Source organism: Streptomyces millisiae, assembly GCF_031845425.1.
GTDB classification, from domain to species: domain Bacteria; phylum Actinomycetota; class Actinomycetes; order Streptomycetales; family Streptomycetaceae; genus Streptomyces; species Streptomyces millisiae.
Genome location: NZ_JAVREM010000033.1, coordinates 1 through 56,781 on the forward strand (window position 1 = coordinate 1; position 56,781 = coordinate 56,781).

The 56,781-nt window shown below is 73.1% G+C and carries 49 protein-coding genes (1 of these 49 only partly in view); 12 read left to right on the plus strand and 37 right to left on the minus strand.

Annotation, left to right across the window (positions count from 1 at the left end; genetic code table 11):
• Positions 1 to 290 precede the first annotated feature (290 nt).
• The 3 genes from RNC47_RS22070 to thyX form a co-directional block, all read right to left on the minus strand.
• Positions 291 to 1,976: a ribonuclease J gene (locus tag RNC47_RS22070; RefSeq protein ID WP_311601224.1), complete on the minus strand. Its 1,686-nt coding sequence runs from the start codon at positions 1,974 to 1,976 to the stop codon at positions 291 to 293.
• Between the two features lie 136 nt (positions 1,977 to 2,112).
• Positions 2,113 to 3,012 (minus strand): 4-hydroxy-tetrahydrodipicolinate synthase, encoded by a 900-nt coding sequence (gene dapA / locus RNC47_RS22075; RefSeq protein ID WP_311601225.1) that lies wholly within the window; start codon positions 3,010 to 3,012, stop codon positions 2,113 to 2,115.
• Positions 3,013 to 3,207: 195 nt separating this feature from the next.
• Entirely contained in the window at positions 3,208 to 3,900 is a 693-nt protein-coding gene (gene thyX, locus RNC47_RS22080) for an FAD-dependent thymidylate synthase (RefSeq protein WP_311601276.1), read from the minus strand.
• Positions 3,901 to 4,070: 170 nt separating this feature from the next.
• Here thyX and RNC47_RS22085 point away from each other — a divergent pair, with 170 nt between their 5' ends.
• Positions 4,071 to 4,271 carry a hypothetical protein gene (locus RNC47_RS22085; RefSeq protein ID WP_311601226.1) on the plus strand — a complete coding sequence of 67 codons (201 nt, stop codon included), beginning with the start codon at positions 4,071 to 4,073 and terminating at the stop codon, positions 4,269 to 4,271.
• A 67-nt stretch (positions 4,272 to 4,338) separates the two neighbouring features.
• Positions 4,339 to 4,887 (plus strand): hypothetical protein, encoded by a 549-nt coding sequence (locus RNC47_RS22090; protein WP_311601227.1) that lies wholly within the window; start codon positions 4,339 to 4,341, stop codon positions 4,885 to 4,887.
• A 15-nt stretch (positions 4,888 to 4,902) separates the two neighbouring features.
• Here the strand turns inward: RNC47_RS22090 and RNC47_RS22095 are convergent, their stop codons facing one another.
• The 6 genes from RNC47_RS22095 to eccD all read right to left on the minus strand — a co-directional run bounded on the left by RNC47_RS22095 (position 4,903) and on the right by eccD (position 12,018).
• Positions 4,903 to 5,355: a tetratricopeptide repeat protein gene (locus tag RNC47_RS22095; RefSeq protein ID WP_311601228.1), complete on the minus strand. Its 453-nt coding sequence runs from the start codon at positions 5,353 to 5,355 to the stop codon at positions 4,903 to 4,905.
• Between the two features lie 2 nt (positions 5,356 to 5,357).
• Positions 5,358 to 6,128, minus strand: coding sequence for a 4-hydroxy-tetrahydrodipicolinate reductase (gene dapB / locus RNC47_RS22100; protein ID WP_311601229.1), 771 nt, complete (start codon positions 6,126 to 6,128; stop codon positions 5,358 to 5,360).
• A gap of 55 nt (positions 6,129 to 6,183) precedes the next feature.
• Complete coding sequence (locus RNC47_RS22105; RefSeq protein ID WP_311601230.1) at positions 6,184 to 7,548, minus strand: M16 family metallopeptidase; 1,365 nt, start codon at positions 7,546 to 7,548, stop codon at positions 6,184 to 6,186.
• Positions 7,545 to 9,770 carry a polyribonucleotide nucleotidyltransferase gene (locus tag RNC47_RS22110; RefSeq protein ID WP_311601231.1) on the minus strand — a complete coding sequence of 742 codons (2,226 nt, stop codon included), beginning with the start codon at positions 9,768 to 9,770 and terminating at the stop codon, positions 7,545 to 7,547. Before RNC47_RS22110 ends, RNC47_RS22105 begins: the two co-directional genes overlap by 4 nt.
• Positions 9,771 to 10,102: 332 nt before the next feature.
• The gene (gene rpsO, locus RNC47_RS22115) at positions 10,103 to 10,393 is read right to left on the minus strand and encodes a 30S ribosomal protein S15 (RefSeq protein WP_132931842.1); all 291 of its coding nucleotides are present in this window, start codon (positions 10,391 to 10,393) and stop codon (positions 10,103 to 10,105) included.
• A gap of 200 nt (positions 10,394 to 10,593) precedes the next feature.
• A complete protein-coding gene (gene eccD, locus RNC47_RS22120; protein ID WP_311601232.1) occupies positions 10,594 to 12,018 on the minus strand; it encodes a type VII secretion integral membrane protein EccD in 1,425 nt (474 codons plus the stop codon).
• A 184-nt stretch (positions 12,019 to 12,202) separates the two neighbouring features.
• Between eccD and eccCa the strand changes: the two genes are divergently transcribed.
• The gene (gene eccCa, locus RNC47_RS22125; RefSeq protein ID WP_311601233.1) at positions 12,203 to 16,165 is read left to right on the plus strand and encodes a type VII secretion protein EccCa; all 3,963 of its coding nucleotides are present in this window, start codon (positions 12,203 to 12,205) and stop codon (positions 16,163 to 16,165) included.
• A 231-nt stretch (positions 16,166 to 16,396) separates the two neighbouring features.
• Here eccCa and RNC47_RS22130 read toward each other — a convergent pair whose 3' ends face one another.
• The 6 genes from RNC47_RS22130 to RNC47_RS22155 form a co-directional block, all read right to left on the minus strand.
• Entirely contained in the window at positions 16,397 to 17,026 is a 630-nt protein-coding gene (locus RNC47_RS22130) for a hypothetical protein (protein ID WP_311601235.1), read from the minus strand.
• Positions 17,027 to 17,092: 66 nt separating this feature from the next.
• Positions 17,093 to 19,399, minus strand: a complete 2,307-nt coding sequence (locus tag RNC47_RS22135; protein ID WP_311601236.1) for a DUF6571 family protein — start codon at positions 19,397 to 19,399, stop codon at positions 17,093 to 17,095.
• A gap of 10 nt (positions 19,400 to 19,409) precedes the next feature.
• Positions 19,410 to 19,784, minus strand: a complete 375-nt coding sequence (locus tag RNC47_RS22140) for a hypothetical protein (protein ID WP_311601237.1) — start codon at positions 19,782 to 19,784, stop codon at positions 19,410 to 19,412.
• Positions 19,785 to 19,908: 124 nt separating this feature from the next.
• Positions 19,909 to 20,193: a WXG100 family type VII secretion target gene (locus RNC47_RS22145; protein ID WP_311601238.1), complete on the minus strand. Its 285-nt coding sequence runs from the start codon at positions 20,191 to 20,193 to the stop codon at positions 19,909 to 19,911.
• An 18-nt stretch (positions 20,194 to 20,211) separates the two neighbouring features.
• Positions 20,212 to 20,541, minus strand: coding sequence for a WXG100 family type VII secretion target (locus tag RNC47_RS22150; protein WP_311601239.1), 330 nt, complete (start codon positions 20,539 to 20,541; stop codon positions 20,212 to 20,214).
• A gap of 33 nt (positions 20,542 to 20,574) precedes the next feature.
• The gene (locus RNC47_RS22155; protein WP_311601240.1) at positions 20,575 to 20,988 is read right to left on the minus strand and encodes a hypothetical protein; all 414 of its coding nucleotides are present in this window, start codon (positions 20,986 to 20,988) and stop codon (positions 20,575 to 20,577) included.
• Positions 20,989 to 21,177: 189 nt separating this feature from the next.
• On the opposite strand from RNC47_RS22155, the gene RNC47_RS22160 reads away from it, so the two are divergent.
• Positions 21,178 to 21,465 carry a hypothetical protein gene (locus RNC47_RS22160; protein ID WP_311601241.1) on the plus strand — a complete coding sequence of 96 codons (288 nt, stop codon included), beginning with the start codon at positions 21,178 to 21,180 and terminating at the stop codon, positions 21,463 to 21,465.
• 105 nt (positions 21,466 to 21,570) lie between these two features.
• Complete coding sequence (locus RNC47_RS22165; RefSeq protein WP_311601242.1) at positions 21,571 to 21,852, plus strand: DUF397 domain-containing protein; 282 nt, start codon at positions 21,571 to 21,573, stop codon at positions 21,850 to 21,852.
• Here the strand turns inward: RNC47_RS22165 and RNC47_RS22170 are convergent.
• From RNC47_RS22170 to eccB, 3 genes are read right to left on the minus strand one after another with little or no spacing between them, the layout of a single operon-like run.
• A complete protein-coding gene (locus tag RNC47_RS22170) occupies positions 21,849 to 22,559 on the minus strand; it encodes a class I SAM-dependent methyltransferase (RefSeq protein ID WP_311601243.1) in 711 nt (236 codons plus the stop codon). The two genes, RNC47_RS22165 and RNC47_RS22170, sit on opposite strands and share 4 nt — an antisense overlap.
• 44 nt (positions 22,560 to 22,603) lie before the next feature.
• Positions 22,604 to 23,788, minus strand: a complete 1,185-nt coding sequence (gene mycP, locus RNC47_RS22175) for a type VII secretion-associated serine protease mycosin (protein ID WP_311601244.1) — start codon at positions 23,786 to 23,788, stop codon at positions 22,604 to 22,606.
• Entirely contained in the window at positions 23,785 to 25,263 is a 1,479-nt protein-coding gene (gene eccB / locus RNC47_RS22180) for a type VII secretion protein EccB (RefSeq protein WP_311601245.1), read from the minus strand. Before eccB ends, mycP begins: the two co-directional genes overlap by 4 nt.
• 113 nt (positions 25,264 to 25,376) lie before the next feature.
• On the opposite strand from eccB, the gene eccE reads away from it, so the two are divergent.
• The 3 genes from eccE to RNC47_RS22195 all read left to right on the plus strand — a co-directional run bounded on the left by eccE (position 25,377) and on the right by RNC47_RS22195 (position 30,775).
• On the plus strand, positions 25,377 to 26,684 hold the full coding sequence (gene eccE / locus RNC47_RS22185) for a type VII secretion protein EccE (protein WP_311601246.1): 1,308 nt from the start codon (positions 25,377 to 25,379) through the stop codon (positions 26,682 to 26,684).
• Positions 26,684 to 27,364, plus strand: coding sequence for a hypothetical protein (locus RNC47_RS22190; protein ID WP_311601248.1), 681 nt, complete (start codon positions 26,684 to 26,686; stop codon positions 27,362 to 27,364). Before eccE ends, RNC47_RS22190 begins: the two co-directional genes overlap by 1 nt.
• A 291-nt stretch (positions 27,365 to 27,655) precedes the next feature.
• On the plus strand, positions 27,656 to 30,775 hold the full coding sequence (locus RNC47_RS22195; protein WP_311601249.1) for an SCO5717 family growth-regulating ATPase: 3,120 nt from the start codon (positions 27,656 to 27,658) through the stop codon (positions 30,773 to 30,775).
• A 41-nt stretch (positions 30,776 to 30,816) separates the two neighbouring features.
• Here RNC47_RS22195 and RNC47_RS22200 read toward each other — a convergent pair whose 3' ends face one another.
• The 9 genes from RNC47_RS22200 to rimP form a co-directional block, all read right to left on the minus strand.
• Positions 30,817 to 31,758, minus strand: a complete 942-nt coding sequence (locus RNC47_RS22200; protein ID WP_311601250.1) for a bifunctional riboflavin kinase/FAD synthetase — start codon at positions 31,756 to 31,758, stop codon at positions 30,817 to 30,819.
• A gap of 41 nt (positions 31,759 to 31,799) precedes the next feature.
• Positions 31,800 to 34,433: a serine protease gene (locus tag RNC47_RS22205; protein WP_311601251.1), complete on the minus strand. Its 2,634-nt coding sequence runs from the start codon at positions 34,431 to 34,433 to the stop codon at positions 31,800 to 31,802.
• 143 nt (positions 34,434 to 34,576) lie between these two features.
• Positions 34,577 to 35,479 carry a tRNA pseudouridine(55) synthase TruB gene (gene truB / locus RNC47_RS22210; RefSeq protein ID WP_311601252.1) on the minus strand — a complete coding sequence of 301 codons (903 nt, stop codon included), beginning with the start codon at positions 35,477 to 35,479 and terminating at the stop codon, positions 34,577 to 34,579.
• A 7-nt stretch (positions 35,480 to 35,486) separates the two neighbouring features.
• On the minus strand, positions 35,487 to 35,978 hold the full coding sequence (gene rbfA / locus RNC47_RS22215) for a 30S ribosome-binding factor RbfA (RefSeq protein WP_311601254.1): 492 nt from the start codon (positions 35,976 to 35,978) through the stop codon (positions 35,487 to 35,489).
• A gap of 72 nt (positions 35,979 to 36,050) precedes the next feature.
• On the minus strand, positions 36,051 to 36,347 hold the full coding sequence (locus RNC47_RS22220; RefSeq protein WP_311601255.1) for a DUF503 domain-containing protein: 297 nt from the start codon (positions 36,345 to 36,347) through the stop codon (positions 36,051 to 36,053).
• A 72-nt stretch (positions 36,348 to 36,419) separates the two neighbouring features.
• Positions 36,420 to 39,449 (minus strand): translation initiation factor IF-2, encoded by a 3,030-nt coding sequence (infB, locus tag RNC47_RS22225; RefSeq protein ID WP_311601256.1) that lies wholly within the window; start codon positions 39,447 to 39,449, stop codon positions 36,420 to 36,422.
• A gap of 152 nt (positions 39,450 to 39,601) precedes the next feature.
• Complete coding sequence (locus RNC47_RS22230) at positions 39,602 to 39,898, minus strand: YlxR family protein (protein WP_311601257.1); 297 nt, start codon at positions 39,896 to 39,898, stop codon at positions 39,602 to 39,604.
• Positions 39,899 to 40,029: 131 nt separating this feature from the next.
• Positions 40,030 to 41,031: a transcription termination factor NusA gene (nusA, locus tag RNC47_RS22235; RefSeq protein ID WP_311601258.1), complete on the minus strand. Its 1,002-nt coding sequence runs from the start codon at positions 41,029 to 41,031 to the stop codon at positions 40,030 to 40,032.
• A 13-nt stretch (positions 41,032 to 41,044) separates the two neighbouring features.
• On the minus strand, positions 41,045 to 41,548 hold the full coding sequence (gene rimP / locus RNC47_RS22240; RefSeq protein WP_311601259.1) for a ribosome maturation factor RimP: 504 nt from the start codon (positions 41,546 to 41,548) through the stop codon (positions 41,045 to 41,047).
• A gap of 302 nt (positions 41,549 to 41,850) precedes the next feature.
• Between rimP and RNC47_RS22245 the strand changes: the two genes are divergently transcribed.
• The 3 genes from RNC47_RS22245 to RNC47_RS22255 are packed head-to-tail and all read left to right on the plus strand — an operon-like array spanning position 41,851 to position 43,703.
• Entirely contained in the window at positions 41,851 to 42,339 is a 489-nt protein-coding gene (locus RNC47_RS22245) for a hypothetical protein (protein ID WP_311601260.1), read from the plus strand.
• 21 nt (positions 42,340 to 42,360) lie between these two features.
• A complete protein-coding gene (locus RNC47_RS22250; RefSeq protein WP_311601261.1) occupies positions 42,361 to 42,804 on the plus strand; it encodes a ferritin-like domain-containing protein in 444 nt (147 codons plus the stop codon).
• A 2-nt stretch (positions 42,805 to 42,806) separates the two neighbouring features.
• Complete coding sequence (locus RNC47_RS22255; protein WP_311601262.1) at positions 42,807 to 43,703, plus strand: aminoglycoside phosphotransferase family protein; 897 nt, start codon at positions 42,807 to 42,809, stop codon at positions 43,701 to 43,703.
• Between the two features lie 7 nt (positions 43,704 to 43,710).
• Here RNC47_RS22255 and RNC47_RS22260 read toward each other — a convergent pair whose 3' ends face one another.
• The 6 genes from RNC47_RS22260 to RNC47_RS22285 form a co-directional block, all read right to left on the minus strand.
• Complete coding sequence (locus RNC47_RS22260) at positions 43,711 to 44,280, minus strand: GNAT family N-acetyltransferase (protein WP_311601263.1); 570 nt, start codon at positions 44,278 to 44,280, stop codon at positions 43,711 to 43,713.
• 87 nt (positions 44,281 to 44,367) lie between these two features.
• Complete coding sequence (locus RNC47_RS22265; RefSeq protein ID WP_311601264.1) at positions 44,368 to 45,216, minus strand: GNAT family N-acetyltransferase; 849 nt, start codon at positions 45,214 to 45,216, stop codon at positions 44,368 to 44,370.
• A 98-nt stretch (positions 45,217 to 45,314) separates the two neighbouring features.
• Positions 45,315 to 46,469, minus strand: coding sequence for a flavodoxin-dependent (E)-4-hydroxy-3-methylbut-2-enyl-diphosphate synthase (ispG, locus tag RNC47_RS22270; protein WP_311601265.1), 1,155 nt, complete (start codon positions 46,467 to 46,469; stop codon positions 45,315 to 45,317).
• A 71-nt stretch (positions 46,470 to 46,540) separates the two neighbouring features.
• Positions 46,541 to 47,845 (minus strand): M50 family metallopeptidase, encoded by a 1,305-nt coding sequence (locus RNC47_RS22275; RefSeq protein WP_311601266.1) that lies wholly within the window; start codon positions 47,843 to 47,845, stop codon positions 46,541 to 46,543.
• Complete coding sequence (dxr, locus tag RNC47_RS22280; RefSeq protein ID WP_311601267.1) at positions 47,842 to 49,116, minus strand: 1-deoxy-D-xylulose-5-phosphate reductoisomerase; 1,275 nt, start codon at positions 49,114 to 49,116, stop codon at positions 47,842 to 47,844. The genes RNC47_RS22275 and dxr overlap by 4 nt, the downstream gene beginning before the upstream one ends.
• A 69-nt stretch (positions 49,117 to 49,185) precedes the next feature.
• Complete coding sequence (locus tag RNC47_RS22285; RefSeq protein ID WP_311601268.1) at positions 49,186 to 51,087, minus strand: acyl-CoA dehydrogenase family protein; 1,902 nt, start codon at positions 51,085 to 51,087, stop codon at positions 49,186 to 49,188.
• A 261-nt stretch (positions 51,088 to 51,348) separates the two neighbouring features.
• Between RNC47_RS22285 and RNC47_RS22290 the strand changes: the two genes are divergently transcribed.
• Positions 51,349 to 52,407: a LacI family DNA-binding transcriptional regulator gene (locus RNC47_RS22290; RefSeq protein ID WP_311601269.1), complete on the plus strand. Its 1,059-nt coding sequence runs from the start codon at positions 51,349 to 51,351 to the stop codon at positions 52,405 to 52,407.
• A gap of 37 nt (positions 52,408 to 52,444) precedes the next feature.
• Here the strand turns inward: RNC47_RS22290 and RNC47_RS22295 are convergent, their stop codons facing one another.
• The 4 genes in view from RNC47_RS22295 to RNC47_RS22310 are tightly spaced (at most 41 nt apart) and all read right to left on the minus strand, a layout consistent with a single transcriptional unit that may run on beyond the window.
• Positions 52,445 to 53,170: a GH12 family glycosyl hydrolase domain-containing protein gene (locus RNC47_RS22295; protein ID WP_394814845.1), complete on the minus strand. Its 726-nt coding sequence runs from the start codon at positions 53,168 to 53,170 to the stop codon at positions 52,445 to 52,447.
• 41 nt (positions 53,171 to 53,211) lie between these two features.
• Positions 53,212 to 55,200: a beta-galactosidase gene (locus tag RNC47_RS22300; RefSeq protein ID WP_311601270.1), complete on the minus strand. Its 1,989-nt coding sequence runs from the start codon at positions 55,198 to 55,200 to the stop codon at positions 53,212 to 53,214.
• A gap of 26 nt (positions 55,201 to 55,226) precedes the next feature.
• Positions 55,227 to 56,168 carry a carbohydrate ABC transporter permease gene (locus tag RNC47_RS22305; RefSeq protein WP_311601271.1) on the minus strand — a complete coding sequence of 314 codons (942 nt, stop codon included), beginning with the start codon at positions 56,166 to 56,168 and terminating at the stop codon, positions 55,227 to 55,229.
• Positions 56,165 to 56,781, minus strand: partial view of an ABC transporter permease gene (locus tag RNC47_RS22310; RefSeq protein WP_311601272.1) — the 3' portion only. It continues 436 nt past the right edge of the window; 617 of the gene's 1,053 nt are visible here — the last part of the coding sequence; the start codon falls outside the window, past its right edge; its stop codon occupies positions 56,165 to 56,167. The genes RNC47_RS22305 and RNC47_RS22310 overlap by 4 nt, the downstream gene beginning before the upstream one ends.

Below are 56,781 nucleotides of genomic sequence, written 5' to 3' on the forward strand. Positions count from 1 at the left end.
GTCCTGAGCCAGGATCAAACTCTCCGTGAATGCTTCAAAGAAGATCATCCACGAGAACAATTTGATTCTCGCATTGATCAATCAAAAATCTGGCATTGACTTCTTGGCACACTGTTGAGTTCTCAAGGAACGGACGCTTACTTCAGACCCCTCACGAGGCCCTCCGGGCTTCCCTTCGTCTGCACCGCCGCGACCGGGGCCCTTCGGGGTTCCCCCCGCGGCGGTGACGTAAACGTACTTGAGCGGAGCGCCCGGATGCAAATCCGGGCGCTCCGCTGGCAGATGGAGCGTCAGACGTCCATGACCACGGGCATGATCATCGGCCGCCTGCGGTAGGTGTCGGAGACCCACTTGCCCACGGTTCGCCGTACCAGCTGCTGGAGTTGGTGCGGGTCGACCACGCCGTCCTGGGCGGAGCGGGACAGGACCTCGTCGATCTTCGGGAGGACCGCGGCGAAGTCCGAGTCCTCGATGCCGGAGCCGCGGGAGTGGATGCTCGGTCCGCTGACGATCTTTCCGGTGCTGCTGTCCACCACGACGAAGACCGAGATGAACCCCTCGTCGCCCAGGATCCGCCGGTCCTTGAGGCTGGCCTCGTCGACGTCGCCGACGGACAGGCCGTCCACGTACACGTAGCCGGCCTGCACCTTGCCCACGATCTTGGCCTTGCCGCCGACGAGGTCGACCGCGATGCCGTCCTCGGCGATGACGATGCGCTCCGGCGGAACCCCGGTCATCGCGCCGAGTTCGGCGTTGGCCCGCAGGTGGCGCCACTCGCCGTGAACGGGCATCAGGTTCCTTGGCCGGCAGATGTTGTAGAAGTACAACAGCTCGCCCGCCGAGGCGTGGCCCGAGACGTGGACCTTGGCGTTGCCCTTGTGGACGACGTTGGCGCCCCAGCGGGTCAGTCCGTTGATGACGCGGTAGACCGCGTTCTCGTTGCCCGGGATCAGCGAGGAGGCCAGGATGACCGTGTCGCCCTCGACGATCCTGATCTGGTGGTCGCGGTTGGCCATCCGGGAGAGCGCCGCCATCGGCTCGCCCTGCGAGCCGGTGCACACGAGAACCACCTCGTGGTCCGCGAGGTCGTCCAGGGCCTTCACGTCGACCACGAGTCCGGCTGGCACCCGCAGATAACCGAGGTCCCTGGCGATGCCCATGTTGCGCACCATCGAGCGGCCCACGAAGGCGATGCGGCGCCCGTGTTCGTAGGCGGCGTCCACGATCTGCTGGATGCGGTGCACATGGCTGGCGAAGCTGGCCACGATGATGCGTTTCTCGGCCCGCGCGAAGACCTGGCGCAGGACGCCGGAGATCTCGCGCTCCGGCGCCACGAAGCCCGGGACCTCGGCGTTGGTCGAGTCCGACAACAGCAGGTCGATGCCCTCCTCGCCCAACCGGGCGAAGGCGCGCAGGTCGGTGAGGCGACCGTCGAGCGGCAGCTGGTCCATCTTGAAGTCGCCGGTGTGCACGGCCATGCCGGCCGGGGTGCGGATGGCGACGGCCAGGGCGTCGGGGATGGAGTGGTTGACGGCGACAAACTCGCAGTCGAAGGGGCCGATCCGCTCCCGGTGGCCCTCGCTGACCTCGAGGGTGTAGGGGCGGATGCGGTGCTCCTGGAGCTTCGCCTCGAGCAGGGCCAGCGTCAGCTTGGAGCCGATCAGCGGGATGTCGGGCTTCTCGCGGAGCAGGTAAGGGACGCCGCCGATGTGGTCCTCGTGCCCGTGGGTGAGGACGATGCCGTCGATGTCGTCGAGGCGGTCCCTGATGGAGCTGAAGTCCGGCAGGATCAGGTCGACGCCCGGCTGTTCCTGCTCGGGGAACAGGACGCCGCAGTCGACGACGAGCAGCCGGCCTCCGTACTCGAAGACGGTCATGTTGCGGCCGATCTCGCCGAGGCCGCCGAGCGGGGTAACACGTAGGCCACCCTCAGGAAGCGTCGGCGGGGGGCCGAGTTCTGGATGGGGATGACTCAATGGACTCTCCTGACCACGCGCGCCACTGCCCCCTGGTGAGAGCCTGTGACGCGCGTGTCTCTGTGCAATGGTCGGTATTCAGTTATCACCTTCGCGGTGACGCTCTTGTTCTCCGGAGTCGAGCTCCGGGCCGTTCTCAGATCTGTACCCCGCCGGCCGCGAGATCGCGCCGGAGCTGCTCGGTCTCGGCCTCGGTGAGGCCGACGAGGGGGAGCCGCAGGGGGCCGCTCGGCAGCCCGCGCATCGCCAGGGCGGCCTTGGAGGTGATGACGCCCTGGGTGCGGAACATCCCGGTGAAGACGGGCAGCAGTCGCTGGTGGATCTCGGTGGCCTTGGCGACGTCGCCACTGGTGTGGGCGTCGACCAGGGCGCGCAGCTCGGGCGTGACGACGTGGCCGACGACGGAGACGAAGCCGATGGCGCCGACCGACAGCAGCGGCAGGTTCAGCATGTCGTCGCCGGAGTACCAGGCGAGCCCGGTGGTGGCGATCGCCCAGCTGGCCCGGCCGAGGTCGCCCTTGGCGTCCTTGTTGGCGACGATGCGCGGGTGGGCCGCGAGTCTGGTCATCGTCTCGGTGGTGATGGGGACGCCGCTGCGGCCGGGGATGTCGTAGAGCATGACCGGCAGCTCGGTGGCGTCGGCGACGGCCGTGAAGTGCTGGTAGAGCCCTTCCTGCGGCGGCTTGTTGTAGTACGGGGTGACGGTGAGCAGACCATGGGCTCCGGCCGCCTGGGCGGCGCGGGCGAGCTCGATGCTGTGCCTGGTGTCATTGGTGCCGACTCCGGCCACCACATGGGCGCGGTCGCCCACGGCCTCGACCACGGCGCGCACGAGCTGGGTTTTCTCCGCATCGCTGGTCGTCGGGGATTCGCCGGTGGTGCCATTGACGATCAGGCCGTCGTTGCCGGCGTCCACCAGGTGGGCAGCGAGCCGCTGCGCGCCATCGAGGTCGAGAGAGCCGTCCGCCGTGAATGGCGTGACCATGGCGGTCAGGACCCGCCCGAAGGGGGTTTGCGGTGTGGAGGTCGGAGCCATAGGTTCCACGCTACTCGCAGCTCAGCGGGGAGTGGCCCAGCGGGGCGGACAAGGGGTGGATCCCGGCGCTGCCTGCTCGGGGGTTCAGACAGCGCCGGGTCCGTTCAATCACCCTAGATGAACTTCGCGAAATGTCGCAATACGTGACACTTCTACCAGGTTTTCCGAGGTCCACATGAACGCCGACCGCGTCGGCTAGGGAGCGACCCGGCCGTTGGCGTTGAAGGCGGCGTATGTGAGCGGCATGAGACCGGCCCAGGCGCGCTCCATGAGCTCGGCCACCATCTCGATCTCCCGCTGCGGGAAGGAGGGCACCCGGGACCGCTCGTCCTTGGTGCGCAGGCCGAGGAAGTGCATCAGCGAGCGGGCGTTGCAGGTGGCGTACATCGAGGAGTAGAGGCCGACCGGCAGGGCCGCCCTGGCCACTTCGCGGGCCACGCCGGCGGCCAGCATCTCCTGGTAGGCCGCGTAGGACTGGCGGTAGCTCTCCTCCATGGTCTTGGTGACCAGCGCGTGCTGCTCGGGGGTGCCGGGCACGAACTCGTACTTCCCCGGACGCCCCTGCTGGACGAGCTTCCGGTCCTCCCCCGGTACGTAGAAGACGGGCTCGAGCTGGCGGTAACGACCGCTCTCCTCGTTGTACGACCAGCCGACGCGGTGCCGGTGGAACTCGCGGAAGACGAAGATCGGCGCGCTGATGAAGAAGGTCATCGAGTTGTGCTCGAAGGGGCTGCCGTGCCGGTCGCGCATCAGGAAGTTGATCAGGCCCTTGGAGCGCTCGGGGTCCTTGCTGAGCTCGTCCAGCGACTGCTCACCCGCCGTCGAGACGCGGGCCGCGAAGAGCACGTCCGTGTCGGAGGCGCTGTGCTTGATCAACTCGACGGTCATGTCGCTGCGGAAGCTGGGGGTGTCGGTCACGGCCCCCACCCTAGACGTCGGCACCGACAGCGATTCCGGGCGTCCGGCAAATCGGACTCCCGGCATCGAGTCGGATTCTTCACCTGATAACTTTGTATTGACTCACTCGGGGGAGTCCATTCAGGGGAGGGAGCGACCAGATGACGCAGCACGATGACTTCTCCAGCAACGTCACCCGGCCCAGGCGGCCCCGCCCCGGCGTCGGGCAGCTGCTCGGGCACGTGCTGTTCGCCCTGGTCGTGATCTCCGGCCTCGTCGGCGCCCTGCTGCTGGCCGGACCCGCCCTCGACGTCGAGCACCAGACCGCTCCGCAGGCACCGGAGGCGGCCACCAATCCCTGAGCGCGATAGCCTCACCGTTCACAGCCCGTCCCCTGTGATCCGACTGTGATACGAACGAGGACCCGTCGTGCCCCTTGCCTTTCTCTCGGCCGACCGTGACACCGCCGCAACCGGTCAGGACGTCGTGCCCCCACACCCCGACCCCAGCCAGTGGCGCCGCCCCTACCGGCTCGGCCCGTGGCGCGTCGGCATCGCCGCCTTCGCCCTGCTGATAGCGGCCTACATGCTGATATCCGCGCTGATCATCGCGGTGGCCGGCACGCTGGCCGGCGCCACCGCCACGGTGGCGATCGCCGCCCTCACCATCCTGTTCTCGCTGCGGCTGCTGCGGATGGGCGTCTGGGTCAGCAGCCGCGGGCTGCGCCGTGTCGGACTGCTGACCACCCGGACGCTGCGCTGGCGCGACGTCGCCCGGATCAGCACCGTCCAGCAGCCGGTGCGCTGGCTCGGGCTGCCGCGGAGCGTCCAGGGCCAGGCGGTCCAGATCGAACTCCGGCAGGGCGAGCCGCTCGCCCCCCTGCTCACCGACCACAGCGTCGACTTCCTCGGCCGCCGGGACCTCTTCGAGCGGGCCGCCGACGTGCTGGAGGCCTGGGCGGCCGAGAACCGCCACTGACCGGCCTCCGCCGCCTCAGGAGCGTGGCGGGCGCCCCGCGTGCAGGGCGATGGCGTGCTGCATCGCCTTCCGGGCGCGGGGCGTGTCCCGGGCGTCGTGGTAGGCGACGGCGAGCCGGAACCAGCAGCGCCAGTCCCCCGGGTTGGCCTCGGTCTCGGCCCGCCGCCGCGCGAACGCCGCGTCGGCCGCCGCCCGGTCGACCCGACCGCTCGGCGTCCTGGCCAGATCGTCCACCGGCAGCCCGCCCTCGGCCTCCAGCTCCCGCGCCAGCCGGTTGGCGCGCAGCACGAAGTGGGCGCTGCGCCACAGGAACCACGCGCCGAGCAGCGGCAGCACGAGCACCGCGACGCCGAGCGGCACCGTGACCCAGGTGCCCTCGCCGATCAGCAGCACACCGCGGTGCCCGACCAGACCGAAGTAGCCGACGAGCACCACGCTGAGCAGCAGGAAGAGCAGCCTGTCCCGCACGGCTAGCCGTCCAGATCCAGGCTGTGCGGATCCAGGAGGTGCTCAAGCCCGAGGGTGAGCCCGGGGACACCGCCGATCCGGCGGATCCCGAGCAGCACGCCCGGCATGAAGGAGCCACGGTTCATCGAGTCGTGGCGGATGGTGAGGATCTCGCCGTCCCCGCCGAAGAGCACCTCCTGGTGGGCGACGAGGCCGCTGAGCCGCACCGAGTGCACCGGCACCCCGGCGACGACGGCGCCGCGCGCGCCGTCCAGGGCGCTGGTGGTGGCGTCCGGCTGCGGGCCGAGGCCGGCGGCGGCGCGGGCCTCGGCGACCATCTCGGCGGTGCGGGTCGCGGTGCCGCTGGGGGCGTCGGCCTTGCCCGGGTGGTGCAGCTCGACGATCTCGGCCGACTCGAAGAAGCGGGCGGCCTGCCGGGCGAACTGCATGGTCAGCACGGCGCCGATGCTGAAGTTCGGCGCGATCAGCACCCCGACCCCCGGCGCCTCGGCCAGCCAGCCGCGCAGCGTCGCGAGACGCTCGTCGGTGAACCCGGTGGTGCCGACGACCCCGTGGATGCCATGCCGGACGCAGAACTCCAGGTTGCCCATCACCGCGTCGGGGTGGGTGAGGTCGACGGCGACCTCGGCACCCGCCTCGGTCAGGGTCTCCAGCTTGTCGTTCCGACCCAGCGTGGCGACCAGCTCCATGTCGTCCGCCGCCCCGACGGCGCGGACGGCCTCGACGCCCATCCGGCCGCCGGCGCCGATGATCGCCACCCGCTGCTTGCTCATCACGTATCCGTTCCTTCCCCAGCGTTCTTCCCCGCGGCTCCGAGGCCCCGGATGCCTAGGACATCGCCTCGGTCAGGCGCGCGGCGCGCCGGTCGTTCAGCGGGCCGATGACGGACAGCGAGGGTCGCTGCCCCAGTACCTCACGGGCGACCCGGCGCACGTCGTCCGGGGTGACCGCCGCGATGTGTGCCAGCAGCTCGTCGACCGAGAGCTGCTGGCCCCAGCAGATCTCGCTCTTGCCGAGCCGGTGCATCAGGGAGCCGGTGTCCTCCAGGCCCAGCACGGTGGACCCCGCCAGCTGGCCGATGGCCCGTTCGACCTCCTCGTCGCCGAGCCCCTTCTCCGCGACCTCGGCGAGCTGCTGGCGGCAGATGTCGAGCACCTGGTCGAGCCGGTCGGGCCGGCAGCCGGCGTAGACGCCGAACAGGCCGCAGTCCGCGTAGCCGGAGGTGTGGGCGTAGACGTTGTAGGCGAGGCCGCGCTTCTCGCGGATCTCCTGGAAGAGCCGCGAGCTCATCCCGCCGCCGAGCGCGGTGGACAGCACGCCGAGCGCCCAGCGCCGCTCGTCGTGCCGGGAGACGCCGGGCATGCCGAGCACCAGGTGGGCCTGCTCGGTGCGGCGCTCCACGATGTCGACCCGGCCGGCGGGGCGCACCTCGCGGTGGCCGCTGCGCGGGCCCACGGGCTCGGCACCGGGGCCGGACGCGCCGGCCCGGTCGAAGGCGGCCGTCACCAGGTCGACGACGGTGGCGTGCTCGGCGTTGCCGGCGACGGTGACCACCAGCCGGGTCGGGTCGTAGTGCCGCCGGTAGAAGCGGGCGATGCGGTCCCTGGTCAGCGCGTTGACCGTGTCGACGGTACCCAGCACGGGACGGCCGAGCGGGCTGTCGCCGAAGAGCGTGTGCGCGAAGAGGTCGTGGACGCCGTCACTCGGGTCGTCCTCGGTCATCGCGATCTCCTCGAGGATGACGTCACGCTCGGCGTCCACCTCCTCGGCCGGGATCAGCGAGCCGGTGAGCATGTCGCAGACGATGTCGACGGCGAGCGGCAGGTCGCTGTCGAGGACGCGGGCGTAGTAGCAGGTGAACTCCTTCGTGGTGAAGGCGTTCATCTCGCCGCCGACGGCGTCGATGGCCGAGGAGATCTCCAGCGCGCTGCGCCGGCTCGTGCCCTTGAAGAGGAGGTGTTCCAGGTAGTGGGTGGCGCCGCCCTGGGCCGGGGTCTCGTCGCGGGAGCCCACCCGGGCCCAGATCCCGAACGACACGGAGCGCACCCCGGGCACCGTCTCGGTGAGGATCCGCAGACCCGAGGGCAGCACGGTCCGCTGGACCGTCGTTCCGTCGCTGTGGCGTGGACGGGGCACGGCCCGCCCCACCGGATCGGTGGGGCGGGCCGTCTCCGTACCGGTCGGTCGGCTCACTGCTCGGTGGCGTCCTTCTCGGTGGCCTCGGCGGCGGGCTCCTCCTCGTCCAGCACGGGCACGAGGGACAGCTTGCCGCGCTGGTCGATCTCGGCGATCTCGACCTGGACCTTCTGGCCCACGCCGAGCACGTCGTCCACGTTCTCCACGCGCTTGCCGCCGGCCAGCTTGCGGATCTGCGAGATGTGCAGCAGACCGTCCTTGCCGGGGAGCAGGGAGACGAAGGCACCGAAGGTGGTGGTCTTGACGACGGTGCCCAGGTAGCGCTCGCCGACCTCGGGCATCGTCGGGTTGGCGATGCCGTTGATCGTGGTGCGGGCGGCCTCGGCGGAGGGGCCGTCGGCGGCACCGATGTAGATGGTGCCGTCGTCCTCGATGGTGATGTCGGCGCCGGTGTCCTCCTGGATCTGGTTGATCATCTTGCCCTTGGGGCCGATGACCTCGCCGATCTTGTCGACCGGGATCTTCACCGTGATGATCCGCGGCGCGTTGGGGGACATCTCGTCCGGGACATCGATGGCCTCGCTCATCACGTCCAGGATGTGCAGCCGCGCGTCACGCGCCTGCTTGAGGGCGGCGGCGAGCACCGAGGCCGGGATGCCGTCCAGCTTGGTGTCGAGCTGGAGGGCGGTGACGAACTGCCGGGTGCCGGCGACCTTGAAGTCCATGTCGCCGTACGCGTCCTCGGCGCCGAGGATGTCGGTGAGGGTGACGTAGTGCGTCTCGCCCTCGATCTCCTGGGAGATCAGGCCCATCGCGATGCCGGCCACCGGCGCCTTCAGCGGGACGCCCGCGTTCAGCAGGGACATGGTGGAGGCGCAGACCGAGCCCATGGAGGTCGAGCCGTTGGAGCCGAGCGCCTCGGAGACCTGACGGATCGCGTAGGGGAACTCCTCGCGGCTGGGCAGCACCGGGACGAGCGCCCGCTCGGCCAGCGCGCCGTGGCCGATCTCGCGGCGCTTCGGGGAGCCGACGCGGCCGGTCTCGCCGGTGGAGTAGGGCGGGAAGTTGTAGTTGTGCATGTAGCGCTTGCGGGTCACCGGCGAGAGGGTGTCCAGCTGCTGCTCCATGCGCAGCATGTTCAGCGTGGTGACGCCCAGGATCTGGGTCTCGCCGCGCTCGAAGAGTGCCGAGCCGTGCACCCGCGGGATGGCCTCCACCTCGGCGGCCAGGGTGCGGATGTCCGTGACGCCGCGGCCGTCGATGCGGACCTTGTCACGGATGACGCGCTCGCGGACCAGCTGCTTGGTGAGGGAGCGGTAGGCGGCGGAGATCTCCTTCTCCCGGCCCTCGAACTGCGGCAGCAGCTTCTCGGCGGCGACCGACTTGATCCGGTCGAGCTCGGTCTCGCGCTCCTGCTTGCCGGCGATGGTGAGCGCCTGGGCCAGCTCGTCGCGGACGGCGGCGCTCAGCGCCTCGAGCACGTCGTCCTGGTAGTCCAGGAAGATCGGGAACTCGCCGGTGGGCTTGGCGGCCTTGGCGGCCAGGTCGGACTGGGCGCGGCAGAGGACCTTGATGAACGGCTTGGCGGCCTCCAGGCCGGCGGCGACGACCTCCTCGGTGGGGGCGGTGGCGCCGCCCCTGACCAGCTCGATCGTCTTCTCGGTGGCCTCGGCCTCGACCATCATGATGGCGACGTCGCCGTCGGGCAGCACCCGGCCGGCCACCACCATGTCGAAGACGGCCTCCTCCAGCTCGGTGTGGGTCGGGAAGGCGACCCACTGGCCACGGATCAGGGCGACCCGGGTGCCGCCGATCGGGCCCGAGAACGGCAGCCCGGCCAGCTGGGTGGAGCAGGAGGCGGCGTTGATCGCGACCACGTCGTAGAGGTGGTCGGGGTTGAGCGCCATGATCGTCTCGACGATCTGGATCTCGTTGCGCAGGCCCTTGCGGAAGGAGGGGCGCAGCGGGCGGTCGATGAGCCGGCAGGTGAGGATGGCGTCCTCGGAGGGGCGGCCCTCGCGCCGGAAGAAGGAGCCGGGGATCTTGCCGGCCGCGTACATCCGCTCCTCGACGTCGACGGTGAGCGGGAAGAAGTCCAGCTGGTCCTTGGGGTTCTTGGAGGCCGTGGTGGCCGAGAGGACCATGGTGTCGTCGTCCAGGTAGGCGACGGCGGAGCCGGCGGCCTGCTTGGCGAGGCGGCCGGTCTCGAAGCGGATGGTGCGGGTGCCGAAGGGGCCGTTGTCGATGACGGCCTCGGCGTAGTGGGTCTCGTTCTCCACCTGTGTCTGTCTCCTCTGCTCGCCCCCGCCCGGTGGCGGCGGCGTCGGCGGTGGAGCACCCCCGCACTGGCCGGCCATCGATCGAAGCTCCCGGGGCGACGCCCGGGGGCCACTACCGAGGACCGGCGACGGTTCGGAAGGCGCTCCGCCTCGTACGTGTCTCCTGTGTCCTGTATGGCGCGTGCCGTACGGGACCAGCCTACAAAGGCATCGGGTTCCCGGCTCGGTTTCCACCCCCGGTGGGGGCACCGGCCGGGATCGCCGGATCCGGCATCAGCGGATACGGCGAAGGAGCGGCCGCCGCGTGCGGTGGCCGCTCCCTCTGGGGCGTGTTACCGGGCGCCCGCCGCGCCGCGGCGGATGCCCAGGCGCTCGACCAGGGTCCGGAAGCGCTGGATGTCCTTGCGCGCCAGGTACTGGAGCAGGCGCCGGCGCTGACCCACCAGGAGCAACAGGCCCCGGCGGGAGTGGTGGTCGTGCTTGTGGGTCTTCAGGTGCTCGGTGAGGTCCGAGATGCGGCGGGAAAGCAGCGCGACCTGAACCTCGGGGGAGCCGGTGTCGCCTTCCTTGGTGGCGAACTCGGCGATGATCTGCTGCTTGGTGGCGGCGTCGAGCGACGACACACGTACTCCTCGAATGATGAGTGATTGCCACCGAGTGCCCCTGGTCTGAACCGCAGGGGAGCTTCCGGAACTCGGGAGGCGGGGTCCGCTGAGCGCTTCCTCCAGAAGACTCCGGGGGCGCGTACGCAAACGGCCAGTGAGCACGGTACAACAGATCCGCGTCCCCTGGCACATCGGCCTCTGGTCGCGGGGCGGCCGGGTCAGTCGCCCGTCAGGCCGCGGACCCTGGTGTAGACGTCGAGGACGGCCAGGCAGAGCGGGATCAGGGAGAGCAGCACGGCGCCCTCGGCGAGGTCCAGGGCCCGGCCCCAGAAGGGGGTGAGGCCGGCGCGCGGCACGATCAGGGCGATCGCGACGAGGAGGCAGGCGGCGGCGGTGAGCGCGGCGGTCAGCCACAGCACCCGCAGGCCGCCGGAGCCCTCGGCGTCCAGCGCGAAGCCGGCGACCAGCAGCGCCAGGGAGCCGAGGCCGGCGACCAGCAGCACCGTCACCTGGACGGCGTAGCGGAAGAGGCGGGCGCGGGTGAGCAGGGCCAGGCCGGTGGCGAGCGCGAGCAGCTGCGCCCAGCCGTCGGCGGAGAAGCCGAGGACGCCGGCGGCGACGGTGGCCAGCATGGCGCAGCCACCGGTGAGGCCGAGCAGGATCTGGTGGCCGCGGCGGGCCTGGGCCGCGATGCGCTCGGTGTCGACGGCGCCGGCCTGGGCCGGCTCCTGGCCCGGGCTCTCGTAGCCGGGGCGGGGCGCGACGTAGCCGATGGGCAGCCGGACGACGGCGGCGGAGAGCGCCGGCAGGAAGGCGAGCGCGCCGAGGGCGACCGGGACGCTGACGGCGGCGGCCGCGGCGGGGGTGGCCTCGGTGAGGATGGCGCCGAAGGTGGCGAGGGCGCCGAGCGCCGCGGCGCAGGCGGCCGCCGCGAACCAGCCGGCGAGCCCGGGCACGGCGGCGACCAGGGCGGCCGACACCACCAGGACGGCGAGGCAGCCGAGGAGCAGTTCGAGGCGGCCGACGCCGTGGCCCTCGTCGAGCGGCAACGCTCCGGTGCCGGCGACCAGCGCGTGCGGCAGCGCGGCGAGCCCGGCGGTCAGGGCGCCGGCCGCGTCGTCGTAGACGCGGGCGCGGACGGCGGCGAAGGAGGCGAACAGCACGGCGAGGATCGCGGCCAGCACGCCGGGCAGGCCGTGCGTCTCGTGCCGTACGGGGTCGGCGTACCAGAGCACCAGGGCGGTGAGCACGGCCAGCGCGCCGGCGGCGGTGAGCCCCGCGGTGCGCAGCAGCCGCTCGTCCCACAGCCGCCGGTCGTGGGTGACGGCCTCGGCGATGGCGTCGGTGACGTCGTCGTGGACGGGCGGCGGCAGCGAGTCGGCGAACGGCCGCAGCGTCAGCACGTCGCCGTCGAGGACGCGCTGGGCGCCGAGCGTGCGCGCGCCGTCGAGCACGGTGCCGTCGCGGCGCACCAAGTGGTAGCCGACCGGGGCGCCGGGGTCGGGGGCCTGGCCGGTGAGGCGGAGGATCTCGGGATAGAGGTCGGCGAGCGGGAGGTCCTCGGGCAGCGCCATGTCGGTGCGGCTGTCGGGCGCGGCGACGGTGACGCGGCAGAAACCGGTGGCTGCGGTCGTCGTGCTCACGGAACGTATCCCCCTCGTGCCAGGCCCACGGACTGCGGCCGCCAACCCTATCGCCCGGGGTGCCCGGGCGGCCCAACCACCGCCCGGGCACGCGGAGGTGAGACCGCCCTGCACTAGGATCTGTCGCCCGACGACACCGAACGACTACCAGCCGTCGCGGCCGTGGGGGATCGCAGGGGGATATGTGAGCCAGATCGTGGTCAAGCGTCCGCCGAGGTCGCTGCCTGACAGGATCCCGGACGAGCCCGTCACCCTGCTGCCGCCGCCCGAACTGCCCAGGGGGCAGCAGGAGGGCGTGCTGATGCAGCTCGTGCCGATGCTGGGCATGGGCTCCTCGGTGGTGTTCTTCTTCATGCCGAACGCCGCGCCGATGATGCGGGTGATGGGCCTGCTGATGCTGGTGTCCACGATCGGCATGCTGATCGCGATGGTGGTGCGGTTCCGGCGCGGCACCCAGGGACAGATGGCGCAGCTGCGCCGCGACTACCTCAAGTACCTGGCGCGCACCAGGACGCGGGTGCGGGAGACGGCGCGCGAGCAGCGGGACACCCAGCTGTACCTGCATCCGGCGCCGGAACAGCTGTGGGCGCTGGTCGCCGAGGGCAGCCGGGTGTGGGAACGGCGGCCCGGGGACGCCGACTTCGGCCAGGTGCGGGCGGGCCTCGGCGAGCACCAGCTCGCCACGCCGCTGGTGGCGCCCGAGACGGCGCCGGTCGACGAGCTCGAACCGCTGACGGCGCGTTCCATGCGGCGGTTCCTCGACACCCACGGCACGATCGGCGGGTTGCCGGTGGCGGTGTCGCTGCGCGGCTTCTACCACCTGACGGTCACTGGCGAGGCCGAGGCGGCCCGGGGCACGGCCCGTTCGCTGGTCGCGTCGCTGGTCGCGCTGCACTCGCCGGAGGACGTGACGCTGGCGGTGGTGACCTCGGCCGAGGCGGCCGGGCAGTGGGAGTGGGTCAAGTGGCTGCCGCACGCGCAGCTCTCCGCCTTCGACGGGGCCGGCACGCAGCGGCTCGTCGGGCGAACGGTGTCGGAGGTGGAGGAGCGTCTCGCCTCGGGGCTCGAGGGCCGGGGCCGGTTCTCGCCCAACGGCAAGCCGGTGCTCGACCAGCCGCACGTGGTGCTGCTCTTGGACGGGGCGCGGGTGCCGCCGCACTCGGCGTTCGCGGCGGCCGAGGGGATCCAGGGCGTCACCGTCGTGGAGGTCAACCCCGGCAGCCGGTCCGCCGACGAGCGGCGGGCGGGCCTGACCGTGTGGTCAGGCCCCGGTGAGCTGCGCCTGACGTCGCCCGACGGCTCGTACTACGAGGGCGTGCCCGACGTGCTGTCGCTGCCCGCGGCCGAGGCGTTGGCCAGGCAGCTCGCGCCGCTGCGGCTCGGCACCGCGGCCGACGAGGACGAACCGCTCCTGGCCGACCTGGACTTCGCCGAGCTGCTCGGCCTCGGCGACCCGGCGGCCGTGGACACGGCCCGCACCTGGCGGCCGCGCGGCGCCGGCGAGCGGCTGCGGGTGCCGATCGGGGTGGACGAGGAGGGCCAGCCGGTGATGCTGGACCTCAAGGAGGCGGCCCAGGAGGGCATGGGCCCGCACGGCCTGTGCGTGGGCGCCACCGGCTCGGGCAAGTCGGAGCTGCTGCGCACCCTGGTGCTCGGCCTGGCCGTCACCCACACCTCGGAGACGCTGAACTTCGTGCTCGCCGACTTCAAGGGCGGCGCCACCTTCACCGGGATGGCCGGGCTGCCGCACGTGTCGGCGGTCATCACCAACCTGGCCGACGACCTGACGCTGGTCGACCGGATGGGCGACTCGATCCGCGGCGAGCTGCAGCGCCGCCAGGAGCTGCTGCGGGCCGCGGGCAACTACGCCAACCTGCACGAGTACGAGAAGGCGCGGGCCGCCGGCGCCCCGCTCGAACCGCTGGCCTCGCTGGTGCTCGTCATCGACGAGTTCTCCGAACTCCTCACGGCCAAGCCGGACTTCATCGACATGTTCATCCAGATCGGCCGCATCGGGCGCTCGCTCGGCGTCCATCTGCTGCTGGCCTCGCAGCGGTTGGAGGAGGGCCGGCTCAAGGGCCTCGACACCTACCTCTCCTACCGGATCGGCCTGCGCACCTTCTCGGCCGCCGAGTCCCGCACCGCGATCGGCACGCCGGACGCCTACCACCTGCCGCAGATCCCGGGCTCCGGCATCCTCAAGTTCGGCACCGAGGAGATGGTCCGCTTCAAGGCGGCCTATGTCTCGGGCTCGTACCGGGAGCCGGCGGCCCGGCCGGCGTCCGCCGGGCCGCGCCCCGTCCACCGTCGACCGGTGCTCTTCACCGCCGCGCCGGTGCCGGTTCGGTACGAGGAGCCGGCGCCGGAGCCGGTGCCGGCCGCGCCGCCGGTGGTCGCGGACGACCCGCTGTCGGAGACCGTGCTCGACGTGATCGTGCGCCGCCTCGAAGGCCGGGGCCCGGCCGCCCACCAGGTGTGGCTGCCGCCGCTCGACTCCGCGCCCACGCTGGACGAACTGCTGCCGGAGCTGCGGGTGTTGGAGGGCCGGGGCCTCCAGGCCCCGGGCCGTTCCGGAACCCTCTCCGTGCCGCTCGGCCTGGTGGACAGGCCGTTCGAGCAGCGCCGCGAGGTCCTCTTCCGCGACTTCTCGGGCGCCGGCGGCCACATGCTGATCGTCGGCGGCCCGCAGTCGGGCAAGTCCACCCTGCTGCGCACCCTGGTCGCCTCGTTCGCGCTCACCCACACCCCGCGCGAGGTCCAGTTCTACGGCCTCGACTTCGGCGGCGGCGGCCTGACCGCCGTGGCCGACCTGCCGCACGTCAGCGGCATCGCCTCCCGCCTCGACCCGGACCGCGTCCGCCGCACGGTGGCCGAGGTCGCGGGCGTGCTGGCCGGCCGCGAGGAGTACTTCCGCCGGCACGGCATCGACTCCATCACGACCTACCGGCGGCTGCGCGCCGAGGGCCGCCTGCCCGACGAGTCCTGGGGCGACGTCTTCCTGCTGATCGACGGCTGGGCGGCGTTCAAGCAGGACTACGACATGACGCTGGAACCGGTGATCACGGACATCGCGGCGCGCGGCCTCGGCTATGGCGTCCACCTCGTCGTGACGGCGGCGCGCTACCTGGAGATGCGGCCGGCGTTGAAGGACCAGTTGGCGAACCGGCTCGAACTGCGCCTGGGCGACAGGTTGGAGTCGGAGTTCGACCGCAAGGTCGCGGCGGCCATCCCGGCCGACGTCCCGGGCCGCGGCCAGACTCCGGACCGGCTGCACTGGATCTCGGCGCTGCCTCGACTGGACGGGGTGGCCCGGGCGGACGACCTGGCGGCGGGGACGGCCTCCCTGGTCGCCGCGGTGCGCGACGGCTGGACGGGGCCCACCGCCCCGACGTTGCGAACCCTGCCCGAGCGCCTGCTGGCCCAGGACCTGCCCAAGGGGTTCGAGCACCCGAACTCGGGCATCCCGATCGGCATCGGCGAGGCGGATCTACGGCCCGTGTTCATCGACTTCGACCGGGACCCGTTCCTGCTCGTCATCGGTGAGAACGAGGTGGGCAAGACGGCGGCGCTGCGCCTGATCATGCAGAAACTCACCGAACGCTACGGTCCCGAGGACGCCGTGTTCGCGATCACGGACTTCCGTCGCTCACTCATGGCCGCCGCCCCGGAGAACTACGTCGGCGGCTACGCGACGACGGAGGCCAAGCTCGAAACGGACGTCCGGTCGCTGCTCTACCTCTTCGAGAAGCGGGCGCCCAGGGACGACATCACGATCGAGGAACTGCGCGCCCGCAACTGGTGGAGCGGCCCACGCATGTTCATCATCGTCGACGACCACGACCTCGCCTCGGCCTCCGCCGCGAACCCGCTGGCCGCGCTGGCCGCGCACCTCCCCTACGCCAGGGACGTGGGCATCTCGGTGATCGTCGCCCGCAACGCCGCCGGCTTCTCCCGCGCATCGTTCGACCCGCTCATCCAGCGCATGCGCGACCTGAGCGCCCAGGGCCTGATCCTCTCCGGCGACCCCCGGGAGGGCGACCTCCTCCACGGCACCCGCGCCCGCCCCCTCCCCCCGGGCCGCGCCCAACTCGTCTCACGGCGCCGGGAGAACCCGCTGGTGCAGTTGGGATGGCTGCCGGAGGAGTGACTACGGAAGGATCCACTTCGCCGTTCGACGCCCCAGCCTCGCGCCAGCCGAATTCAAAGGTGGCGATCGGACGTTCCTCCTCGACTCCGCGTACGCGGCAGAACCCTTCCCAGCGGGCCGTCGAGTCACCAAGGATTTCGAGGAACTCCGCCAGGTCCGGAGAAACGGCGACGATTACTCACCAGGCCAGCGACCGGGAGCCCTGCGGCCTGTCGTCCACGCCTTCCATGGTCACTCGGCAAGCCGCCGGGGCGTCCCCTCGGGCAGCATCGACTCCTCGAGACAGTCGAGGGCGTCGGCGACCGCGCGGGAGACGGAGTTGAGGACGTCCACCGCCTGGTCCTCGTTCGCCTCGGCACCCAGGCCGGGCAGGGTGAGGACGGCGGCCAGGAACTCCTCCGTCGGCACGTCCCTGGCCGAACACGGGAAGAGGATGAAGGCATCTCCGTCGGCGTAGTAGGCCGAGGCACCGGCCGAGTAGTTCACACGGCTGTCGGTGTCGTTCTCTTCGGGGGGCGTGGCGTCGTCGAACCAGTAATACTCGATCGTGGCGAAGGGCGCGTTCCAGTGCGTCGCCGTATAGACCTGACAGAAGCTCTCCGAAAAAGCGTCGGGCGCGGAAAGTCGCTCGACGAACTGAGCCAGGTCGACCGTCGGACGAGTTTCGATCTCGTCACTGAAGACGGTGTCGCCCGAGAGGGATTCGAGGCTTCGGGCAGCGGAGGCGGACAGTGTACCGGCACAGACCTCCGTGGCCGACTTGCCGTTCTCCAGGGCACCGTCGGTGGGGCCGTCGCCGGATGCGCCTGGTTCCTCGTCCACCCCGGAACAGCCGAACACGCCGAGGAACGCCATGCCCATCGCGACGGAGGCGAGGCTCCTGCCCGTCATGAGCTTCAAGGACACTGTTCCTCCTGAATCCGACACTCAGTAGCCGTGATTGGCGGCCAACCCCTGGCCGTGCTGATAGGCGTCATCCAACGACGTGAGCATGCCGAGCACCTCATCCGGGGAGAGGTCCTCGGCGTCCGCGAAGTATCTGTCCTTCAGCTCCGCGAGCTCCATGGACCCGGCGTCGTAGAACTGCCGCTCGGTCATGTTCTCCTGTCGGGCCGGGTCTGTCCCGGGGTTCAGGGCGCGGTCGGTGCTCTGGTTCAGGGACTCGGTCAGGAAACCGCCGGCGACGCCCGCCGCCACCGGGACGACCAGGCTCGCACCTCCGGTAAGCGGCCCCGCCACGAGCGCCACCCCGGCACCCACGCCACCGGAGATGAGCGCGCCTCCCAGGGACTTGACCCAGCCTCCCGTGCGCCCGAGCGCCTCCTGCGCCGCGGTGGTCTCGGCCCCGTACTCCGCGTTGACGTGTTCGACCCGGGCGTAGTCCAGGATTCCGCGCACGTCCGCGGCGACCCGGAGTGACTGAACGCCCGCCTCGACGTTCTCCGCGTCCGCCGGGAAGGCGTCCAGGTTTCCGAGGGTGTAGATCTGCTGGGCCAGTGTGACGGCCCGATGTGAGTCCTCCTGCTGGCCGAGGACGCTGAGGAAGCGGACGGTCCCCAGAGAGCCGTTCCCCAGCCGCTCGGCGAAGGGCGAGGAGAAGGTGTCGGAGAGCAGGCCCCGGGCCGTCTCCGTGTCGCCGCTCACCCAGTAGTCGACATCGTTCATGTACGAGGCGGTCATGGCTCCCAGGCTCGCCGCCATCTCCGGCTGCCTGTTGAGCAGCGTCGGGTCCAGCGAGCCGTACAGGTGCATGACCTGTTCCATCACTCCCTGGGCCTCCAACGTGCGGAAGTCAGCCGTCGCGTTCTCCGGACCCACTCCCTCGGCCGGGTAACCGGCGGCGGCGGCCAGAAGCGCGTTGCCCAGCGACGGATGCGCGGGGCGGGGGTCAGGTGGCCCCTGGTGGTCGACGCTCCTCCACCACTCGCGCTCGGTGGCCAGATAGGCGAGGTGGTCGTTGAGACGGTCACGGTTCTCGCGCACCGAGTCCGCGTCGTCCAGGTCGACGCCCGCCAACGGGTCGAAGTCGTCTGGCGCCGCGAAGAACCGGGTCGAGGCTTCGGGGTTGTGGCCGAGCGCGTTGAGGAAGCCGATGACGGGGTCGTGGCCGATGTTGCCCGCGTCGATGAGATTGCCTTCTTCATCGCGTTCGGTGGGGAAGTCGAGCGGCGGCAGGTAGGGGGCGTCCCAGAACTGGCCGGCGGGGCGGTCGGCGTCACGTTCGAGCGTGAGGAGTGCGTCGCCGTACTCCAGCAGGAAGTCCGTCTCGTACTCGCCCGTGTTCATCAGGGCGCTCATCACCTGGAAGCCGTAGGGCGCGTCGGGAGCGCCGCTCAGGCGGTTGGGGGCGAGGGTGAGCATCTCGTCCTCCCAGCGTTCCATCGCCGTGGAGTCGGAGCGGGTGGCGGTGCCGAGGACGGAACCGAGGTTGGTCTGGAGCTCGGCGAAGGCCTCGTAGAGATCAGAGTCCTCACGGATGTCGCGGGAGCCGGTAGCCCCGTACCAGAAGTCCAGCGCGCCCCGGGGGCCGAGCGTGGTGGCCACGCGTTCGGCGAAGGCCGGATCGTCGGCGTGCTGGCCGAGAAGCGTGCTGACGTAGGCGAGTTGTTCGTCGGAGAGGTCGCCGCCCTGCTCCATCAGCCGGAGCACGGTCTCGGCGTCCTGGTGGGCCAGCTCGGCAGCCTCGAGCGAGCCGTAGTCGACGGGGGTGAAACGGTAAGGGTCGGTGCCCATGGCGTCGCGGAAGGCCTGGGCGATGACCGCGTCGTCTTCGACGGTCCTAGTCAGTAGGCGTTCGATCTCCGCAGAGATCTCGATGACGGCCTCCTGCCGTTCGCGGCGGGTCGCGTCGTCGAGGCCCTCGTAGTCGGCGGTGACCCCGCCGGAGGCCCGGACGTGGACACCGCGCGCCGGGGCTTCGACCTCGACCACTTCACGTAGGGCGTCCTGCCGGGACCTCAGGCGGATGTACGCATCACGGCACAGTTCTCGCAGAGTCCTGGCCTGGATGAGGGCGGCGTCGAACTGCTCGGCCTGCTCCGTCACGAACGGCAGGGTGACGGAGGCGTTCACGCCCGACCAGTTGACCGTCCTGGCCCGCTGGGCCATGGTCTGGGCCCGGCCGAGCATGCCGGAGCCGCCGCTCTCCAGGGCACTGACCTGGCGGTCCCAGTCCTCGGCGGCCTCGCTCAGCTTCTCCAGCTGCAGGTGCAGCACGTCTTCGAACCCCGGCATGCGTCCGCCCCTACACCGCGCCGGTGAGGCGGGGGTTCAGCACGGCGCCCGCCTCGCGAACGGCGGCGGCCGCCTCCTGTTCGGCCGCGGCGTGCGAGCGTGTCGTCTCCCGGAGGTGCCCGGAGACGCGCAGGCAGGCGTCGCGCAGGGCGTCGGTTTGCGACTGCCACCTGGTGGCCACGTCGATCAGGGCCGGGCCGGACTCGAAGCCGGCGGTGCGCAAGAGGATCCCCGTGACGTGGGTGTGGTTCTCCGCGAGGTGTCCCGAGGCGTCGAGGTCATCGGCCAGTTCGTCGGCGCCGGCCTGGATGTCGGCGAGCTCCGCGCCGTGGATCTCGAGGTCGGCCCCACCGCCCGTGCCGGTGCCGTTCAGGCGAGTGCGCATCGAATCGTCACGGGCGCGCGCCTGCATGCCGGCCCACTCTTCACGGAATGACAACTGTCCTGGCTCCTACATATGGCTGCGGTGGCACCGACCCGTGGCCGGTGCCACCCGGGATCGGCGTCCGTCAGAACCCCTGCGCGCTCCGGCGGTCCACCGCCTGGAAGGCGGAGGCGGTGTCGACCAGCTGGTTGCCTGTCCGGCTGAGTACGACGGCGAGGTCGTTGAGCTCCTGGGTGAGGTTCAGCATGTTCTGGCGGAACGCCTGCTGCGCCTCACCCGTCCAGCCCGCCGCCACGGCGTTCAGGCGGGCGTGCAAGTCCTCGATCCGCTGGAGCAGCGCCCTCTCCTCCGTGGTCAGACCTTCCGAACCCGCCACGAGCGCCTGGTAATTGACACTGAGGTCGATCATTCCGGTTCTCCTCCCTGATCAGCGGCCGGCGATACGGTCGTTGAGCGTCGTGGCGGCCCGCACCTGGGCGGCCTGCTCCTGCTCCTCCGCGGTGAAGCCGTCGGCGCTCATCTGGACGAGGTCCCGCAGGTTCCCCAGCGAGCGGGTCAGTCGGCCGAGCACGGCGTCGAGCTCTTCGGCCCCCTGGGCGTGCGCCCGTGCGGTCTCGCCGCTCCAGTTGGCCTGTGCCTGGGCGTTGGCACCGCTCACCCGGGAACGGATGCCCTGTAGCTCGCGCGTCACGTCGTCCATGTCCCTGGTCAGCTCGCTGATCGTGCTGCCCGTGACCCTCAGGTTCGGGTCGCTCATGCGTCGCGCGCCTCCTCATCTCTTGAGCGTTCACTACTGCGTGGCGGCGGGTCCCGCCGCGGCGGCCTGCTGCCGCTCGGCGTACCGGCTTTCCCAGCCGGTCATGATCTGCTGGAGGCGCCGCAACTGCTCGTCCTCGACGGCCTCGTAGCCGCGCTCGGACAACAGCATCACGATGGCCAACGCCTCCATGGCCTCCTGCCGGGTGCGCACGAACTCCTCGAGCCGGGCCCGCACCGCCTCGTAGCGCGCGGACAACTGAGCTACGGCGGGGATGCCCTGGCCGTAGTGGCCCTCGGCCACCGCGAGCCTGGCCACGCTGTCCGGCGTCAACCCGCTGTCCCGGAGCGTCCGCTCGATCTCCTCGAGACGGGCGGCGGAAGCGCTCAGCGCGCCTTCGCCGACCACCAGACGGTCGCCGCCGTTCGACCACGACTCGTCCGCCATCGTTCCCCCCTCACCCACGCGTCGTGCACCCTCGGTCACCGAGGGCCACTCATCCTAAGCCGAACATCACCGGCCGATGCAACGCGAAAGCGAACAACAGTTATAGCAACGAGAGGAATCGAACCTTCGGTCCAGCCCGACCTCGCGGAACCCGGACGGTGACCATGGGGCAACGCTTATGCTGCTCCTGTGACATCGACACAGCAGGGGATGCGGCAGGGACTCACCCCGCGTCAGGCTCGCCGGCTGCGGATGGGGATCGCCGCCGTGGCGATGGTGGCGATGGCAGTGGTGCTGGTCGTGCAGTTGGGCGACGGCTCCTCGTTGCGGTCGATCGGGCTCTACGGGGCGGCCTTCGTGCTCTCCGGGTCCGTCATCGAGATGAGCCGGCGGGGACGTACCCGGCTCGGCATGGCGGTGCTCGTGGCCGGCTTCGTGCTGGTGCTCGGCGCCGACTGGTGGTTGCGCAGCCGGTGACGTGATCCTGCGGGCGAGCGCCGTTCCCTGCCCCGGTTTCCGTGACGGAGTGCTGCGTTACGATCACACCAGACGTCACGAGTCAGATCGAAGGGGGCCGCGCCGATGGCCACAACGGAGACGCCGGAGGAGATCGCCGCGCGTAAGGAGCGTGAGCGGGACGAGTTGTACTCGCGGGACATCTCGGGGGTGGAGTGGCTCAGCGCGCCCGACGGGCCGCAGGACGAGAAGGTGGAGATCGCCTACCTGCCGGGCGGCGGCGTCGGCATGCGGAACTCGAAGGATCCGGACACGGTGCTCCGCTTCACTGACGCCGAGTGGGAGGCGTTCGTCCTGGGCGCGCGGGACGGCGAGTTCGACATCGAGGAGCCGGAACAGCCGGCCTAGCGCCGCAGGCACGTGTAGGTGCCGAAGAGGCGTCCCTCGAAGGCGACGTCGACGATCTCGAAGCCGGCGCGGGTGAGCATCGGTTCGAGGAGCCAGCGGTAGGTGCTGTGCTCGGTGCGGATGTGTTCCGCGTAGTCCTCGGGGGTGTAGCCCTCGGCCGGGTCGCGGTCGGCGGCGGCGGAGAACCAGTCGGCGAAGACGGCTTCGGTCTCGGCCGGTTCGAAGTCGTAGACGAGGTCGCGGAGCCGTAGCACGCCGCCGGGGCGCAGGATGGCGGCGATGCGGTGCAGGGCCATGGTCTTCCAGAAGTCCGGCAGTTGGTGGAGCGCGTGCCTGGTGTGCACGGCGTCGGCCGGGGTGCCCTGGTGGTCGTAGCTGAGGAAGCCGGCCTGGACGCAGTCGAGGGTGGTCAGGCCCGCCTCGGCGGCGCGGGTGCGGATGGTGGCCAGCATGGCCGGGGAGACGTCGGCGGCCACCACCCGGCCGAAGACCCGGGCGGCGGCGAGGGCGAAGCGGCCGGTGCCGGCGCCGAGGTCGACCACGGTCGCGTCCGGACCGACGCCGTGGGCGCGGAGGGCGTCGAGGTCGTCGGTCGGGTCGGGATAGCCCTGCTTGCGGTCGAAGCCGGCGACGAAGGCGGGGTCGAGGTGTTCGGGGCCCGCGTGGGCGAGTTCGTCGAGCGTCCAGGACGGCTGTGGTTGCGGCATGCGCGCGAGCGTGCCACACGGGGGCAGGCGGCCGCGCCCGGTTTTCAGGCGCGCCGGCGGCGCCGGTCGCGGCCGACCAGGGCGATGCCCGAGATCACGGCGGTGAGCACGGCGCCGGCCAGCACGGCGTAGGTGCCGAGCCGCTCCGCGCGTTCGGCGTGGGTCTCGCCGAGGACGAGGTCGGGGACCTCGGGCGCCGGTGCGGCGGGCGCGGCTTCGTCGGGCACCGGTTCGGTCGGCGGCTCGGCGGGGCGCTCGGTGAGGGCGCGGACGGGGTCGACCACGCCCCAGCCGACGTGCGGGTCGGGCCCGGGGATGGCGCGTTCCGCGGTCTGCTGGAGGTGTGCGACGACCTGCGGGGCGGTCCAGTCGGGTTCCGCGGCGCGCAGCAGGGCGGCGACGCCCGCGACGTAGGGGGCGGCGAAGCTGGTGCCGTTGTCGACGCACTGGCCGCCGAGCGGCACGGTGGAGACCATGTCGACGCCGGGCGCGGCGATGCCGACGAAGTCGCCGGACTGGGAGAAGGGCGCGCGCTCGTTGTTGCGGTCGGAGGCGGCCACGGCCAGCACGCCGTCGTAGGCGGCCGGGAAGGTGTCGCGCTGTTCGCCGTCGGCGCCGTCGTTGCCGGCCGAGGCGATCACGACGATGTCGGCGGCGAGCGCGGCGTCGACGGCCTGGCGCAGGGCGGAGTCCTCGGACAGCGCGGCGTCGGTGTCCTGGGAGATGTTGATGATGTCGGCGCCGGCCTGGACGGCGTGTTGGATGGCGGCGGTGAGGGTGGCCACGTCGCCTTCGCCGTCGGTGTCGCTGGCCCGGATGGGGATGATGGTGGCGCCGGGGGCGAGGCCGACGAAGCCGGTGTCGTCGCGCCCGCGGGCGGCGATGATGCCGGCGACCTTGGTGCCGTGGCCCACCCGGTCGGTGGTCTGGTCGCCGTCTTCCCCGGTGAGGTCGGCGCCGCGCTCGGCGGCGACGGCCTCGGCGAGTTGGGGGTTGCGGTTGTCGACGCCGCTGTCGATGACGGCCACGCTGACGCCGTCGCCGCGGCTGATCTCCCAGAGCTGGTCGAGCCGGACGCGCTGGAGCGACCAGGGGCGCTCCTCGATCGGTTCGGCCGGGAAGGCGCACTGGGTGCCGGTGGCGTGGGCGGTCGGGGCGCCGCCGAGCAGGGTGGCGGCGGTCAGCAGGGCGAGCGCGGCGGCGGCGCGGGAGGGTCGGCGCACGGTCATGATCCCTGCGGCCGCTCGGCGCTGTCGATGTCGAGGCGGGGGCCGGTCGGCAGGAACTGCGACCAGTGGGCCGGCACCGGCACCGGGGTCACGCCGCCGTAGCCGAGCTTGATCTGCGCCTGTTCCTCTTCCTCGGTGCCGGTGGCGGTGGCCTGCACGGAGTGGCGCAGGCCGGTGTCGGTGACCAGGAAGACGCCACCCGCCTCGGCCTGTTCGCCCTGCACCTGGCGGTAGAGGAGCCCGGAGCCCGGGGTGACGTAGGCGGTGGCGGCGCCCGAGGCGATGGTGGCCGGGTAGTCGGGGCCCGCCCAGGTGGCGACCTCGGTCGAGCCGTCCTCGGAGTCGACGGAGAGCAGGACGGAGCAGACGGTGTCCCGTTCGGGACCGTTGACCTGGCTGATCATGGTGCGGGGCCAGTCGAGGTCGTGGTCGATGCTCTGCTCGGGCGGGGCCGGGGTGAGGGTCGGTGCGCTGACCGAGAACGCGGTGCCGCGCTGGCCGAGCGCCTCGGTGTGGGGGCTGTTGAGCATCAGGTGGGCGGTGAACTCGGAGATCGGCACGACCTGTCCGGGCAGCACGAGGTAGTTCTGCCGGCCGCTGCCGGTGGCCGCGGTCAGCACCATGCCGACCTGGTCGGCGGCCGGTTCGAGGCCGGGCACGCCGGCCGGGGTGCCGACCGGGGCGCTGAGTTGGGGAAAGGCGATCGGGGAGCCGTCGGCGAGGGTGTCGAGCCACTCCTGGCTGACCGGTTGCGGCGGCCGCTCGTCCGTGAGCAGGCGGAGCAGCACGGCGAGGTTGGTGGGATCGGTCTCGCCGATCCGGTACTTGGTGCCGGTGCTGTCGACGAGGTAGCCCGCGTCGTCCTCGGTGGACCGCACGTACAGCACCTGGCCCTCGGTGAGCCGCCGCGGGCCCTCGACGCGGTCCGCGTCGCGGTCGGCGAGGACGAACACGGCCTGCTGGTATCCGCCGCCGTCGCGCGGCTGTTGGCAGACGGCCCAGCGCTTGGCCTCGGCCGAGTCCTCGGCGGACGGCAGCCGGTCGGGGGCGTAGGGGATGCCGAGGGTGGGGCCGCGGGGGATGGTGCCGCTGTCGAGTTCGGCCTCGTCGACGCTGACGATGTCGACCTCGCCGGGGTCGCCGAGGAGGAGGCGGGCGGAGGAGAGGTTGAGCACCGGGTGGAGTTGGGCACCGCCGCCCTCGGTCTCCAGGACGACGTAGCGGGTGGTGGAGTCGCTGCCGATGATGACGTTGCGTCCCGGCTCGTCCCAGCCCACGGGCGCGGCGGGCCGGAAGAGACCCCAGGCGCCGAACCCGGCGAGCACCAGCGCGCCCACCACCAGGCCGGGCACGACGGCGCGCAGTGGACGCGGGGCGCCCTCCTCGGTGCCGGTCGGGCTGGGTTGGAGGAAGGCCGCGACCGTGCGGCGCTTGGCGAACGTGTAGGCGTTGAGCTCGTCCTTCCGCGACGCCATGATGGAGCGCTCCTCCCCCGAACCGTGCACCGCACCCGTGCGCTTGGTTGTCAGACCGGGGACCTACTATGCCGGGTGACGATCCGATCACGGTGAGGAGGGGGGCGAAGAGCATGGTGACGGCTGCCGCGACAGCGGTGCGATCCGATCCGGCCGGTGCGGCCGGTGCCGACGCGGTGCGCGCCGAGGGGGTGTCGCCGCGTCCGCCGGCCGGCTCGGGCGGGCTGCTCGCGCTCTGGCCGCTGGTGTGCCTCCAGGTGGCCGGCGCCCTGGTGTTGGGGGGCCTCGCCGTGGCCGGTCCCGCGCGCCTGGCGCTGTGGGCGCTGGCGCTGCCGCCCGTGGCGCTGCTGGTGCTGGTGGTGGCGGCGTGGCGCCGGGGGGAGCCGTTGCCGCTCTGGGTGGGGTCGGCGCTCGCGCTCAGGCGGCGGAGGCGGCAGGCGGCCGGGCCGCTGCCGGCCGGGGGCGATCCGCTGGTCTCGCTCGCCGCCGAGTGTGTGCCCGGCCTCGTGAGCCACGCGTACGCGGCCCGGGATCGGCGGGAGCTGGGCATGGTGGCGGACGGCGGTTCGCTGACGGCGGTGCTGCGGGTGGAGGCCGCGCTCGCTCCGCTGCAACCCGGCCACGGGGTGCGGCCGTTGCCGCTCTCGTTGCTGCACGACGCGCTGGACACGGACGGGATACGGCTGGCCTCGGTGCAGTCGGTGCAGCACACCCAGCCGGCGCCGGCGCCGCAGCTGCCCGACCGGTCGGTGGCCGGCGCGAGTTACGCCCTGTTGCAACCGCAGGGGCCCGGCGGCGCGCCGGCGCTGCGGCTGACGTGGGTGGCGCTGCGGTTCGACCCCGAGCTGTGCCCGGCGGCGGTGGCCGAGCGGGGCGGCGGTCTGGTGGGCGCGCAGCGCGCGCTGGCCAGGGCGGTGGAGCAGTTGGCGAGCCGGCTCGCGGGCGCCGGGTTCCGCGCCACGGTGCTGACCGAGGGCGAGCTGCTCTCGGCGGTGGCCGCGTGCACCAGTTCCGACCCGGCGGCCACCACGCAGATCGGGCAGGCCGAGGGGCCACGCCCGCGCCGCACGGCGGAGGGCGCGCGGGTGTGGCGCTGCGACGACCGCTGGCACACGACGTTCCGGGTGGCCCGCTGGCCCGCGTTGGGGCCGGGCGCGACGCCGCTGCCGGGCCTGGTGGCGCTGCTGACGTCGCTGCCCGCGTTCGCCACCACCTTCTCGTTGACGCTGCGCAGCGAGGGCCGGCGCTCGGTGGCGCTCGGCGCTCACGTCCGGGTGACCGGCAGGAGCGAGGCGGAGCTGCGGGCGGCGAGCCGGCAGTTGGCGAGCGCGGCGCGCGGCTCCGGGCTGCAGCTCGCCCGGATGGACCGGCAGCAGCTGCCGGGGGTGCGGGCCACGTTGCCACTGGGAGGGATGCACTGATGGGCCACGGAGGGCATGTGCTGTCCGCCGACGGGTTGGGCGCCCTCGCGCTGCCGGTCGGGGACGACGGCATCATCGTCGGCGTCGACGCCCGGTCCCGCCCCGCCGTGTTGGGGATCCACCATCCCGTGCCGTACGACATGGTGTTGGTGGGTGGCGTGTGGGCGGCGCAGGTCCTGGCGCTGCGCGCGGTGGCCACCGGGGCCCGGGTCGCGGTGGAGACGGCGCGGGCGCCGGTCTGGGCGCGGCTCGCTCAGGCGGCCAACGGCGGGGTCGAGTGCATGACGCTGCACGAGGTGGGCCGGGTCCCGCCGTTGGGCGCCACGCTCGGCAGTCCGGTGCTCGTGGTGCGGGACTGCGGCACGCGGCCGCCGCGCGGCCGGGTGGCCTCGGGCCCCTGGCAGCCGGTGCTGACGCTGCTGCCCTATCTGAGCCCGGCGGCCCCGCCGTTGCTGGAGCGGGCCTCGCTGGTGGGGATCCAGCGGGTGTCGCCCGAGGAGGCGGTCCAGCTCGGCCGTCTCATGGCGCTCCCCGCCGTGCAGGCGGAGGCGCTGTCGACCTTCGCGGAGGACGCCGTGCTGTGGTGCACCAGGACGTCGCGGCGGTTGGTGCGGATGGTGCCGACGGACGGCGAGACCGGTCTGCTGGGTAACCCGAGCCGCCTCGATCCCACCGGCTGAGGGTGTTGCGGGAGGCAGTCCGCTGGGCGGCATAAGGGGACTATTCCCCCCATTTCATGCAACTGATGGTCGCCTGCCCGACGTTCGCCTTGTGAGGGAACCCGCACCTACTGGGGAGGGGTGGGGGAGTTCCGGCGGTGACGACTAGGGTGATGGTGGGCACGTCAGGTGTGCCGTACAGAATGGCCTGATCCCGTGCCGGGGGAACCGCTCGGGAGATCCGGTCCGTCATCCGACGTAGCGGGCCACTACAGATGCGGATCAGAGGCATAACCAGCAGCGGGAGGCGTCGTGAACAGCGATCGGGACAGGGTTCGCACCGCGGAGGAGACCTCCGCCGACGAACGCCCCGATGACGAACTCCTCGAGGAGGAGTCCGAGACCACGGGGCAGTTCACCATCGACTACACGCCGCCGGCCTGGTATTCCGGCGGCGGCGCGAGCCAGCCCGCGGCTCCGGCCGGCGGCGGCGCGGCCGTGCCACCCCAGCAGCAACAGCCTCCCGCCGGACCGCCGGTCGGACCGCCCGCGGCCGCCCAGCAGCCCGCGGCCCAGCAGCCCTCCACGCCCGCGCCGCCGGCCTTCCCCGGCCCGCCGCCCACGCCCGGTGCGCCGGTCGGCCCGCCTCCGGCTCCCGGCGCCCAGCCGCCGGCGTTCCCCGGGCCGCCGCCCGCCTCGGTGACCGGCCCCCCGCCACCACCGCCCGCCCCCACACCCGAGCCCGAGGCCGCCCGACCCGAGGTGTCGCAGCCCGAGCCCGAGCCGGCGCCGCCGGCGCCCCAGCCGCCGGTCTTCCCCGGGCCGCCGCCCGCCTCGGTGACGGGCCCCCCGCCACCACCGCCCGCCCCCACACCCGAGCCCGAGCCTGAGCCTGAGCGGGTGGCCGACGCCGAGGCCGAGGAGCGGTCGGACGACGTGGCCCCGGCCTCCACCATGCTGATCTCGCCGCAGGCCGTGCGGAAGGCCAACGCCGCCTCTGCGCCCGCGCCGGAGCCGGCTGAGCCGGCCGAGCCTGCGGCCGAGGAGTCGTCCGCGGCAGCGGCCACACCGCCGCCGGCCGCGCCCCCCGCCCCGCCGGCGTTGCCCGGTGGGCTGCCCCCGCTCCCGCCGGACTTCCAGGCCGGCCCGTCGACGCCGTCCGACACGACCGCACCGGCCACCGACGGCGCCGGCCCCGTGGCCTCCGAGAACACCGCCATCTTCACGCCGCAGCGCGCGGCGCAGCCCGACGAGCCGCCCGTCCAGGTCGAGTTCGCCAAGCCGGCGACGGAGTCCGCGTTGGACGTCGAGGAGGACCCGGAGCCCGAGCAGGGGCCCGAACTGCTCGACGAGGTCACGGAGGACGGGCCCCCGCCCGCGCAGCCGTCGGCCGCTCCGGCCACGCCAGCCGCTCCGCCCGGGCTGCCCGCGCTGCCCCCGCCCAGCGGTCCCGCGGCGGCGGACGCCGCCCCCGGCCTCCCCGCACTCCCCCGCTGGCCCGAGCCGGCCCAACCGGCCCAGCCGGCCAGCGCCCCCGGCGGCTATGGCTTCCCGCAGCCGCCGGCCGCGGCGCAGCCACCGAGCCCGCCGCAGCCGCCCCCGTCTCCGGCGGCCAACGCGCCGAGTGGCTACGGATTCCCGCCTCCGCCGGGCGGCGCCCAACCGCCGGCCCCGCAGTGGCCGGAACCGCCGCAGCCGACGTCCGCCCCGGCGCAGCAGTCGGTTCCGGGCGCTCCCCAGCCGACCCCGGCCCAGCAGCCGCAGGCACAGCCGCAGCAGCACGCGCTGCCGCCGGCGCAGCCACAGCCCAACGCGCCCGGTGGCTACGGGTTCCCGCAGCCGGTGCAGGGGCCGGTGCCGGCCGCCGCGCCCGGGCCGCAGCCCGGTGTGCCGGGCGCCCCCGCCGGCTACGGCTTCCCGCCCCCCGGGGGCGGCGGCGCCCAACCGCCGGCCGTGCAGTGGCCACAGCCGGGTCAGCAGCAGCAACCCCCCGCGCCACAGCCCGGGTTCCCACAACCCGGGTTCCCGCAGCCCGGCGTGCCCGCGCAGCAGCAGGCCACCGGCGCCACCCCGGCCCCGGCCCCGGCCGCGCCGGCACAGCCGCAGCCGCAGCCGCCGGCACAGCCACAGGACCCCAGGGCCGGCACCAGTTGGCCCGACCCGCAGCAGTACAACGCCCAGCCGCAGCCGGGCGCGCTCGGGTACACGGCCTCGGTCGAGCTGTCGTCCGACCGGCTGCTGCACGACAAGCGCCGCAACAAGCCGCGTTCGCAGCCCGTCAGCAAGCCCGCCTCGCGCTTCCGGATCGGTGGCCGGGCGGCCGAGGAGGAGCGGCAGCGGAAGCTCGCCGTCATCCGCACCCCGGTGCTCTCCGGCTACCGGATCGCGGTGATCAGCCTCAAGGGCGGCGTGGGCAAGACGACCACCACCACGGCGCTCGGCGCCACCCTGGCCAGTGAGCGCCAGGACAAGGTGATCGCGATCGACGCCAACCCGGACGCCGGCACGCTCGGCCGCCGGGTGCGCCGCGAGACCGGGGCCACCATCCGTGACCTGGTCGGCGCCATCCCCTACCTGAACAGCTACATGGACATCCGCCGGTTCACCTCGCAGGCGCCCTCGGGCCTGGAGATCCTGGCCAACGACGTGGACCCGGCCGTCTCGACCACCTTCAACGACGAGGACTACCGGCGCGTCATCGACGTGCTGGCCAAGCAGTACCCGATCATCCTCACCGACTCGGGCACCGGCCTGCTGTACAGCGCGATGCGCGGGGTGCTCGACCTCGCCCACCAGCTGATCATCGTCTCGACCCCCTCGGTGGACGGGGCGAGCAGCGCCAGCACCACCATGGACTGGCTGGCCGCGCACGGCTACGGCGATCTGGTGCAGCGCAGCATCACCGTGATCTCCGGAGTCCGGGAGACGGGCCGGATGGTCAAGGTCGAGGACATCGTGGCCCACTTCCAGACCCGCTGCCGCGGGGTGATCGTGGCGCCGTTCGACGAGCACCTGGCGGCCGGCGCCGAGGTCGAGTTGGACATGATGCGGCCCAAGACCCGGCAGGCCTACTTCGAGTTGGCCGCGCTGATCGCCGAGGACTTCGTGCGGGTGCAGCAGGAGCAGGGCCTGTGGACGCCGGACGGCGGGCTGCCGCCGCAGGTCGCGCCGCCGCTGCCCGGGCAGGGGCAGCAGCCGCCGGCCTACGGCTACCCGCAGCCGGGCCAGCCCGGACACCCGCAGCAGCACCCGCAGCAGGTGCCCCCGGCCCAACAGCAGCCGCACGCCCCGTACCCCCAGCCACAGCCGGGCCAGCAGCAGCCGCCGCAGCCGGGCCACCCGGGGGCCGGGCAGCAGCCGCCGCAGCCCGGGTTCGGGTACGGCTTCCCGCAGCAGCCGGGGGCCTGGCCGGCCCAGCCGCCCCAGGGCTAGCCACCAGGGTCGGGCGGCCGGCCGGCCCCGGGCGGGGCCGGTCAGCCGCCGGCGGTCAACTCACGGGCCCTGCGCCGGTCCTCGTCGATCCGCTCGAGCAGCCCCTCGACGGAGTCGAAGACCTCCTGGCCGCGCAGCCGGGTCAGGAAGTCGATGGCCACCGACTGTCCGTAGAGGTCGAGGTCCGTGCGGTCGAGCGCGTGCGCCTCGACGGTGCGCTCGGTGCCGTTGAACTGCGGGTTGGTGCCGACCGAGATGGCCGCGGGGAACCGCTCCCCGGCGGCCAGCAGCCAGCCCGCGTAGACGCCGTCGGCCGGCACCGCCGAGTGCGGCACCACGTCCAGGTTGGCGGTGTGCACGCCCAACTCCCGGCCGCGCCCGGCCCCGTGCACCACGGTGCCCTCGACCCGGTGCGGGCGGCCGAGCACCTCGCCGGCGGCGGCCACGTCGCCCTCCGCGATCAGCCTCCTCGCCAGCGAGGACGAGAACGGCTCGTCGCCCGGGCCGCCGCGCTCGAACAGGTCGACCACCAGCACCTCGAAGCCGTAGGTCACCCCCAGCTCGGCCAGTGTCGCCACGGTGCCGGCGGCGCGGTGCCCGAAGCGGAAGTTGGGCCCCTCCACGACGGCACGCGCGTGCAACTTCTCCACCAGCACCTTCACCACGAACTCGGCGGGCGAGAGCTGGGAGAACTCCTTGGTGAACGGCAGCACGAGCACGGCGTCCACGCCCAGGTCCGCCAGCAGCTCGGCGCGCCGCGGGTGCGGGGCGAGCAGCGGCGGATGGCTGCCCGGCCTGGTGACCTCCTTGGGGTGGGGGTCGAAGGTGACGACGACCGCCGGCACGCCGAGATCCCTGGCGTGGGCCACCGCCCTACCGATGATCAGCTGGTGCCCGCGGTGAACACCGTCGTACGAGCCGATGGTGACGACGCTGCGTCCCCAGTCGCCGGGGATGTCCGCCATATCACGCCAGCGCTCCACCGTTCATCGCTCCTCGCGCTATCCGCTATGCCGCTATGCCGCTATCCGTGTGGACCTGCCGCTCCACGGTACCGGGCCCCCTCCCGGCGAGGGACGCCCGCCTTGCCCTGGCCGGCGCCCGACTCCTCGCGGTCCCTCCCACCCTCGCCCGGCTCGCCGACCGGCGCCGCCTGGACCAGCAGCGCGCAGGCGCTCGGGTGCAGCGCGGCGTCCTCGGGGCGGGCGAGCAGCGCCCTGGCCGCGTAGCGCAGCAGCCCGCGGTCCTGGTCGGTCAGGGCGTGGGGGGAACGCCCGGCGGTGCGCAGTCCGTGGTCGACGGCGGCGGCCCTGCGTTCCGGCCGGTCGTCCTGCGTCCAGCGCTCCACCGCGCGGCAGAGCGCGGCCGGCTCGTCGTGGGCGAGTTCGGCGAGCAGTTCGTCGGCGCGCGGATGGCCGGCGTCGATCAGGGCCTCGGTGAGCTCGTCCGGGGCCAGGCGGCGGTGGGTGTGCAGCAGGGCCTGGGCGGCCGAGGCCACCGTGACGTCCTCGGGCGGCTCGCCCTCCCCCGCGAAGCGCAGTGGCCGGTCGTCGTCGAACCAGCGGCAGAGCCGGGCGGCCGCCTGCCGTGGCCGGGCGGCCAGGAGTTCGCTCACCGCGCTGAGGTAGCGCGGCCCGTGGCTTCCGCGGTCGGCGGGCAGCAGCCGGCGGAGCAGGTCGATCCTGTCGTCCTCCTCGACGGAGAGCGCGCGCCAGAAGTCGGGTCCGAAGGGCTCGGCCGGGACGGCGCCGGCGCCGACCAGGTCGGCGAGCGCCCGGAGCTCGGCCAGCAGCGGGCGTGCGTCGGGCAGCGCCGGCAGCACCTGCCGGCTCAGCCGGGCCGCCCACCAGCCCCGGTCGGCGGGCTCTCCGGCGGCCGGCAGCGGCAGCAGGCCGCGCAGGGCCGCCGCGCCGCGCCCGCGGGCAAGGCGCAGCAGGGCCTGGGTGAGGGCGCCGGCCCGGTGCCTCGGCAGCCCGCCGCGTGCCGCGGCCGCGAGCGCGGCGTCCACCGCGAGGTGGCGGCCGTGCAGCCAGTCGGCGAACTCCTCGTCGGCGAACCGGTAGTCGGCGCCGGCAGGACGCAGCAGCCCCTGGTCGAGCACGGCCCTGGCCCAGCCGCCGGGCCAGGGGAAGAGGGCGTCGAAGGCCCGCCTCGGCAGGACGCCGGTCAGGGCCGAGCGCCGGGCCGCCTGGTGGACCCTGGCCGCCGCCCTGGTCGCGGCGTGCCGGTCGGCGGCGCCGCCGGCCAGCGTCTCGGCCAGGCGGAGCGCGAGGAGGTCGAGGTGGGCCGAGAAGATCTCGTCCCGGTCGGGGGCGCCGCCGGCGCCCACGGGCTGGGCGGCGCGGATCCGGGCCAGCATCCGCAGCGACAGCGGGTGTGCCGCCTCGCCGGGGGCGAGGTCGGCCGCGTCGAGGCCGGCCGCCGCCCTGGCCCGGCTGGCCGGGCCGGGGCCGAGGTCCCCGATCGGCAGGTGGGCGGGGAGCGCGCCGGCCGGTGCCCCGTACAGGGTGCCGGGCGGGTGCAGTCGCCCCGCGTGCTCCCAGAACTCGGGGCGACAGGCCAGCACCAGGCGGGCGCCGGCGGCCCGCAGCCAGTCGGCGGTGGCCCGCGTCCAGCCGGGGAGCCGGGCGGCCAGCTCGGCCGGCATCTCCTCCGGGCCGTCGAGCACCACGAGCAGCGGCTGTCCGGCCGCCCGCGCGGTCCTGGCGGCCACGTCCGGATCGGCGCGGGCCAGGGCCCGGCGCACGGCGTCCCGCAGCCCGGCGTCGTCGGGCCGCAGCGCGGAACCGGAGAGCCAGACGGTGGGCGGCCGGCGGGCGGCGTGGGCGGCGAGCAGGGTGGTGCGGCCGGTGCCGGGCGGCCCGACCAGGGCGGCGACGCTGGCGCTCCCCCGGTCGAACGCCACGAGTTCGGCCGCCAGTTCCGGCCGGTCGTGGGCCGTGGCGCGGACGCCGGCGGCGGTCAGCGAGTCGGCGGCCAGGGCCCGCACCCCGGCGAGGTTGAGGGCGGTGCCGTAGCCGGGCACCTCGGTGCCGTTGCGCCGCAGCAGCTCGACGAGCGGCCCCCGGCCCTCGATGGCGGCCGCCGTGTGCAGGGGCACGGCGAAGCCCGGTGGGCGCCCCGGTGCGCGCAGCGCCGTGGTGAGGACGGCCAGCGCCGCTCCCGAGGTCGGGTCGACGACGGGCCCCCCGGTGTGGGCGGCGTCGAGCCGGAGCCCAGCGGTGGCGCCCGGTGCCAGGCGCAGCTCCAGGGCCTCCTCGATCCGGTGGTAGCGGTCGGTGGCCGTGTAGACGGCGGGGCCGCCCGGCGCGTGCAGCGTGGCGTCCGCCCAGTCGTGGCCGACCAGCAGCCGGACGGGCCCCGCCCGGTCGGGGGCGATGACCAGCCCGGGCGCGCCGGGCGGTGGCTCCTGGACCCGGATCAGGGCCAGGTCCCAGTGCGGGAGCCCGGTGACGTCCGCGGCCTCGACGACGCGTGCCTCGCCGCCCGGCCAGCGCAGGACCAGTCTGGCGAGGCCGTCGACGGCCTCGTGGCTGGTGATCAGGGTGCCGTCCAGGTCGGCCGCGAAGCCGAGGCCGCGCGGCCGGCCCGCCAGATCCCCGACGCGCACCAGGGCCGGCCCGGTCCTGGCCGTGGTCGCCACCGAGCCCATCGTCATCCTCGAACCTCCCCTGCCGCCTGCCCTGACGAGTCAGGGGGAGGTCCTGCCCAGCGGCGGCCCGAATCCCACCGGAAGCCGCGCGCGCCCCTCGGACGCCGCAGTCCCCGGGCCGCTCTTCACCCGATCCGGTGAGCGGAGGGTCAGCCCTGGGGGGCGAAGACGGCCAGGCTCCGCGCCCGGTCGCCCTCGGCCTCGACCAGCGCCACGAGCCGGTCGTCGGGTCCGAAGACGGCCACCGGTCCGGCCGGCAGCCGCGGCGTCGTGATGCGGGCGCCGTTGCCGAGCAGCCTGGCCTCCCGCTCCGTCACGTCCCAGCGTGGGAAGGCGGCCGCCGCGGCCTCGTCGAGCGGCAGCACGGTCAGCTCGGCGCGCAGCTCGTCGAGGGTGCGGGCGACGTCCACCTGGTAGGGGCCGACCCGGGTGCGGCGCAGCGCCGTCAGGTGGCCGCCGGTGCCGAGCGAGGCGCCGAGGTCGCGGGCCAGGGCACGGATGTAGGTGCCCGAGGAGCAGACCACGGTGACGTCCAGGTCGGTGACGGTGAGGCCGTCGGGAAGGGTGCGCTCGACCACCCGGTCCACCGTGAAGGTGGAGACGGTCACCGGGCGGGCCGGGATCTCCACGTCCTCGCCGGCCAGGACCCGCCGGTAGGACCGCTTGCCGTCGATCTTGACGGCGCTGACCTTGGCCGGCACCTGCATGATGTCCCCGGTCAGCCGGGCCACGCCGGCGGCGATGTCGGCCGGGTCGAGGCCGGCGGCGCCCCGGCCCCCGGTGATCTCGCCCTCGGCGTCGTCGGTGACGGTGGTCTGGCCGAGCCGGACGGTGCCCCGGTACTCCTTGTCGGTGAGGGCCAGATGGCCGAGCAGCCGGGTGGCCCGGCCGAGGCCGAGCAGCAGCACGCCGGTGGCCATCGGGTCCAGGGTGCCGGCGTGCCCGACGCGCCGGGTGCGGGCGATGCCGCGCAGCACCGCGACGACGTCGTGGGAGGTGAAGCCGGCGGGCTTGTCGACGATGACGAGCCCGTCGGCCGTGGGTCGGCTCATGTGCTGGTCAGTCCTCGTCCCCGCGCTCCTCGGCGCCCGGGAGCCCCTCCTCGTCCTCCCCGACGCGCTCCCGGTCCTCGCCGGCGTCGCGGTAGGGGTCGGCGCCGGCCGCGTACTGGGCGCCGGCCGACGAGCGGCGCAGCTCCTCGTCACGCTCCCGCGCCTTGTCGAAGAGGTGGTCGAGGTTGCGCGCGGTCTCGGGCAGCGCGTCGGGCACGAACTCCAGGCTCGGGGTGTGCTTGACGCCGGCCGCCGCGCCGACGGCCGACCGCAGCACGCCTCTGGCGCTGCGCAGCCCCGCGGCCACCTCCTGCCGGTCGGCCTCGTCGCCGTACACCGTGTAGAAGACGGTCGCCTCCCGCAGGTCCCCGGTGACCCTGGTGTCGGTGATGGTCACCCGGCTGCCCAGCCTGGGGTCCTTGATGTCCCGCTGCAGCTTCTGGGCGACCACCTCGCGGATGAGGTCCGCCAGCCTCTTCGCCCGTGCCTTGTCGGCCACTGCTCCGTCTCCTCGCACAGTTCTGGAAATGTCGCGGCTGTCTGCCAGCCTGCTCCGGTACGGATCGGCCGGCTACTCGTCCTCGCCGCCGTGGATCCGCCGCCGCACGGACAGCAGTTCCACCTCGGGGCGGTCCGCCACCCAGCGCTCGCACTGGTCGAGCACCTCGGTGAGCCGGCCGGTGTCCCCCGAGACCACGGCGAGACCGATATGGGCCCGCCGGTACAGGTCCTGCTCGCCCACCTCGGCGACGCTCACGGCGAACCTGCGCCGCAGTTCCGCCACGATCGGTCGCACCACCGAGCGCTTCTCCTTGAGGGAGCGCACGTCGCCGAGCAGCAGGTCGAAGGAGAGTGTCCCGGTATACATGCGGTGATCGTAACGGCGACGGCCGGGGCCGATCGACGGGGTTTCCCCCGCCGACCGACCCCGGCCCGACCGCTAGACGCGCGGCTTCTCGCGCATCTCGTAGGTCGCGATGACGTCGTCCACCTTGATGTCGTTGAAGTTTCCGAGGTTGATACCGCCCTCGAAGCCCTCGCGGATCTCGGTGACATCGTCCTTGAAGCGCCGCAGCCCCTCGATGGTGAGGTTCTCGGCGACGACCTTGCCGTCGCGGACCAGCCGGGCCTTGGTGTTCCGCCGCACCTCGCCGGAGCGGATGAGGACACCCGCGATGTTGCCCAGCTTGGAGGAGCGGAAGACCTCGCGGATCTCCGCGGTGCCCAGCTCGACCTCCTCGTACTCCGGCTTCAGCAGGCCCTTCAGGGCCGCCTCGATCTCCTCGATCGCCTGGTAGATGACCGAGTAGTACCGGACGTCCACGCCCTCGCGCTCGGCCGCCTGCGTGGCACGCCCCTCGGCGCGCACGTTGAAGCCGATGACGATGGCGTCGGAGCCGCTGGCCAGGTCGATGTCGGTCTCGGTGACCGCGCCGACGCCCCGGTGGAGCACCCGCAGGTCGACGCCGTCGCCGACGTCGAGCTGGAGCAGCGAGGACTCCAGGGCCTCGACGGAACCGGACGCGTCGCCCTTGATGATGAGGTTGAGCTGCTGCACCTCGCCGGCCTTGAGCACCGTGTCCAGGTTCTCCAGGGAGACCCGGCGGGTGCGCTTGGCGAACGCCGCGTTCCGCTCGCGGGCGGCCCGCTTCTCGGCGATCTGCCGCGCGGTCCGGTCGTCGGAGACCACCAGGAAGTTGTCCCCGGCGCCCGGCACGTTGGTCAGACCCTGCACCAGCACCGGCGTCGAGGGCCCGGCCTCGGCGAGCGTGCGCCCGGTGTCGTCGAGCATGGCCCGCACGCGGCCGTGGGCGTCGCCCACCACCATCGTGTCGCCGACGCGCAGCGTGCCGCGCTGGACCAGCACGGTGGCCACGGCGCCGCGGCCCCGGTCCAGGTGCGCCTCGATGGCGATGCCCTGGGCGTCCTGGCTGGGGTTGGCCCGCAGGTCGAGGGCCGCGTCGGCGGTCAGGACGACCGCCTCGAGCAGCGACTCGATGTTGGTGCCCTGGCGCGCGGAGATGTCGACGAACATCGTGTCGCCGCCGTACTCCTCGGCCACCAGGCCGAACTCGGTCAGCTGGCCGCGGACCTTGGTCGGGTCGGCGCCCTCGACGTCGATCTTGTTGACCGCGACGACGATCGGCACGTCGGCCGCCTTGGCGTGGTTCAACGCCTCGATGGTCTGCGGCATCACACCGTCGTTGGCCGCCACCACGAGGATGGCGATGTCCGTCGACTTGGCACCACGGGCACGCATGGCGGTGAACGCCTCGTGACCCGGGGTGTCGATGAAGGTGATGCGCCGCTCTTCGTCGTTGACGTCGATCGACACCTGGTAGGCACCGATGTGCTGGGTGATGCCGCCGGCCTCGCCCTCGATGACGTTGGTCTTGCGGATCGCGTCCAGCAGGCGGGTCTTACCGTGGTCGACGTGACCCATGACGGTCACCACCGGCGGCCGGGAGACCAGCTCCTCCTCGCCGCCCTCGTTCTCGCCGAACTCGATGTCGAAGGACTCGAGAAGCTCGCGGTCCTCCTCCTCCGGGCTGACGATCTGGACGGTGTAGTTCATCTCCTCGCCGAGCAGGTGCAGCGTCTCGTCGGAGACGGACTGCGTCGCGGTGACCATCTCGCCCAGGTTGAACATGACCTGGACCAGCGACGCCGGGTTGGCGTTGATCTTCTCCGCGAAGTCGGTGAGGGACGCGCCACGGGAGAGCCTGATGGTCTCGCCCTTGCCGCGCGGCAGCATCACGCCGCCGATGGACGGGGCCTGCATGGCCTCGTACTCCTGGCGCCGCTGCCGCTTCGACTTGCGACCGCGCCGCGCGGGGCCGCCGGGACGCCCGAAGGCGCCCTGGGTGCCACCACGACCGCCCGGGCCGCCCGGCCGGCCACCGCCGCCGGGGCCGCCGCCGAAGCCGCCGGGACGGCCACCGCCGCCGCCGAAGCCACCGCCGCCACCCGGACGGGTGCCGGTGCCGGGACGGCCACCGCCGCCACCGAAACCACCGCCGCCACCGGGACGCGCGCCGCCGCCGCGGCCGGCGAAACCGCCGCCGCCACCGGGACGGGCGCCACCGCCGCCACCGCCCGGACGGGCGCCGGGGCCGCCGCCGGGGCGGCCGGCGCCGGACGGGCGCTGCGGCATCATGCCCGGGTTGGGCCGGCTACCGCCGGGGCCCGGACGCGGGCCGCCGGGGGCCGCGCCCTGCGGACGCGGCATGTTGCCCGGGGTCACCCGGCCGCCACCCGGCGCCTGCGGGCGCGGGGGACGGTCCTGACCGCCGGGACGCGGGCCACCCTGGGCCGGCGCGCCAGGCCGGGGCGCCGGACCGGGCCGCGGCGCCTGTTGCGGCCTGGCCATGCCGGTGGAACCACTGGTCGTGAACGGGTTGTTGCCCGGACGCGGGCCGGCCGGACGGCCGCCCGGCTTGGGCGCCGCGGCACCCGGCTTGGCCGGCGCGGGACCCGGACGGGCGCCGGGCTTGGGCGCACCGGGACCGCCGGGACGGGCACCCGGACGCGGGCCCTGCTGGGCGCCGGGACGCGGGCCGGCCGGACGCTCCTGCCGAGGCTGCTGGGGAGCCTGCTCGGCACCGCCGGTCGTCGGCTGGGTGAACTCGGGGGCCGCGGGGGCCGGCTTGGCGGCCGGCTTCGGGCCAGGGGTCGGCCGAGGGCCACCGGCGCTCGGCTTGGGGGGCACGGGACCCGGACGCGGCGCGGGGCCGGGGCGCGGGGCCACGGCACCCGGCTTGGGGGCACCCGGCCTGGGCGCGCCCGGCCGCGGGGCCTTGCGGTTGTTGCCGCCGCCGCTGAACGCGTCGGTCAGCTTGCGTACTACTGGCGCCTCGATCGTCGAGGACGCCGAACGGACGAATTCACCAAGTTCTTGGAGCTTGGCCATGACGACCTTGCTCTCGACTCCAAGCTCCTTGGCGAGCTCGTATACCCGGACCTTAGCCACTTCGCTCCTTCTACGGTCCGGGGTCGGTCGTCCGCCGGACCTTCGCTACTTCACGGGCGTACTCATCGCGTACTCATCGAGTGCTCATCGCAATCTCGACCTACTTCCGACTCGCGAGGTACCTGCCGCGCGGACCACCCACGCGGCACTTCTTACAGTTCCTGCACTTCCGACGACGCCGGCCGGCCGACCCACCGTCGCAGCTGCCCGGTGTCGAGCGGCCCCTGGGTCCGAAAGGCCCTGGGAAACGCGCGACGGCGGACCGCCAGCTCGAGACAGCTCGTCGTGGGATGCACATACGCACCCCGACCGGGCAGCGTACCGCGAAGATCGGGGACACAGCGATCCCCAATCACCACCACACGCAGCAGGCCGTTTCGGGCTGAGCGCTGTCGACATCCGACGCAGGTGCGTTCCGGGCAGGCTCTCGCCCGCGTCCGGCCAGACACAGTAAAGTCTACCTCCCCATGCGGCCGGCCCGGCGGGCGGGCCCTTCCCTCCACTCTTCCAACGAGGCGACCGGTGGACCGCATTCCCGCGGCACGAGCCGGCACCCCGGGATCCGGCCGCCGCGGGCCGCTCAGGCCCGCTCGGCGGCCTGCTCGGTGTCGGGTCTGATGTCGATCCGCCAGCCGGTCAGCCGGGCGGCCAGGCGGGCGTTCTGCCCCTCCTTGCCGATGGCCAGCGACAGCTGGTAGTCCGGCACGGTCACGCGCGCCGAGCGGGCCGCCTGGTCGACCACGTCGACCCGGGTGACCCGGGCCGGCGAGAGCGCGTTGGCCACCAGCTCGGCCGGGTCGTCCGACCAGTCCACGATGTCGATCTTCTCGCCGTGCAGCTCCGCCATCACGCTCCGCACCCGGCCGCCCATCGGTCCGATGCAGGCGCCCTTGGCGTTCAGCCCGGGCCGCAGCGAGCGGACCGCGATCTTGGTGCGGTGCCCGGCCTCGCGGGCGATCGCCGCGATCTCGACGGTGCCGTCGGCGATCTCCGGGACCTCCAGCTCGAAGAGCTTCCTGACCAGGTTGGGGTGGGTACGGGACAGCGTGACCGAGGGGCCGCGCGCGCCCTTGACCACCCGCACCACGTATGAGCGCAACCGGGCGCCGTGCGGGTACTCCTCGCCGGGCACCTGCTCCTGCGGCGGCAGGATCGCCTCCAGCTTGCCGATGTCCACCAGCACGCTCTTCGGGTCCCTGCCCTGCTGCACCACGCCGGCCACCACGTCGCCCTCACGCCCGGCGTACTCGCCGAAGGTGACGTCCTCCTCGGCGTCCCGCAGCCGCTGCAGGATCACCTGCTTGGCGGTGGTGGCGGCGATCCGGCCGAAGCCCTGCGGGGTGTCGTCGAACTCCCGTGGCTCGGCGTCCTCGCCGGCCTCCTCGAGCTCGTCGGGGTCCTCCCTGGCCCAGACCGTCACATGGCCGGTCTTCCGGTCGAGCACCACCCGGGCCTGCCTGCGGCTGCCCTCGGTGCGGTGGTAGGCGATCAGGAGGGCCGACTCGATGGCCTCCACCAGCAGGTCGAAGGAGATCTCCTTCTCTCGGACGAGACCCCGCAGGGCACTCATGTCGATGTCCACGACTACGCCTCCTTCAGCCTTCGGTGCTCTCGTCGCCGGCGGGCCTGCGACTGAACTCGACTTCGACCCGCGCCCGGGCGATCTCCGCGAACTCCACCCGGCGCGACGTGGCCTTGCGGCCCTTCTCCCCCGGGACCTCCAGATCAAGCCCCGCCTCGTCGACGCCCACGATCCTGGCGACCAGCTCGCCGCCCTCGCTCAGCTGGGCCCTGACGAGCCGACCGCGGGAGCGGCGGTAGTGGCGGGGCTCGGTCAACGGGCGCTCGGCGCCCGGGGAGGTCACCTCGAGCACGTAGGGGGCGGCGCCCATCACGTCCGAGGCGTCGAGCACGGCCGAGACCTCGCGGCTCAGCTCGGCGCAGGTCTCGAGCCCGACGCCGCCGTCCGAGTCGACCGCCACCCGGAGCACCCTTCGCCGGCCCGCCGGAGTGATCTTGACCTCTTCCAGGTCAAGCCCCCGCTCGGCGGCCAGCGGCTCCAGCAGCTCGCGCAGCCTGTCGATCTGGGTCGTGCTCATCCGGGTGACTCCTCGGCCGCGTGTGCTGTTGTCGATGGCGCGTCTCGTCGGTGCGTCTCGGGCACTCTCGCGCAACAGCCTATCCCCTGTGGCACGCCACGCCGACCGCGTTCAGGCCCCCGGCCTGGCACGCCGTGGGGCGGGGTGGCGCCGGGATCCGCGGGTCGCGCGGGTACGCTCACCGGGCGGTGATCTTTCTATCGCCTCAGCGTACCCACTCGAACCCACTCACTTTTCGACCTCTTGCGACCTCTTTCAACACTCGATCGACAGTCGATCGACGACGGGAAGTACGGGGAACCATGCCCTCTCGCCTGTCCAGAAGAGCCGTGTTCCTCGGCGGCCTGCTGGCATGCTCCGCCGGCGCGCTGGCGGGCTGCACGTCCTCGGAGGAGAGCGGATCCGGGGGCGGGACCGTCTCCGCCACCACGGTGCGGGGGCTGCGCCGCCGGGCCGCGCGGGACGGCAACGACCTGCTGGCGCGCTACGACGCGACCGCGGCCGCGCACCCGGCGCTGGCGGACACGCTGCGGCCGTTCCGGGACACCGTGACCGCGCACCTCGCGGCCCTCAACGAGGGGGACGCCTCGCCCCCCGGTCCCTCGGGCGGCGAGCCCGAGGTGCCGGCCGACGCCGACCGGGCGCTCACCGCGCTCGCCGACGCGGAGCGCGAGGTGGCCGAGGCCAGGCTGCGCGCCGTGCCCGACGCCTCCCCCGACCTGGCCCGGCTGCTGGCCTCGCTGGCCGCCGCCGGGTCGGCCCAGGCGTATCTGCTCCACGAGGCCAGGTGACGGACCGGCATGAGACACCCGATGAGTGACACGTCCCCCGAACTGGACGCCACGCAGGCCGCGTTGGCCGCGGAGCACGCCGCCGTCTACGGGTACGGGGTGGTCGGCGCGCGGATCGCCGAGGACCGGGCCGGGGAGGCCGACGAGGCGTACACGGCGCACCGCGCGCGGCGCGACGCGCTGCACCGGGCGGTGCGCGACCTGGGCGGCACCCCGGTCGCCTCGGCCGCCGCCTACGAGCTGCCCTTCGAGGTGGCCGACGGGGAGGCCGCGGTGCGTCTTGCCGCCGAGCTCGAGTCCCGGCTCGCCGGCGCCTACGCCGAGTTGGTGCGGGCCGCCGAGGGCGAGGCCCGCCGGGACGCGGCGGCGGCCCTGAGCGAGGCGGCGGTCCGCGCGGCCCGCTGGCGCGGCGCGGGGACGCCGTTCCCCGGTCTCGCCGAGTACGACACGGAGGGGAGCCGTTGACGATGGAACTGGCACCGCCGGCGCGGCTGGCGACGGCCGGCCCGCCCGAGGGCGCCGAGTGGCTGGCCGGGCTGCCCGAGCTGGTCGCCGAGGTGCTGGCCCGCTGGGAGCTGACGCCGGAGCGGGTGACGGCGCCGGGCGGCCGCACCAGCATGCTGGTGCTGGTCGGGTGCGCCGACGGCGGCCGGGCCGCGCTGAAGATATGCGCGCCCTGGCGCCCGGCGGCGCTGGAGGAGGCGGCGCTGCGCCGCTGGGACGGCCTGGGCGCGGTCCGCGCGCTGCGCCACGACCCGGCGGCCGGCGCGTTGCTGCTGGAGCGGCTGCACGGCGAGACCTCGTTGCGTTCGCTGCCCGAGGCCAAGGCGACGCTGGAGGCGGTCTCGGTGCTCCGCCGGCTGTGGGTGGATCCGGGCGCGGGACATCCGTTCCCCACCGTGGCCGAGCACACGGCCGGGCGGGCGGCAGCGCTGCGGGACGGCGCGCTGGCGGCCCTCGACGCGGAGCCGCTGGTCGAGTCGGCGCTGGCGGCGCGGGACGAGTTGCTGGCCGGGGAGCCGGAGCGGCTGCTGCTGCACGGGGACTTCCGACAGGGGGCGGTGCTGGCCTCGGACGCGGAGCGCGCGCCGTGGCTGGCGGTGGGCCCGGAGCCGGTGGTGGGCGAGCGGGCCTACGACCTGGCGCGGCTGGCGCGGGACCGGCTGCACGATCTGGTGGCCTCGCCGGGCGCGGCCTCGATCACCAGGCGCCGGGTGGCCAGGCTGGCCGACTCGGTCGAGCTGTCCGCCGAGCGGCTGCGCGGCTGGGCGCTGTTCCGCGCGGTGGAGTCGGCCGGGCGCGCCCTGTCGGCGGGGCGGCGGTCCGAGGCGGAGGCCCTGCTGGAGTTCGCGACCTGGCTGTGACCGCGGGCTACCAGCGGCGGAGCGGCAGGTGGGCGCCCATCACGGCGTAGGGGCAGGGGGCGGAGGGGAAGAGCACCCGGCGGGCCAGGTCCTGGTAGCCGAGCCTGCGGTAGAGGGCGCGGGCCGGGCTCTCGGTGTCCACGGCGGAGAGGATCGAGCGCGGCTCGGCGGCCGCGTCGGTGAGCGTGGTGATCAGCCGGCGGCCTATGCCGTGCCGCTGGTAGGCGGGCAGCACGTGCAGCTCGGTGATGGTGAACGAGTCGGTCAGCCAGGCGTCGTTGCCGGCCCGGCGCAGGTAGGGCTCGACGACGGTGGACCACCACTGCGCCCGGTCGTTGGGCATCCCGTAGACGAAGCCGACCAGGCGGCCGTCGGGGGTGGTGGCGCCCAGGGCACGGGCGCCGGGGCTGGCCAGGTGGCGCTGGACGATGTGGCGGCGCACCGCCACCTCCTCGTCGCTCAGGCCGAACGCCTGCGCCTGGACGGCCAGCGCCTCGTCCACCCGGGCGGCGAGGTCGAGCGGCGCGACGGTGATGTCCCAGGCGTCGGGGGCGGCCTCCCCGGCAGATGGTGTCATGCCGGGAGGCTAACGCGCCGCACCACCGAAGTCGCGTCCGGTACCCGCGAATGGCCGGCGGACCGGTCGACGCGCGGCGGCGGCCGGTCAGAACAGGACGCTCATCAGGGCGCCGGCCTCGACGAAGCCGAGCCGGCGGTAGACCGTGAGCGCCGGGGCGTTGAAGTCGTTGACGTAGAGGCTGACCACGGGCGCCACCTCGTCGAGCGCGTGCCGCAGCACGGTGGCGAGGCCGGCGGTGGCCAGCCCGCGGCCGCGCAGCTCGGGGGCCGTCCAGACGCCCTGGAGCTGGCAGGCGTGGGGGGTGACGGCGCCGATCTCGGCCTTGAAGACCACGCGGCCGTCCTCGATCCGGCCGAAGCAGCGCCCGGTGCCGACCGTCTCGGCGACCCGGGACTGGTAGGCGAGGCCGCCGTCGGCCGCGTCCAGCGGGGAGACCCCGACCTCCTCCGTGAACATGGCGACGGCGGCCGGCAGCACGAGGTCCATCTCGTCCTTCCGCATCCGCCGCACGCCGGGGTCGGGGGCGATGCCGCCCGGCGCCCGGTCGGTGGTCATCAGCGGCTGCCGGCGGCGCAGCTGCCTGGCGGGCCCCCAGTGCGGCTCCAGGTGGGACCAGAGGCGGGCGGTCGGGTCGAGCGGGCCGACGATGGACGAGCACCGGCGGCCCTGGCGCAGGGCCCGCTCGGCGAACGCCCGGACGGCGGCCGGGCCCGCGCAGACCGGCACCAGGTTGGCGCCGGCGTAGCAGAGCGAGACCAGCCGGCCGCGGCGGTAGTGGCCCCACATCTCGCCGCCCAGGTAGGGCGGTTCGAGGCCGGAGTCGAGCACCCGGGCGGTGACGAAGGCGTTGGCCACCGGGTCCTGGTCGAGCACGGCGAGCGCGTCGCTGAGGTCGGTGGGTTCCAGGACCCGGGTGGTGGACGTGGTCAGCACGGGGGACGGCGCCTTGTGTTCGAGGGACGTGAGCGGTGCTGGGCATGCTACCGGCGCGCGTCCCCGATGCCTCCCGGCCGTCGCCGGTCCGCGTGGGATCAGCTGACGGAGACCTCGGGCTCTCCCGAGACGACGCCGTCCTTCTCCATCTGCTCGGCGATCTTCATGGCCTCGTCGATCAGGGTCTCCACGATCTTGGACTCGGGCACGGTCTTGATGACCTCGCCCTTGACGAAGATCTGGCCCTTCCCGTTGCCCGAGGCGACGCCGAGGTCGGCCTCCCTGGCCTCGCCCGGGCCGTTGACCACGCAGCCCATGACGGCCACCCGCAGCGGGACGTCCATGCCGGTGAGGCCGGCGGTGACCTCCTCGGCCAGCTTGTAGACGTCGACCTGGGCGCGGCCGCAGGAGGGGCAGGAGACGATCTCGAGGCCGCGCTGGCGGAGGTTGAGCGACTCCAGGATCTGGATGCCGACCTTGACCTCCTCCACGGGCGGGGCGGAGAGCGAGACCCGGATGGTGTCGCCGATGCCCTCGCTGAGCAGCGCGCCGAAGGCCACGGCGGACTTGATGGTGCCCTGGAAGGCGGGCCCGGCCTCGGTGACGCCGAGGTGCAGCGGGTAGTCGCAGCGGGCGGCGAGCTGCCGGTAGGCGTTGACCATGACGACCGGGTCGTTGTGCTTGACGGAGATCTTGATGTCCCGGAAGCCGTGCTCCTCGAAGAGCGAGCACTCCCACAGGGCGGACTCCACGAGCGCCTCGGGGGTGGCCTTGCCGTACTTGGCGAGCAGCCGCTTGTCGAGCGAGCCCGCGTTGACGCCGATCCGGATCGGGGTGCCGGCGTCGCCCGCGGCCTTGGCGATCTCCTTGACCTGGTCGTCGAACTTCTTGATGTTGCCCGGGTTCACGCGGACGGCGGCGCAGCCGGCGTCGATGGCGGCGAACACGTACTTGGGCTGGAAATGGATGTCGGCGATGACCGGGATCTGGGACTTGCGGGCGATCACCGGCAGCGCGTCCGCGTCGTCCTGGGTGGGGACGGCCACCCGCACGATCTGGCAGCCGGAGGCGGTCAGCTCCGCGATCTGCTGCAGGGTGGCGCCGATGTCGGAGGTGCGCGTGGTCGTCATCGACTGGACGGAGACCGGCGCGTCACCTCCCACGGCGACGGATCCGACCTGGATCTGACGGCTGGCGCGGCGCTCGGCCAGCCGGGTCGGAACGGACGGAATGCCCAGCGAGATGGCTGTCATGGCTTGGTGCAACCCCAGGGTACGGACGGGCGGGCGCGCGGCCCGGGCTCAGGCCTTGAGCGTACGGCACCTCACCCGGTCAGCCGCACGGGGTTGATGATATCGGCGGCCAGCACCAGCAACGTGAAGCAGATGAACACACCGGCCACCACATAGGCCACCGGCATCAGCTGGGCGACGTCGAACGGGCCCGGGTCGGGGCGCCTGGTCACCCTGGCGAAGCCGCGGCGGAGCGACTCCCAGGCGGCGCCCGCGATGTGCCCGCCGTCCAGCGGGAGCAGCGGCAGCATGTTGAACAGGAACAGGGAGAGGTTGAAGCCGGCGATCAGGAAGAGCGCGGTGGCGACCTGCTGGCTGGCCGGGATGTCGAGGGTGAAGATGTCGCCGCCGACGCGGGCCGCGCCGACCACGCCCATCGGGGAGTCGGGCTCGCGCTCGCCGCCGCCGAAGGCCGCGTCCCACAGCCCCGGGATCTTGGACGGTATGTCGATCATCGCCTCGACGCCGGTGGTCATCATGTCGCCCATCCGGTCGACGGCCTGCCCGAAGTCCTGCCGGACGACGCCGCTGGCCGGTGAGAAGCCGAGGAACCCGGCGGTGACGTACTCGCCCTCGACGTAGCCGCCGTTGCCGTCGGTCCTCGCGACCTGGTTCTCGATGAGGTCGGCGTGCAGTTCGAGGGTCTGGCCGTCCCGGTCCACGGTGATGGTGGCGGCGCCCGTGGTGTCCCGGATGCGCTGCTGGAGGGTGCCCCAGTCGTCGATCGGCTCGCCGTCGAAGGCGGTGATCACGTCGCCGGCACGCAGCCCGGCAGCGGCGGCCGGCGCCGGGGTGTCCCCGGACTGGCAGTCGCGGGGCTCCTCGCTCTGCGCGATCACGCACTCGGAGACGGAGGCGACGGCGGTGGTCTGGGTGTTGACGCCGAAGCCCATCAGCACGCCGAGGAAGATCCCCACGGCCAGGATCAGGTTCATCCCCGGCCCGGCGAACATCACGATGATCCGCTTCCAGGGCTTGCGGGTGTAGAAGAGCCGCTTCTCGTCGCCCGGCTGCAGCTCCTCGAAGGCGGCCGCCCTGGCGTCCTCGATCATGCCGCGGAACGGGGAGGTGGAGCGCTTGCGCACCTTGCCGTCGTCGCCGGGCGGGAACATGCCGATCATGCGGATGTAGCCGCCGAACGGGATGGCCTTGATGCCGACCTCGGTCTCCTTGCCGTGCCGCGACCAGATGGTCGGGCCGAAGCCGACCATGAACTGCGGCACCCGGACGCCGAACATCCGGGCGGTCGAGTAGTGGCCGAGCTCGTGCCAGGCGATGGAGAACAGCAGGCCGAAGACGAAGACGAGTATCCCGAGGATGAACATCAGCGCGGTCATGCCGTGGTCGCCTCCGTCGTGGTCCGGCCGGCGGTCCCGGCCAGCTCGCGGGCGCGGGCGCGCGCCCTGGTCTCCGCTTCGAGGACGTCCGGCAGGGTCAGGGAGGTTCCGGAGGGGGTGGAGCCCAGCTCCTCGACCACCTGAGCGACCGTGTCCACGATCCCGGTGAACGGCAGCCGGCCGGCGAGGAAGGCGTCGACGCACTCCTCGTTGGCCGCGTTGAACACCGCGGGCGCGGTACCGCCGAGGCTACCCACCCGGCAGGCGAGCGGCACCGAGGGGAAGGCATCGGTGTCCAGCGGCAGGAACTCCCAGGTGTGCGCCCGGGTCCAGTCGACGGGCGCGGCCACCCCGGGGACCCGCTCCGGCCAGCCGAGGCCCAGCGCGATGGGCATCCGCATGTCCGGCGGGCTGGCCTGGGCGAGCGTGGAGCCGTCGGTGAACTCCACCATGGAGTGGATGTAGGACTGCGGGTGGACGACGACCTCGATGCGGTCGAACGGGATGCCGTAGAGCAGGTGCGCCTCGATCACCTCCAGTCCCTTGTTGACCAGGGTGGCCGAGTTGATGGTGATCACCGGGCCCATGGCCCAGGTGGGGTGCGCCAGGGCATCGGCCGGCGTGACGTGCGTCAGCTCCGCGCGCTTCCGCCCGCGGAACGGGCCGCCGCTCGCCGTCACGACGAGCCGGGACACCTCGGCGCGGGTGCCGCCGAGCAGCGCCTGGAAGAGCGCCGAGTGCTCGGAGTCGACCGGCACGATCTGGCCCGGCTTGGCCAGCCCGGTGACCAGCGGCCCGCCGACGATCAGCGACTCCTTGTTGGCCAGCGCCAGCACGTGTCCGGCCTCCAGCGCCGCGAGCGTGGGGGCGAGACCGATGGATCCGGTGATGCCGTTGAGCACGGTGTGGCAGGGGCGGGCCGCGAGTTCGGTCGCCGCGTCGGGCCCGGCCAGGACCTCGGGCAGCGCCTCGCCGGCGCCGTACCGCGCGCGCAGCGCCTCCCGCAGCGCGCCCGCGCGCTCGGCGCGCGCCACGCCGACGGCGCGCACCCGCAGCCGGTGCGCCTGCTCGGCCAGCAGCTCGACGTTCCCGCCGCCGGCGGACAGCGCCGTGACCCGGAAGCGCTCCGGGTTCCGCAGCACCACGTCGACGGCCTGGGTGCCGATGGAGCCGGTGGACCCCAGGACCGCCACCTCGCGCGGCGCGTCGGGCGGCGACTGCGCCGCGTAGCGGAGGTGGGGGTCGGCCAAACAGACGGATGTCTCGGTCATCCCCCCATTGTCCCCACCCCCGTCAACGGTCCCCGCCACGCCCCCGGGAACCGGCGCCGCCACCCGGGGTCAGGGGATGTGGCGGTGCACGTTGGGGGTGGTGGCGGGTCCGGGGGTGGTGTCGGCGATCCAGGGGCCCTCGGCGGTGGGGTCGAGGATGCCCTCCTCGAGCCAGCGGTAGTCGCCTTCCAGGAGTTGGCGCACCAGGGCCTGGTCGGCGACGTCGGTGTTGTGCATCAGCTCCGCGAACAGGGCCTCGACCCGCTGGCGGGCCTGCCGGCAGAAGACGTCGGCCAGCCGGTACGCCTGCCGGCCGTGGTCGTCCTGGTCGCGGAGGCGCTCGGCGTGCACGCAGGCGGCGGTCATCACGAAGAGCTCGGAGCCGATGTCGACGACGCGGGCCAGCAGGCGTTGCTTGGTCTCCAGGCGGCCGCGCCAACGGGACATGGCGAAGAAGGTCTCGCGGGCCAGCCGGCGGGCGGCGCGTTCCACATAGCGCAGGTGGGCGGCCAGGTTGGGGTGCCGGGATACGTGGAAGTCGCCGTAGGAGAGCGGGAGTTGGCCTCGCCCCACGGCCAGGGACGGCAGCCAGCGGGCGTAGAAGCGACCGGCCGAGGTGAGGGCGCGGCGCTTCTCGGTGAGCGAGGAGTCGGGCTCGATCAGGCCGCCGGCGACCTTGAGGTGGGTGTCGACCGCCTCGCGGGCGATCAGCAGCCGCATGATCTCGCTCGATCCCTCGAAGATCCGGTAGATGCGGAGGTCGCGGAGCAGCTGCTCGGCCGGCACGCCGCGCTCGCCGCGGGCGACCAGCGAGTCGGCGGTCTCGAAGCCGCGGCCGCCGCGGATCTGGACCAGGTCGTCGGCCATCCGCCAGGCCATCTCGCTGCCGTAGAGCTTGGCGATGGCGGCCTCGATGCGGATGTCCCTGCCGCCCTCGTCGGCCAGCTCGCTGACCAGGTCGAGGACGGCCTCCATGGCGAAGGTGGTGGCGGCGATGAACGCCAGCCGGGAGCCGATCGCCTCGTGCCTGGCGATCGGCTTGCCCCACTGGATCCTGGCCTGGGACCACTCGCGGCCGACGCGCAGGCACCACTTGCCCGCGGCGGCGCAGGTGGCGGGCATGGCGAGCCGTCCCGTGGTGAGGGTGGTGAGGGCGATCCGCAGCCCCTCGCCCTCCTCCCCGATGCGGTTGACGGCCGGGACCCGGACCCGGTGCAGCCGGGTGACGCCGTTCTCCAGGCCGCGCAGGCCCATGAACTCGTTGCGGTGCTCGACCGTGATGCCGGGCGAGTCGGCCTCGACGACGAAGGCGGTGATGCCGGCGTCGGGGACCTTGGCCATCACCACGAGCAGGTCGGCGACCACCCCGTTGGTGGTCCACAGCTTGACCCCGTCCAGCAGGTAGGAGTCGCCGTCCCGCTCGGCGGTGGCGGCGAGCCGGGCCGGGTCGGAGCCGACGTCGGGCTCCGTGAGCAGGAAGGCGGAGATCTCGCCGCGGGCGCATCGGGGCAGGAACGCGCGCTTCTGCTCCTCGGTGCCGAAGAGCTTCAGGGGCTCGGGCACGCCGATGGACTGGTGGGCGGAGAGCATCGCGCCGACGGCCGGGCTGGCCGAGCCGACCAGGGCGAGGGCCCGGTTGTAGTAGAGGTGGTTGAGGCCGATCCCGCCGTACTCGGGGGCGATCTTCATGCCGAAGGCGCCGATCTCGCGCAGCCCGGCGACCACCTCGTCCGGCACCCGGCCCTCGCGGTCGATCCGGGCGCCGTCGATGGCGCGCTCGCAGAAGGCGCGGAGCCGGTCGAGATACTCCTGGCCGTGCCGGGCCACCTCGGGGTCGGGTTCGGGGCGCGGATGGATCAGGTCGGGCCTGAAGCGGCCGAGAAACAGCTCGCGGGCGAAGCTGGGTCCCCGCCACTCCCGCTGCCGCGCGCCCTCCGCCACCCGGCGGGCCTCGTCCTCGGAGACGGTCATGCTCGCTCACCTCGCCCTCGCCGTCGGCGGCGTCCTCGGAAGGTGCCATTCCGTTATGTACCCGATGGCGGGCCCCGCGTATCAGAGGACGCCCGTACAGAGGTCGGAATCGGCCGCCCGGCGGAGTGCCGGAAGAGGGCTTCGACGTCGGCGTTGAAGCGCTTCGATACATCTATGGACACGGAGAGTTGATCGGTCTATGGTCAACGCGGTTGCACTGACATCCGCCGTCGAAGCGCTTCACACCACTGGGGAGGCCATATGGTCACTCTCGCCGAGGTCGCCCGGCACGCCGGCGTCTCAGCCAGCACGGTGAGTTACGTCCTCAGCGGTAAGCGGACCATTTCGGCCCGGACCAGGGAGCGCGTGGAGCGGAGCATCCGGGAGCTCGGCTATCACCCGAACGCCGGAGCGAGGGCGCTGGCGAGCAGCAGGTCGAACATCATCGCCCTGATGATGCCGCTGCGCACCGACATGTACCTGCCGGTGATGATGGAGATCGCCATCGCGGTGGCCACCACGGCGCGCGAGCACGCGCACGACGTGCTGCTGCTGACCGGCCAGGAGGGCCCGGAGGCCACCCGGCGGGTGGTGGGCAGCGGCCTGGCCGACGCCATGATCCTGATGGACGTGGAGCTGGAGGACGAGCGGCTGCCGCTGGTGCGGGAGACCCGGCGGCCGGCCGTGCTGATCGGGCTGCCTGCCGACACCGGTGAACTCACCTGTGTGGACCTGGACTTCGCGGAGACCGGGCGGCAGTGCGTGAGCCACCTGGCGGGGCTCGGGCACCGGGAGATCGCGATGGTGGGCGAGGCGGCGGCCGTGTACGAGCGGCGCACCGGGTTCGCCGAGCGGACCATCCTCGGGGTGCGCGAGCGGGCCGCCGAGCTGGGCGTGCGGGTGCTGCACCGGCCGTGCGAGGGCAGCTACGAGTCGATGGCCGGCACGCTCTCCAGGATCTTCGACGAGCGCCCCGGCACCACCGCGATCATCGTGCAGAACGAGGCGGTGATCGGCCCGATGCTGAGCCTGCTGCGCCAGCAGGGCCGGGCGGTGCCCGAGGACATCTCGGTGGTGGCCGTCTGCCCCGAGCAGGTCGCCACCCAGCAGTCGGTCGCGCTGACCTCGGTGGCCATCCCGGCCTTCGAGATGGGGCAGCGCGCCGTCGAGCTGGTGATGGACCGGCTGCGGCCGGACGCCGTGCTCGCCCCGGCCGGCACGCACACCGAGCTGCTGCCGCCGACGTTGACGGTCCGGGCGAGCACCGGGCCCGCCGCCGGGGTGCCGGTCTCGCACGCCCCGGCCAACGGCGCGCGGTGACCGCCCGGCGGTGCGAGACCGCCGGGCGGGACCGCGCTCAGCTGAAGTTGACGTTGAACGAGTTGGTGGTGAAGTTCAGTCCGCCCGACGACGAGGTGATCTCGTAGCCGAACTGGACGTCACCGATGGGCTCGCTCTGCGACCACCAGCCCTGGTTGGCGATCCACCGCAGGATCGGCAGGATGTTCACCGTTCCCGAGTAGGAGTTGCCGCCGACCCGCAGGAACGAGTAGACGTTGTTGGCGCCGTTGCTGCCCCGGTAGACGTCCCAGGTGTGGCCGCCCTGGGTGACCCGGGTCTGGTAGGTGCCGAGCGGGCCGACCGGGCCCGTCCAGTTCATCCAGAGCATGACCTCGTGGTCGTAGTCGGTGTCCCAGATGTCGTAGGCGGTGTTGTAGGCGCCGGTGTTCGGGACGGTGACGTTGTACGAGCTGCTCAGCGAGTTCAGCTGGTTGAGCGGCCGGTTCACGACGCGCTTGGCGTTCGGGTAGGACTTGATGCCACCGGTGTTGGGGTGGTTCGCCCAGACTCCCCACTGGCTGTAGCTGTTGGCCCAGATGCTCTGCGGGCCGGCGCCGGAGCCCCAGATGTTGTTGTAGAGGATGTACCCGCCGTTGTTCCAGGTGCCCCACTGGTCCGAGCTCTCCCAGGTGGCGGCGTGTGCCGAGGTGGCGGTGGTGAGGGTCAGGCCGAACGCCGCGAACAGCGCGATCAGCGGCGTCACGAGACGGTTCAGGAAGAGCTTTCGTGCGGCTCGTATCACGGTGGTGCGTCTCCCTTCGGGGTGGGGGGACTGTGGGGGGTTCAGGACCGCAGCACGGCTGCGCCGAGGCGGTCCAGAATCACCTCCTCCTCGTGGTGCTTACCGGTGAGCAGGTCGGTGGCGGGCGCCGGCAGGCGCGCGGTCACCGGCTCGGGCCGGTGGTTGAGGAGGAAGAGCAGGGTGCCGCGCCTGACCGCCTCGACGCCCTCGGGGAGCCCGGCCAGCACGGGCGTCACCCCGGCGGTGGCGGCGGCGTCGGCCAACAGCTCGGCGAGCGCGTCGGGTTCGGGCAGCGTGGAGAGGTACCAGGCGGTGCCGGCGCCGTGCTCGGCGCGGGTGATGGCCGGCCGGCCGGCCAACTCGCCCTCGGCGTAGGCGGCGACGGTGTGCGCGCCGGCCGGCGACAGGTCCTCGCTCCACAGCGTGCCGGCGGTGCCGTCGCTGAGCCGCACGGTGGTGCCGGCCGGCAGCGGGCTCCACTCGTGGACGAGGTCCAGGCCGAGGACGCGGCGCAGCCTGGCGTCCACGCCGCCCTCGCGGACGCGGTCGTCGGCGTCGGCGACGCCGGTGAAGAAGCCGCAGACCAGGGTGCCCCCGTTGGTCACGAAGGCGGCGATGTTGTCCAGGGCGGCGTCGGTGAGCAGGTAGAGCTGGGGGATGACGACCATCCGGTAGCGGCTCAGGTCGGCCTCGGGGTGTGCGAGGTCGGTGGTGAGGTTGCGTCGCCACAGGGCGTGGTGCCAGGCGCCGAGCAGCGCGGCGTGGTCGAGCTCGGCGGACGGCCGGCCCGGCTGGCCGCTGGCCCACCAGGCCGACCAGTCGTGCAGGACGGCGATGTCGGCGGGCACGTCGGCGCCCACGACGGGGCTCAGCGCGTCGAGTTCGGCGCCCAGGTCGGCGATCCGGCGGAAGCCCCGGGAGCGCTCGCCGGCGTGCGGCAGCATGGCGGAGTGGAACTTCTCGCTGCCCTGCCGCGACTGCCGCCACTGGAAGAAGCAGACCGCGTCGGCGCCGCGGGCGACGGCCTGGAGCGACCAGAGCCGGGTGACGCCGGCCGGCTTCGGCACGTTGACCGGGCGGAAGTTGACGGCGGAGGCGGCCTGCTCCATCAGCATCCAGGGCCCCCGGGCCTGGGAGCGCGTGAGGTCCTGGACGAGCGCGCCGTACGCGGGCCCGGCCGGGTCGCCGAAGCCGGCGGCCGGTTCCGGGTAGATGTCGACGGAGACCACGTCCTCCTCGGCCGCCCACCGCCAGCCGTCCTGGCCGGCGAAGAGCGGCATGAAGTTGGTGGTGACCGGGACGTGCGGGCTGTGCGCGGCGACGATGTCGCGCTCGGCGGTGAAGCACTCGAGCAGCGCGTCGCTGGTGAAGCGGCGGAAGTCGAGCAGCTGCGCCGGGTTGTTCAGGTACTGGGCGCGGCGCGGCGGGATGATCTCCTCCCACGCGTCGTAGCGCTGGCTCCAGAACGCCGTGCCCCAGGCCTCGTTGAGGGCGTCCAGGGTGCCGTGCCGCTCGCGCAGCCAACGCCGGAAGTGGCGCGCCGTCTCGTCGCAGTAGCAGGTCGTGCAGTACTCGTTGTTGATGTGCCAGACGCGCAGCGCCGGGTGGTCGCCGTAGCGGGCGGCCAGGTCCTCGGTGATGCGCCGGGCGTGGTCCCGGTAGACGGGCGAGGAGGCGCAGAACTGGTTGCGCGAGCCGTACCAGACGATCGCGCCCGTCTCGTCGCGTGGCAGCGTCTCGGGGTGCCTGGCCCCGAGCCACGGCGGCGGGGAGGCGGTGGGGGTGGCGAGCGCGACCCCGACGCCGGCGTCGTGCAGCAGCCCGAGGACGGTGTCGAGCCAGCCGAACTCCCGTGCGCCGGGGCGGGGTTCGATGGTGGCCCAGGAGAAGACGCCGACGGTGGCCAGGTTGACGCCGGCCTCCTTCATCAGCCGGACGTCCTCCTGCCAGACCTCCGCCGGCCACTGCTCCGGGTTGTAGTCACCCCCGAACAGCAACCGCCCGCGTGTCGCGTCTCCGAGCCCCGCCATGGTGTCTCCTCTCCTCGGTCGTGCCGTCAGCCCTTGACGGCACCGATCAGCATGCCCTTCTTGAAGTGCCGCTGGACGAACGGGGAGAGCACGGCGACCGGCAGCAGCGCCAGCACCATGACGGCGGTCTGCACGGCGAGGGAGGGGATCTGCCCGGTGCCGATCGCCTGCGCCATGCCGGCCGGGCGTTCGCCGGCGATGACGATCTGCTGGAGGACGTTCTGCAGGGGCAGCTTCTCCTGGTCGGTGATGTAGATGAAGCCGGCGAACCAGTTGCCCCAGTAGGCGACGGCGTAGAAGAGGGAGATGACGGCCAGCACGGCGCGGGAGAGCGGCAGCACGATCTGCCACAGGATGCGCAGGTCGCTGGCGCCGTCGATGCGGGCGCTGTCGATGATCTCCTGGCCGACGTTCATGAAGAACGCGCGCAGCACCAGGATGTTGAAGACGTTGACGGCCATCGGCAGGATCAGCGCCGCGTAGCTGTTCATCAGCCCCAGGCTCTGGATGAGCAGATAGGTGGGGATGATGCCGGCGCCACCGAAGAACATGGTGGTCATCAGCGTGAACAGCAGGGTGCGGTGCCAGAGCGAGCCGAGCCTGGAGAGCCCGTAGGCGGCCAGGATCGAGACCGTCATGGAGAGCAGGGTGCCGACGACGGTCACCCCGATGGAGACCATCATGGCCCGGGAGACCTCGCCGCCGCTGAGCAGCTCGCGGTAGGCGTCCAGGCTGAGGCCCTGGGGCCAGACGACGAGGCCGCCGCTGCGCGAGATGGTCTCGGCGTCGGAGAACGAGGTGACGACGATGATCCAGAGGGGGAAGAGGATCGCCAGCAGGGCGATCGTGAGGATGGTGCCCTTGGCGGTGAGGCCGACCCTGGTGGGCCGCTCCTCCCAGGCCGGTCGGTGCCGGCTGCCGGTCTCCTTCTCCTCGTCGTCGTAGGCGAGGACGCTGGTGTCGCTCATCGCCGTGAATACACCCCCTGTTCGCCCATCGCGTGGGCGACCCGGTTGGCGGCAAGCACCAGGCCCACGCTGAAGATGCCCTTGACGATGCCGATGGCGGCCGCGTAGCTGAAGTCGCCGTTCTGGATGCCGCGGTGCCAGACGTAGGTGTCGAGCACCTCGGCGGCGCCGGGTCCCACGGCGGTGCGCTGGATGAGGAACTGCTCGCCGCCGATGGTGAGCATGTTGCCGACCTGGAGGACCAGCAGCAGCGCGATGACGGGCCGTAGCGCGGGCAGCGTCACGTGCCACATGCGGCTCCAGCGGCCGGCGCCGTCGACCGCGGCCGACTCGTAGAGCTCGGTGTTGACCGTGGAGAGCGCGGCGAGGAAGACGATGATGCCCCAGCCGGCGTCCTTCCAGATCACCTGCGCGGTGATCAGCCACTTGAAGAAGCCGGGGTCGGTCATCAGGTCGAAGCCGTCGGCCCAGCCCCAGTCGCGCAGCAGCTGGGCCACCAGGCCCGCGCCGCCGAAGAGCTGCTGGAAGACGGTGATGACCAGCACCCAGGAGAAGAAGTGCGGCAGGTAGAGCACCGCCTGGGCCCAGGCGCGCACCTTGCTGTGCAGCACGC

Bases quoted from the DNA above. Each gene is read 5' to 3' on its own strand.
- dapA (WP_311601225.1), bottom strand. From the start codon at position 3,012: ATGGCTCCGACCTCCACACCGCAAACCCCCTTCGGGCGGGTCCTGACC.
- thyX (WP_311601276.1), bottom strand. From the start codon at position 3,900: ATGACCGTCGAGTTGATCAAGCACAGCGCCTCCGACACGGACGTGCTC.
- RNC47_RS22085 (WP_311601226.1), top strand. From the start codon at position 4,071: ATGACGCAGCACGATGACTTCTCCAGCAACGTCACCCGGCCCAGGCGG.
- dapB (WP_311601229.1), bottom strand. From the start codon at position 6,128: ATGAGCAAGCAGCGGGTGGCGATCATCGGCGCCGGCGGCCGGATGGGC.
- RNC47_RS22130 (WP_311601235.1), bottom strand. From the start codon at position 17,026: ATGGGCATGGCGTTCCTCGGCGTGTTCGGCTGTTCCGGGGTGGACGAG.
- RNC47_RS22135 (WP_311601236.1), bottom strand. From the start codon at position 19,399: ATGCCGGGGTTCGAAGACGTGCTGCACCTGCAGCTGGAGAAGCTGAGC.
- RNC47_RS22140 (WP_311601237.1), bottom strand. From the start codon at position 19,784: ATGCGCACTCGCCTGAACGGCACCGGCACGGGCGGTGGGGCCGACCTC.
- RNC47_RS22145 (WP_311601238.1), bottom strand. From the start codon at position 20,193: ATGATCGACCTCAGTGTCAATTACCAGGCGCTCGTGGCGGGTTCGGAA.
- RNC47_RS22150 (WP_311601239.1), bottom strand. From the start codon at position 20,541: ATGAGCGACCCGAACCTGAGGGTCACGGGCAGCACGATCAGCGAGCTG.
- RNC47_RS22155 (WP_311601240.1), bottom strand. From the start codon at position 20,988: ATGGCGGACGAGTCGTGGTCGAACGGCGGCGACCGTCTGGTGGTCGGC.
- RNC47_RS22165 (WP_311601242.1), top strand. From the start codon at position 21,571: ATGGCCACAACGGAGACGCCGGAGGAGATCGCCGCGCGTAAGGAGCGT.
- RNC47_RS22170 (WP_311601243.1), bottom strand. From the start codon at position 22,559: ATGCCGCAACCACAGCCGTCCTGGACGCTCGACGAACTCGCCCACGCG.
- mycP (WP_311601244.1), bottom strand. From the start codon at position 23,788: ATGACCGTGCGCCGACCCTCCCGCGCCGCCGCCGCGCTCGCCCTGCTG.
- eccB (WP_311601245.1), bottom strand. From the start codon at position 25,263: ATGGCGTCGCGGAAGGACGAGCTCAACGCCTACACGTTCGCCAAGCGC.
- eccE (WP_311601246.1), top strand. From the start codon at position 25,377: ATGGTGACGGCTGCCGCGACAGCGGTGCGATCCGATCCGGCCGGTGCG.
- RNC47_RS22190 (WP_311601248.1), top strand. From the start codon at position 26,684: ATGGGCCACGGAGGGCATGTGCTGTCCGCCGACGGGTTGGGCGCCCTC.
- RNC47_RS22205 (WP_311601251.1), bottom strand. From the start codon at position 34,433: ATGACGATGGGCTCGGTGGCGACCACGGCCAGGACCGGGCCGGCCCTG.
- truB (WP_311601252.1), bottom strand. From the start codon at position 35,479: ATGAGCCGACCCACGGCCGACGGGCTCGTCATCGTCGACAAGCCCGCC.
- RNC47_RS22220 (WP_311601255.1), bottom strand. From the start codon at position 36,347: ATGTATACCGGGACACTCTCCTTCGACCTGCTGCTCGGCGACGTGCGC.
- rimP (WP_311601259.1), bottom strand. From the start codon at position 41,548: ATGAGCACGACCCAGATCGACAGGCTGCGCGAGCTGCTGGAGCCGCTG.
- RNC47_RS22245 (WP_311601260.1), top strand. From the start codon at position 41,851: ATGCCCTCTCGCCTGTCCAGAAGAGCCGTGTTCCTCGGCGGCCTGCTG.
- RNC47_RS22250 (WP_311601261.1), top strand. From the start codon at position 42,361: ATGAGTGACACGTCCCCCGAACTGGACGCCACGCAGGCCGCGTTGGCC.
- RNC47_RS22255 (WP_311601262.1), top strand. From the start codon at position 42,807: ATGGAACTGGCACCGCCGGCGCGGCTGGCGACGGCCGGCCCGCCCGAG.
- RNC47_RS22260 (WP_311601263.1), bottom strand. From the start codon at position 44,280: ATGACACCATCTGCCGGGGAGGCCGCCCCCGACGCCTGGGACATCACC.
- ispG (WP_311601265.1), bottom strand. From the start codon at position 46,469: ATGACAGCCATCTCGCTGGGCATTCCGTCCGTTCCGACCCGGCTGGCC.
- RNC47_RS22275 (WP_311601266.1), bottom strand. From the start codon at position 47,845: ATGACCGCGCTGATGTTCATCCTCGGGATACTCGTCTTCGTCTTCGGC.
- dxr (WP_311601267.1), bottom strand. From the start codon at position 49,116: ATGACCGAGACATCCGTCTGTTTGGCCGACCCCCACCTCCGCTACGCG.
- RNC47_RS22285 (WP_311601268.1), bottom strand. From the start codon at position 51,087: ATGACCGTCTCCGAGGACGAGGCCCGCCGGGTGGCGGAGGGCGCGCGG.
- RNC47_RS22290 (WP_311601269.1), top strand. From the start codon at position 51,349: ATGGTCACTCTCGCCGAGGTCGCCCGGCACGCCGGCGTCTCAGCCAGC.
- RNC47_RS22300 (WP_311601270.1), bottom strand. From the start codon at position 55,200: ATGGCGGGGCTCGGAGACGCGACACGCGGGCGGTTGCTGTTCGGGGGT.
- RNC47_RS22305 (WP_311601271.1), bottom strand. From the start codon at position 56,168: ATGAGCGACACCAGCGTCCTCGCCTACGACGACGAGGAGAAGGAGACC.